Annotated in this window: 49 protein-coding genes and 1 tRNA gene (2 of these 50 cut by a window edge); 11 read left to right on the top strand and 39 right to left on the bottom strand. The window is 71.1% G+C overall.

The genetic code is table 11. The features are described from left to right. Window positions 1-39 carry the end of an MFS transporter gene (locus MUN74_RS16225; RefSeq protein WP_244853603.1) on the top strand. 1,644 nt of this gene lie to the left of the window's left edge, so the window shows 39 of its 1,683 coding nt (coding positions 1,645-1,683); its start codon lies off the left edge, out of view; it ends in the stop codon at window positions 37-39. An 18-nt stretch (window positions 40-57) separates the two neighbouring features. Here MUN74_RS16225 and galU read toward each other — a convergent pair whose 3' ends face one another. The 4 genes from galU to MUN74_RS16205 form a co-directional block, all read right to left on the bottom strand. Beyond that, window positions 58-984: a UTP--glucose-1-phosphate uridylyltransferase GalU gene (galU, locus tag MUN74_RS16220; RefSeq protein ID WP_244853601.1), complete on the bottom strand. Its 927-nt coding sequence runs from the start codon at window positions 982-984 to the stop codon at window positions 58-60. Between the two features lie 43 nt (window positions 985-1,027). After that, window positions 1,028-2,482, bottom strand: a complete 1,455-nt coding sequence (locus MUN74_RS16215) for an aminobutyraldehyde dehydrogenase (protein ID WP_244853600.1) — start codon at window positions 2,480-2,482, stop codon at window positions 1,028-1,030. A gap of 79 nt (window positions 2,483-2,561) precedes the next feature. Further along, the gene (locus MUN74_RS16210) at window positions 2,562-3,992 is read right to left on the bottom strand and encodes an NAD(P)/FAD-dependent oxidoreductase (protein WP_244853598.1); all 1,431 of its coding nucleotides are present in this window, start codon (window positions 3,990-3,992) and stop codon (window positions 2,562-2,564) included. Further along, complete coding sequence (locus tag MUN74_RS16205) at window positions 3,989-5,290, bottom strand: glycosyltransferase (protein ID WP_244853596.1); 1,302 nt, start codon at window positions 5,288-5,290, stop codon at window positions 3,989-3,991. Before MUN74_RS16205 ends, MUN74_RS16210 begins: the two co-directional genes overlap by 4 nt. A 130-nt stretch (window positions 5,291-5,420) precedes the next feature. Here MUN74_RS16205 and MUN74_RS16200 point away from each other — a divergent pair, with 130 nt between their 5' ends. After that, on the top strand, window positions 5,421-6,041 hold the full coding sequence (locus tag MUN74_RS16200) for a TetR/AcrR family transcriptional regulator (protein WP_244853594.1): 621 nt from the start codon (window positions 5,421-5,423) through the stop codon (window positions 6,039-6,041). On the opposite strand, the gene MUN74_RS16195 is transcribed toward MUN74_RS16200, so the two are convergent. The 4 genes from MUN74_RS16195 to MUN74_RS16180 are packed head-to-tail and all read right to left on the bottom strand — an operon-like array spanning window position 6,011 to window position 10,034. Further along, the gene (locus tag MUN74_RS16195; RefSeq protein WP_244853592.1) at window positions 6,011-7,189 is read right to left on the bottom strand and encodes an ABC transporter ATP-binding protein; all 1,179 of its coding nucleotides are present in this window, start codon (window positions 7,187-7,189) and stop codon (window positions 6,011-6,013) included. The two genes, MUN74_RS16200 and MUN74_RS16195, sit on opposite strands and share 31 nt — an antisense overlap. Next, window positions 7,186-8,028 (bottom strand): ABC transporter permease, encoded by an 843-nt coding sequence (locus MUN74_RS16190; RefSeq protein ID WP_244853590.1) that lies wholly within the window; start codon window positions 8,026-8,028, stop codon window positions 7,186-7,188. Before MUN74_RS16190 ends, MUN74_RS16195 begins: the two co-directional genes overlap by 4 nt. Then, on the bottom strand, window positions 8,021-8,923 hold the full coding sequence (locus MUN74_RS16185; protein ID WP_244853588.1) for an ABC transporter permease: 903 nt from the start codon (window positions 8,921-8,923) through the stop codon (window positions 8,021-8,023). Before MUN74_RS16185 ends, MUN74_RS16190 begins: the two co-directional genes overlap by 8 nt. Before the next feature lie 4 nt (window positions 8,924-8,927). Then, window positions 8,928-10,034 carry a polyamine ABC transporter substrate-binding protein gene (locus MUN74_RS16180; protein WP_244853586.1) on the bottom strand — a complete coding sequence of 369 codons (1,107 nt, stop codon included), beginning with the start codon at window positions 10,032-10,034 and terminating at the stop codon, window positions 8,928-8,930. A 120-nt stretch (window positions 10,035-10,154) separates the two neighbouring features. Between MUN74_RS16180 and MUN74_RS16175 the strand changes: the two genes are divergently transcribed. From MUN74_RS16175 to MUN74_RS16165, 3 genes are all read left to right on the top strand, one after another. Beyond that, the gene (locus MUN74_RS16175) at window positions 10,155-11,357 is read left to right on the top strand and encodes a hypothetical protein (protein ID WP_244853585.1); all 1,203 of its coding nucleotides are present in this window, start codon (window positions 10,155-10,157) and stop codon (window positions 11,355-11,357) included. Next, on the top strand, window positions 11,321-12,316 hold the full coding sequence (locus tag MUN74_RS16170) for an SIS domain-containing protein (protein ID WP_244853584.1): 996 nt from the start codon (window positions 11,321-11,323) through the stop codon (window positions 12,314-12,316). Before MUN74_RS16175 ends, MUN74_RS16170 begins: the two co-directional genes overlap by 37 nt. A gap of 105 nt (window positions 12,317-12,421) precedes the next feature. Next, a complete protein-coding gene (locus MUN74_RS16165) occupies window positions 12,422-14,074 on the top strand; it encodes a flavin monoamine oxidase family protein (protein WP_244853583.1) in 1,653 nt (550 codons plus the stop codon). Window positions 14,075-14,144: 70 nt separating this feature from the next. Here the strand turns inward: MUN74_RS16165 and MUN74_RS16160 are convergent, their stop codons facing one another. The 5 genes from MUN74_RS16160 to MUN74_RS16140 all read right to left on the bottom strand — a co-directional run bounded on the left by MUN74_RS16160 (window position 14,145) and on the right by MUN74_RS16140 (window position 20,210). After that, window positions 14,145-16,802 carry an excinuclease ABC subunit UvrA gene (locus MUN74_RS16160; RefSeq protein WP_244853582.1) on the bottom strand — a complete coding sequence of 886 codons (2,658 nt, stop codon included), beginning with the start codon at window positions 16,800-16,802 and terminating at the stop codon, window positions 14,145-14,147. Between the two features lie 77 nt (window positions 16,803-16,879). After that, window positions 16,880-17,929 carry a permease prefix domain 1-containing protein gene (locus MUN74_RS16155; RefSeq protein WP_244853581.1) on the bottom strand — a complete coding sequence of 350 codons (1,050 nt, stop codon included), beginning with the start codon at window positions 17,927-17,929 and terminating at the stop codon, window positions 16,880-16,882. After that, entirely contained in the window at window positions 17,926-18,258 is a 333-nt protein-coding gene (locus tag MUN74_RS16150) for a PadR family transcriptional regulator (protein ID WP_244853580.1), read from the bottom strand. Before MUN74_RS16150 ends, MUN74_RS16155 begins: the two co-directional genes overlap by 4 nt. Window positions 18,259-18,318: 60 nt before the next feature. Beyond that, window positions 18,319-19,644 (bottom strand): MFS transporter, encoded by a 1,326-nt coding sequence (locus MUN74_RS16145; protein WP_244853578.1) that lies wholly within the window; start codon window positions 19,642-19,644, stop codon window positions 18,319-18,321. Then, window positions 19,641-20,210 (bottom strand): ArsR/SmtB family transcription factor, encoded by a 570-nt coding sequence (locus tag MUN74_RS16140; RefSeq protein WP_244853577.1) that lies wholly within the window; start codon window positions 20,208-20,210, stop codon window positions 19,641-19,643. Before MUN74_RS16140 ends, MUN74_RS16145 begins: the two co-directional genes overlap by 4 nt. 189 nt (window positions 20,211-20,399) lie before the next feature. On the opposite strand from MUN74_RS16140, the gene MUN74_RS16135 reads away from it, so the two are divergent. Next, a complete protein-coding gene (locus tag MUN74_RS16135) occupies window positions 20,400-21,242 on the top strand; it encodes a TspO/MBR family protein (protein ID WP_244853575.1) in 843 nt (280 codons plus the stop codon). Window positions 21,243-21,289: 47 nt separating this feature from the next. On the opposite strand, the gene MUN74_RS16130 is transcribed toward MUN74_RS16135, so the two are convergent. From MUN74_RS16130 to MUN74_RS16120, 3 genes are all read right to left on the bottom strand, one after another. Next, window positions 21,290-22,627, bottom strand: coding sequence for a flavin monoamine oxidase family protein (locus tag MUN74_RS16130; RefSeq protein WP_244853574.1), 1,338 nt, complete (start codon window positions 22,625-22,627; stop codon window positions 21,290-21,292). 129 nt (window positions 22,628-22,756) lie between these two features. After that, a complete protein-coding gene (locus tag MUN74_RS16125; protein ID WP_244853572.1) occupies window positions 22,757-24,289 on the bottom strand; it encodes an APC family permease in 1,533 nt (510 codons plus the stop codon). Window positions 24,290-24,448: 159 nt separating this feature from the next. Continuing rightward, window positions 24,449-25,003 (bottom strand): TetR/AcrR family transcriptional regulator, encoded by a 555-nt coding sequence (locus MUN74_RS16120; RefSeq protein ID WP_244853570.1) that lies wholly within the window; start codon window positions 25,001-25,003, stop codon window positions 24,449-24,451. 180 nt (window positions 25,004-25,183) lie between these two features. Between MUN74_RS16120 and MUN74_RS16115 the strand changes: the two genes are divergently transcribed. Further along, on the top strand, window positions 25,184-25,624 hold the full coding sequence (locus MUN74_RS16115) for a hypothetical protein (RefSeq protein WP_244853569.1): 441 nt from the start codon (window positions 25,184-25,186) through the stop codon (window positions 25,622-25,624). 38 nt (window positions 25,625-25,662) lie between these two features. On the opposite strand, the gene MUN74_RS16110 is transcribed toward MUN74_RS16115, so the two are convergent. The 3 genes from MUN74_RS16110 to MUN74_RS16100 all read right to left on the bottom strand — a co-directional run bounded on the left by MUN74_RS16110 (window position 25,663) and on the right by MUN74_RS16100 (window position 28,459). Continuing rightward, window positions 25,663-25,734, bottom strand: a tRNA-Gln gene (locus MUN74_RS16110). Window positions 25,735-25,925: 191 nt separating this feature from the next. Beyond that, window positions 25,926-27,440, bottom strand: coding sequence for a glutamate--tRNA ligase (gene gltX / locus MUN74_RS16105; RefSeq protein WP_244853567.1), 1,515 nt, complete (start codon window positions 27,438-27,440; stop codon window positions 25,926-25,928). 53 nt (window positions 27,441-27,493) lie between these two features. Then, window positions 27,494-28,459 (bottom strand): LysR substrate-binding domain-containing protein, encoded by a 966-nt coding sequence (locus MUN74_RS16100; protein ID WP_244853565.1) that lies wholly within the window; start codon window positions 28,457-28,459, stop codon window positions 27,494-27,496. An 81-nt stretch (window positions 28,460-28,540) separates the two neighbouring features. Between MUN74_RS16100 and MUN74_RS16095 the strand changes: the two genes are divergently transcribed. Next, window positions 28,541-29,614, top strand: coding sequence for an aminotransferase class V-fold PLP-dependent enzyme (locus MUN74_RS16095; RefSeq protein WP_244853563.1), 1,074 nt, complete (start codon window positions 28,541-28,543; stop codon window positions 29,612-29,614). A gap of 93 nt (window positions 29,615-29,707) precedes the next feature. Here MUN74_RS16095 and MUN74_RS16090 read toward each other — a convergent pair whose 3' ends face one another. The 6 genes from MUN74_RS16090 to MUN74_RS16065 form a co-directional block, all read right to left on the bottom strand. Continuing rightward, window positions 29,708-30,256 carry a group III truncated hemoglobin gene (locus tag MUN74_RS16090; RefSeq protein WP_244853562.1) on the bottom strand — a complete coding sequence of 183 codons (549 nt, stop codon included), beginning with the start codon at window positions 30,254-30,256 and terminating at the stop codon, window positions 29,708-29,710. Between the two features lie 116 nt (window positions 30,257-30,372). Continuing rightward, window positions 30,373-31,146: a fumarylacetoacetate hydrolase family protein gene (locus tag MUN74_RS16085; protein WP_244853560.1), complete on the bottom strand. Its 774-nt coding sequence runs from the start codon at window positions 31,144-31,146 to the stop codon at window positions 30,373-30,375. Window positions 31,147-31,384: 238 nt separating this feature from the next. After that, complete coding sequence (locus MUN74_RS16080) at window positions 31,385-32,965, bottom strand: HNH endonuclease (RefSeq protein WP_244853558.1); 1,581 nt, start codon at window positions 32,963-32,965, stop codon at window positions 31,385-31,387. A 152-nt stretch (window positions 32,966-33,117) separates the two neighbouring features. Next, window positions 33,118-33,600 carry a GNAT family acetyltransferase gene (locus MUN74_RS16075; RefSeq protein WP_244853556.1) on the bottom strand — a complete coding sequence of 161 codons (483 nt, stop codon included), beginning with the start codon at window positions 33,598-33,600 and terminating at the stop codon, window positions 33,118-33,120. Next, the gene (locus MUN74_RS16070; protein ID WP_244853555.1) at window positions 33,597-34,712 is read right to left on the bottom strand and encodes a branched-chain amino acid aminotransferase; all 1,116 of its coding nucleotides are present in this window, start codon (window positions 34,710-34,712) and stop codon (window positions 33,597-33,599) included. The genes MUN74_RS16075 and MUN74_RS16070 overlap by 4 nt, the downstream gene beginning before the upstream one ends. A gap of 39 nt (window positions 34,713-34,751) precedes the next feature. Next, window positions 34,752-35,819 carry a 3-isopropylmalate dehydrogenase gene (locus MUN74_RS16065; protein ID WP_244853553.1) on the bottom strand — a complete coding sequence of 356 codons (1,068 nt, stop codon included), beginning with the start codon at window positions 35,817-35,819 and terminating at the stop codon, window positions 34,752-34,754. A gap of 135 nt (window positions 35,820-35,954) precedes the next feature. Between MUN74_RS16065 and MUN74_RS16060 the strand changes: the two genes are divergently transcribed. Beyond that, window positions 35,955-36,215, top strand: a complete 261-nt coding sequence (locus tag MUN74_RS16060) for a DUF6458 family protein (RefSeq protein WP_244853551.1) — start codon at window positions 35,955-35,957, stop codon at window positions 36,213-36,215. Between the two features lie 165 nt (window positions 36,216-36,380). On the opposite strand, the gene MUN74_RS16055 is transcribed toward MUN74_RS16060, so the two are convergent. Further along, the gene (locus tag MUN74_RS16055; protein WP_244853549.1) at window positions 36,381-38,030 is read right to left on the bottom strand and encodes an MFS transporter; all 1,650 of its coding nucleotides are present in this window, start codon (window positions 38,028-38,030) and stop codon (window positions 36,381-36,383) included. Window positions 38,031-38,143: 113 nt separating this feature from the next. Here MUN74_RS16055 and MUN74_RS16050 point away from each other — a divergent pair, with 113 nt between their 5' ends. Next, window positions 38,144-38,710: a TetR/AcrR family transcriptional regulator gene (locus MUN74_RS16050; protein WP_244853548.1), complete on the top strand. Its 567-nt coding sequence runs from the start codon at window positions 38,144-38,146 to the stop codon at window positions 38,708-38,710. Window positions 38,711-38,904: 194 nt separating this feature from the next. On the opposite strand, the gene serA is transcribed toward MUN74_RS16050, so the two are convergent. The 11 genes from serA to MUN74_RS15995 all read right to left on the bottom strand — a co-directional run bounded on the left by serA (window position 38,905) and on the right by MUN74_RS15995 (window position 53,217). Beyond that, window positions 38,905-40,494 (bottom strand): phosphoglycerate dehydrogenase, encoded by a 1,590-nt coding sequence (serA, locus tag MUN74_RS16045; RefSeq protein ID WP_244853547.1) that lies wholly within the window; start codon window positions 40,492-40,494, stop codon window positions 38,905-38,907. Window positions 40,495-40,671: 177 nt separating this feature from the next. Continuing rightward, entirely contained in the window at window positions 40,672-41,034 is a 363-nt protein-coding gene (locus tag MUN74_RS16040; RefSeq protein ID WP_244853546.1) for a bacitracin resistance protein, read from the bottom strand. Next, entirely contained in the window at window positions 41,031-41,519 is a 489-nt protein-coding gene (locus tag MUN74_RS16035; protein WP_244853545.1) for a DNA polymerase III subunit gamma/tau, read from the bottom strand. The genes MUN74_RS16040 and MUN74_RS16035 overlap by 4 nt, the downstream gene beginning before the upstream one ends. 22 nt (window positions 41,520-41,541) lie before the next feature. Then, complete coding sequence (locus MUN74_RS16030) at window positions 41,542-42,837, bottom strand: hypothetical protein (RefSeq protein ID WP_244853544.1); 1,296 nt, start codon at window positions 42,835-42,837, stop codon at window positions 41,542-41,544. Next, on the bottom strand, window positions 42,834-43,586 hold the full coding sequence (locus MUN74_RS16025) for a copper homeostasis protein CutC (RefSeq protein ID WP_244853543.1): 753 nt from the start codon (window positions 43,584-43,586) through the stop codon (window positions 42,834-42,836). The genes MUN74_RS16030 and MUN74_RS16025 overlap by 4 nt, the downstream gene beginning before the upstream one ends. A gap of 158 nt (window positions 43,587-43,744) precedes the next feature. Then, complete coding sequence (locus MUN74_RS16020) at window positions 43,745-45,637, bottom strand: bifunctional metallophosphatase/5'-nucleotidase (protein WP_244853542.1); 1,893 nt, start codon at window positions 45,635-45,637, stop codon at window positions 43,745-43,747. A gap of 175 nt (window positions 45,638-45,812) precedes the next feature. After that, window positions 45,813-46,841, bottom strand: a complete 1,029-nt coding sequence (ilvC, locus tag MUN74_RS16015) for a ketol-acid reductoisomerase (RefSeq protein ID WP_244853540.1) — start codon at window positions 46,839-46,841, stop codon at window positions 45,813-45,815. Between the two features lie 66 nt (window positions 46,842-46,907). Beyond that, entirely contained in the window at window positions 46,908-47,417 is a 510-nt protein-coding gene (ilvN, locus tag MUN74_RS16010; protein WP_231430651.1) for an acetolactate synthase small subunit, read from the bottom strand. Window positions 47,418-47,419: 2 nt separating this feature from the next. After that, complete coding sequence (locus MUN74_RS16005) at window positions 47,420-49,222, bottom strand: acetolactate synthase large subunit (RefSeq protein WP_244853538.1); 1,803 nt, start codon at window positions 49,220-49,222, stop codon at window positions 47,420-47,422. 44 nt (window positions 49,223-49,266) lie between these two features. Next, window positions 49,267-50,961 carry a dihydroxy-acid dehydratase gene (gene ilvD / locus MUN74_RS16000; protein WP_244853537.1) on the bottom strand — a complete coding sequence of 565 codons (1,695 nt, stop codon included), beginning with the start codon at window positions 50,959-50,961 and terminating at the stop codon, window positions 49,267-49,269. A 9-nt stretch (window positions 50,962-50,970) separates the two neighbouring features. Continuing rightward, a complete protein-coding gene (locus MUN74_RS15995) occupies window positions 50,971-53,217 on the bottom strand; it encodes a bifunctional alpha,alpha-trehalose-phosphate synthase (UDP-forming)/trehalose-phosphatase (protein ID WP_244853535.1) in 2,247 nt (748 codons plus the stop codon). 121 nt (window positions 53,218-53,338) lie between these two features. On the opposite strand from MUN74_RS15995, the gene MUN74_RS15990 reads away from it, so the two are divergent. Continuing rightward, on the top strand, window positions 53,339-53,749 hold the full coding sequence (locus tag MUN74_RS15990; RefSeq protein WP_244853533.1) for a RidA family protein: 411 nt from the start codon (window positions 53,339-53,341) through the stop codon (window positions 53,747-53,749). A gap of 108 nt (window positions 53,750-53,857) precedes the next feature. On the opposite strand, the gene MUN74_RS15985 is transcribed toward MUN74_RS15990, so the two are convergent. Together MUN74_RS15985 and MUN74_RS15980 are read right to left on the bottom strand one after the other, a co-directional pair. Continuing rightward, window positions 53,858-55,963 (bottom strand): YhgE/Pip domain-containing protein, encoded by a 2,106-nt coding sequence (locus MUN74_RS15985; RefSeq protein WP_244853532.1) that lies wholly within the window; start codon window positions 55,961-55,963, stop codon window positions 53,858-53,860. Then, on the bottom strand, window positions 55,960-56,822 hold the 3' end of the coding sequence (locus MUN74_RS15980; protein WP_244853530.1) for an MMPL family transporter. It continues 2,017 nt past the right edge of the window; the window shows 863 of its 2,880 coding nt (coding positions 2,018-2,880); its start codon lies beyond the right edge, outside the window; the stop codon is at window positions 55,960-55,962. Before MUN74_RS15980 ends, MUN74_RS15985 begins: the two co-directional genes overlap by 4 nt.

Here is a 56,822-nt window from a genome sequence, read left to right as displayed (position 1 = left end):
ATCCCCGACCCGATGGCGGCCGGCAGCGGCGACGACTGAGCCCGCGACGGGCTCGGCTCAGGTGGTGGGTTCGGACTGGAGTCCGGTGGTGTAGTCGATGAGCCAGTGCTTGAGGTCTTCGCCGAGGTCGTCACGGTCGACGGCGAGCTGGATCACGGCCTTGATGTAGTCGAGCTTGTCGCCCGTGTCGTACCGGCGACCCCGGAACACGACCCCGTACACCCCACCCGTACCCTGCACGTCTTCGGCCATCGTCATCAACGCGTCGGTCAACTGGATCTCACCACCCTTGCCCGGCGCCGTCTCGGCCAGGACGCCGAACACCTCGGGCTTGAGCACGTACCGGCCGATCACCGCATAGTTCGACGGCGCCACCTCACGAGCCGGCTTCTCCACCAACCCCGTGATCCGCACCACATCCGGGTCATCCGTCGACTCGACCTGCGCCGCCCCGTACAAATGGATCTGATCCGGATCCACCTCCAACAACGCCACGATCGACGCATCCCGCTTCTGCTGCTCATCCAGCATCCGGGTCAACAACTCGTCCCGGGCGTCGATGATGTCATCACCCAGCAGCACCGCGAACGGCTCATCACCCACATGCATGTGCGCCCGATGCACCGCATGCCCCAACCCCAACGGGTCACCCTGCCGCACGTAGTGCATGTCGGCCAGCTCGGTCGACTCGTTCACCTTCTCCAGCTTCGCCGTGTCACCCTTCCGCTCCAGGGTCGCCTCCAGCTCCGCGACCCGGTCGAAATGGTTCTCCAACGCGTTCTTGTTCCGACCCGTGATCATCAACACATCCGTCAACCCGGCATTCACGGCCTCTTCGACCACGTACTGGATCGCCGGCTTATCCACCACCGGCAACATCTCCTTCGGCATCGCCTTCGTCGCCGGCAAGAACCGCGTCCCCAGCCCAGCAGCAGGAATGACCGCCTTCGTGATCCGGGCGGGCGTCGTCGTGCTCTCCGTCATCGTGTCTCCTCTCGTCGCATCCCCATCACCGCCGACCGCCCGCTCAGGCGGGCCGGAACCCCGTCGTCTCGGGCGGCGGCGCGTGCCGGATCATGAGGTGCCGGGTCACCGAGTAGTCGAGCAGCGGCTCGATCGACATGTCCTTGCCGAAGCCCGAGCCCTTGACGCCGCCGTGCGGCGCCTCGGAGGCGATCGGCAGGTGGTCGTTGACCCAGGTCACGCCGACGTCGAGCGACTGGCTCACCCGCAGGGCGCGACCGACGTCGCTCGTCCAGACGGACGACGCGAGCCCGTAGGCGCTGTCGTTCGCGAGCGCGATGCCCTCGGCCTCGCCGTCGAACGGCAGCACCACGAGCACCGGGCCGAAGACCTCGCCCTGCACGATCTCCGACGACTGCGCGGCGCCCACGAGCAGGGTCGGCGCGAAGTACGCGCCGACGCCGTCGATCGAGTGTCCACCGACGAGCGCCTCGGCCCCCTCGGCGACGGCACGCGACACGAAGCCCTCGACGCGCGCACGATGGGCGCGAGAAACGAGCGGGCCGATGTGCGTGTCAGCGCTCATCGGGTCGCCCGCGACGACGCTCGCGACGGCCTGCCGCAGGGCGGCGACGCCGTCGTCGAAGACCGATCGCTCGAGGTAGACCCGGGTCGCGGCCGTGCAGTCCTGTCCCGAGTTGTAGGTCGCGCCCATCGTGACGGCCTGGGCCATCGCGCCGAGGTCGGCGTCGGCGAACACGATGACCGGCGCCTTGCCGCCCAGCTCGAGGTGCACGCGCTTGACGCCGTCGACGGCGCCGCGCATGACCGCCTTGCCCGTCTGGGTCGAGCCCGTGACGCTCACCATGTCGACCTCGCGGTGCGTGACGAGCGCCTGCCCGACCTCCGCGTCGCCGGTGACGACGTTGAAGAGGCCCGCGGGCAGCCCGGCCTCCACGGCGAGCTCGGCGAAACGGAGCGTCGTGCGCGGGGTCGCGGGCGCGGGCTTGACGATCACGGCATTGCCGGCGGCGAGCGCGGGCCCGGCCTTCCAGATCGCCATGATGAGCGGGAAGTTCCACGGCGTGATGCCCGCGACGACGCCGACCGGGCGCCGGGTGAGGATCGACGTGTAGCCGTTCGAGAAGGACCCCGCGCCGGTGCCGTCGAGCGAGCGCGCCGCGCCCGCGAAGAAGCGCAGGTTGTCGACGCCGAACGGCAGCTCGCCGTCGAAGGCGGTCGTCCAGGGCTTGCCCGAGTCCTCGACCTCGAGGCGCGCGAGGTTCGCCGCGTCATCCTCGAGCGCGTCGGCGAGCCGCAGCAGGGCGAGCGAGCGCTCCCCCGGCGTCTTCGCCGCCCAGGCGGGCTGCGCGGCGCGCGCCGCGGCCGCAGCTTCGTCGACGTCGGCGGTGCCCGACGCCGTGAACGAGGCGACCTCCTCCTCGGTCGCGGGGTTGGTGATGACGGCGTCGTCGCCGGTTCCGGCGCGGTAGTCGCCGATGAAGGTTCCGGTGCTCATCGTGTGCCTTTCAGGTGGTGCCGGTCTCGATGCGCTCGCTGCGGTCACTGCGCTCGATCGTCGACCGACGAGGTGTGGTTCAGGAGTTGAAGCCGAGCCCGAAGCGGTCGAGGGTGCGCAGCCAGAGGTTGCGCCGCCCCTCGTGCGCGTCGGCGGCGAGGATCGAGTGCCGCGTGAACTGCACGATCGGGTTGCGCAGCGGCTCGGGCGGAATCGGGAACGGCCGGCGCCGCACGATGTCGTACCGCAGTCGCGACGTCGGCTCGCCCGCGAGCAGGTCGAGCGCGACGTCGGCCGAGAATCTCGATGCGCCGACGCCGAGGCCGGTGTGCCCGACCGCGTAGGCGACGCGTCCGCCGCGCGCCGTGCCGTACGCGGCGGTGAAACGGGTGGTCGAGTCGATCGGCCCGGCCCAGCGGTGCGTGAACCGCAACCCCTCGAGCTGCGGGAAGGTCTCGAAGAAGTGCCGCGCGAGCAGTTCGTGCGACGCGTCGCGCTGCTCGAGGCTCGCGTCGACCCTGCCGCCGAAGTAGTACACCGCGTCCCAGCCGCCGAAGAGGACGCGCCCGTCGGCGGTCGGCCGGTAGTAGTGGAACTGGTTGCCCGCGTCGGTGAGCCCCTGCCCCTCACCCCAGCCGATCGCCGCCTGCTGCGCGGCGTCGAGCGGCTCGGTCATGAGCACGTGATCGTAGAGCGGCATGATGTAGTTGCCGAGCCGGCGAAGCGGCGCGGGATACGCGGCGGTCGCGACGACCGCGCCGCGCGCGTCGACGCTGCCGAGGGCGGTGCGCACGCGGACGCCGGGTCCGACGCGATCGATGTCCGTGACCGCGGAAGCCTCGAAGATGCGCACCCCGCGGCGCTCGAGTTCGGCGGCCATGCCCCAGGCGAGCCGCGCGGGGTCGACGAGCACCGTGCCCGTGCGGTCGCGCAGCCCGCCGAGGTAGGTCGGCGAGTGCACGTCGGCCTGCACCTCGTCGCGGCTCTGCAGTTCGAGGGCGACGCCGTGCCGCGCCCCGAGCTCGTGGGCCTCGCGGAGGCCGTCGAGCTGCCACAGCTCGATCGCGATCGTCGTCTTGCCGGCGCGACGCAGTCCGCAGTCGATGCCGGCGCCCTCGATCGTCGCGACGAGTTCGTCGAGGTTGCGCTCGCCCTCCTCGTGCAGGGCACCGACCTGGTCGGGCCAGATCGCGGTGCCGTGCGTGAGCCCGTGCGTGAGCGAGCTCGAGACGAAGCCGCCGTTGCGACCGGTCGCGCCGTGCGCGACCCGCTCGGCCTCGAGCACGACGACGGATGCCCCGGGGTCGCGTTCGAGCGCTCGCCAGGCCGTCCACAGCCCGGTGAAGCCTGCGCCGACGACGACGAGGTCGGCCTCGGCGCGACCCGTGAGCGGCGGGCGCGGCGCGGGCGCACCGTCGGCCTGGCTCCGGTCGGTCCAGAAGGCGCGCGGGGCGGCGTCGGCGAGCGCCGCCCGTGCCTGATCGTGCGCGCGCGCCTCGAGGGCGGTCACACCCGTTCCCGGGCGCCGACGCGCTCGATGACATCGGCCGCGGCCGAGACGCCGTCGCGCGCACGGATGTCGGCACCCGCCGCCGCGACGCGCTCGCGCAGCGCCTCGTCCTCCAGCAGCGACCGCACGGCACCGGCGAGTTCGTCGGGGGTGAAGCGGTACGGGTCGAGACGCAGGCCGTAGCCCCGCTCGTGGACGCGCTGGGCGTTGTCGTACTGGTCCCAGAAGAGCGGCAGCAGCACCATCGGCTTGCCGAAGTGCAGCGCCTCGGTCGTCGTGTTGTTGCCGCCGTGGGTGATGACGAGGTCGACGAGCGGCAGGATCTTGGTCTGCGGCAGGAACTCGGCGCCCCACATGTTGTCGGCGAGCTCGATCTCGTCGTGCAGCGGCCCCTTCGAGACGATGACGTTGACCGGCTGGTCGGCGAGCGCGGCGATCACGCGACGCATGAGCTCGACGTCGGCCGACCCGAGCGAGCCGAGGCTGAAGTAGACGAGCGGACGGCTGCCGTCCGTGAACGACGCGGGCAGGTCGGCGGGCGCCTGCTCCGTCTCTCGCACCGAGGAGTCGAGGCGGTGCCACGTCTCGTCGAGCGGTCGCTCGTCGGTGTAGTCGAGCACCTCGGGGTAGACGTAGACGTTCTCGTCGCCGCGGTGGATGAACTCGAGCTCGGGCAGCGGTGGCGCGCCCTGCTCCTGCACCCACGCGTCGAACTCCTGCCAGAGCGGACGGTGCGTGCGGTCGAACTCGGCACGGAAGGCCGGCCACGCGGCACGGTCGTCGGCGGCGAGGCCCGAGAAGACGGGGGCGATGCCGTCGCCCGGCACCTCGAGCGGGTTGCACGAGACGATGCGCACGAACGGCACGCCCGCCGTCACGAGCGCCGGGAAGGCGAGCACGTTGTCCTCGATGACGACGTCGGGCCGCACGCGCTCGATGATCGCCTTGAGCTGCGGCTCGCAGTACTTCGCCCCCTCGACGAGCGCCTGCCAGATCGGCAGCGTGACGGTCTCGAGCTGCTCGGCGGTGGTCTTGCGGAACTCGGGCGAGACGTCGCGGATGTAGTCCTTCCAGAACTGGCCGGCGTCCTGCTCCACCTCCTCCTCGGGGGCGGGCGCGAGGTCGACGAGGTCCTCCTCGAAGCCGAGGGCCAAGAGCTTGCCCTCCCACGACCGCTCGGCGGCGAAGACGACGCGGTGGCCGCGCTGGAGGAGCACGTTGCCGATGCCGATGCAGTTGTTCGTGGGCCCGTAGGCACTCTCGGGCATGAACAGGAACGTGCGGCGCTCGCCGGTCATGATGACTCCTTCGTCGATTTATTGAATGGTGATGAAAAGAATTTGTGTTGTCAAGAGTTCCACGGAATATGGCCGAATCGACGTATCATTGAGCACCGATACAGAGAACTCGACGACGAGGGGGCAGCGCATGGCGCGACCGAAGCGGCAAGAGGAGCGACGCAGCCAGCTCGTTGCGGCGGCCCAGCGTGCGATCGCGGCGCACGGACCCGACGGGGCGCGGCTGAACCGCGTCGCCGAAGAGGCCGGCCTCACCTCGAGCGCCGTGCTCTACTACTATCCCGACGTCGACGAGCTCATGTTCGAGGCGAACCGCGCGGGCATGGAGCGGTTCTACGAAGCGCGCGTGCGCATGCTCGAGCAGCTGCCCGACGATCCCGTCGAGCGGCTCGTCGCGCTCGCGGCGTCGGGGCTCCCGAGCGGACCGGGCGACACCGAGGTGCGCCTGCTGTGCGAGCTCGGCGGGTCGGCGGGCCGCAACCCCCTCATGGCTTCGCTGCTCACGACCCTGTACGACCGGCAGGTGGGCATGTACCAGGTCGTGCTCGAGCAGGGCGCCGCGCGCGGCATCTTCGCGCTCGCGCAGCCCTCGCTCGTGATCGCGCGCAACCTCGTCGCACTCGAGGACGCCTACGGCTACCGCATCATCGCGGGCCACCCCACGATCGACCACGACGGCGCCCTCGAACTGATCCTGGCGAGCGCGCGGCTCGCGACGGGTCATGACCTGACGCCCTCCGCCTCCTCCTGAGCGGCGCCGGGGGCGCGCTCCCCCGTCGGCTCGGCCGCCTGCGGGGTCGGCACGTCGGCGATCGAGGATGCCACGGCAGCGGCATCCGCTTCGCCCGACGTCTCGCGTGCGACGGCCGTCGCACGGCCGAACCGCACACCCACGGCATCGCCGCGGGTGAACGTGCTCGCGCCGTGCACCGAGGCGATGACCGGCGCCGCGAGACCGGGCACCTCGACGGCGAGCGTCGATGCGCCGCCGAGGAAGTAGGTGTCGACGATCGAACCCCTGAGCACGGCGGTCGCGGCATCGGCCGTGAGCTCGATGTCCTCGGGGCGCACCACGGCCGTCGCCGCCGAGCCGTCGGCGAGCGCGAGCCCGTCGACCGCGACCGCGCCGACGCCCGCGACCTCGACGCGCCCCGCGCGGGCGACGCCGTCGAGCAGGTTCGCCGAGCCGATGAACGACGCGACGAAGCGCGTCGCGGGGTTGGCGTACAGCTCCTGCGGCGTCGCGAGCTGCTCGAGTCGGCCGTCGCGCAGCACGGCGATGCGGTCGGCCATCGACATGGCCTCCTCCTGGTCGTGCGTGACCACGACGAAGGTCAGGCCGACCTCGTGCTGCAGACGCTTCAGCTCGAGCTGCATCGAGGCGCGCACCTGGCGGTCGAGCGCCGACAGCGGCTCGTCGAGCAGCAGCAGCTTCGGGCGCTTGACGATGGCGCGCGCGAGCGCGACCCGCTGGCGCTGGCCACCCGACAGCTGACCCGGCCGGCGCTTCGCGAGATGACCGAGCCCGACCACGTCCATGACCTCGGCGACGCGCTTCGCGGTCTCGGCGCGCCCGACGCCCTCGGACTCGAGGCCGTAGGCGACGTTCTTCTCCACCGACATGTGCGGGAAGAGCGCGTAGCTCTGGAACATCATGTTGACCGGCCGCCGGTGCGCCGGCATGCGCAGCAGGTCGTCGCCGTCGAGCTCGATGCGACCGGCGGCGGGCGTCTCGAAGCCCGCGATCGACCGGAGCAGCGTGGTCTTGCCGCAGCCCGACGGGCCGAGCAGGGCGAAGAACTCGTTGCCCTCGATGTCGAGCGAGATGTCGTGCAGGGCGACGGTGTCGCCGTAGACGGCGCGGACGCCATCGACGCGGAGAAGGGGTGCGGTGCTCACTTCGTGGTTCCTGTCAGTCTGGTCAGGCGCTGCGCCGCAATCACCGTGACGATGCTCACGAGCAGCAGGATGCTGGCGAGGGCGTTCACCTCGGGCGTGACCCCGAAGCGCACCATCGAGTAGATGACGATCGGCAGCGTGGGCTGCGTCGGTGCGGTCGTGAAGAACGCGATCACGAACTCGTCGATCGAGAGCGTGAAGGCGAGGAGGGCCCCCGCGACGATGCCGGGGGCGAGCTGCGGCAGCGTCACCCGCATGAACGTGCGCACGGGGCCGGCGCCGAGGTCGCGCGACGCCTCCTCGAGGCTCTGGTCGATGCTCGCCATGCGGGCGAGCACGATCGCGGTGACGAACGCCGTCGCGAACACGGCGTGCGCGAGGATCGCCGAGTGCAGCCCGAGCGTCAGCGACAACAGCGAGAAGAACGTCAGCAGGCCGATGCCGAGCAGCAGGTCGGGCAGGATCGCGGGCGCGATCGCGAAGGCGCGGATGAGCCCGCCGCGCGTGTACTTCTGGATGCCGTACGCGAGGAGCGTGCCGAGCACGGTCGCGATCGCCGTCGCGCCCGCCGCCACCACGAGGGTGTTCGCGAGCCCCTGCATGATCTTCTCGTCGGCGAACAGCTCGGGGTACCAGCGCAGCGAGAATCCGCGCCACACGAACAGGTTCTCAGAGTCGTTGAAGCTCATGATCACGACGACGAGGATGGGCAGGTACAGGAAGGCGTAGCCGAGCCACAACGGCACGAGGATGCTGCGGGCCTTGCGCACCGCGCGCGGCGCCGACGCCGGGTCGGCCTCGCGCATCGCCGTCGTCGGCGGGTTCTGCACGTCAACCACGACGACTCCCTTCGGTCAGGCGTCGGGAGACGGCCGACTGCACGACGATCACCACGACGAGCAGGATCGTGAGCACGAGCGCGAGGGTCGCACCGAACGGCCAGTCGCGCGCCTCGAAGAACTGGTCGCGCACGAGGTTGCCGACCATGATCGTCTTGCCGCCGCCGATGAGCTCGGGGATCACGAAGTTCGACATCGCCGGCACGAACACGAAGATGCAGCCGGTGAGCGCGCCCGGCAGCGAGAGCGGCAGCGTCACCGTGCGGAACGTGCGCCAGGGCGTGGCCCCGAGGTTCGTCGCCGCCTCGCGCAGCGAGGGGTCGAGCTGCTGCAGCGACGCGTAGAGCGGCAGCACCATGAGCGGCAGGTACATGTAGAGGAGGCCCACGACGATCGCCTGCGGCGTGTACAGCATCGCGATCGGGTCGTCGATGATGCCCAGCCCCTGCAGCCACTGGTTCACCCAGCCGGCGTTGTTGAGCAGCAGGATCCAGGCATAGGTGCGGATGAGGAAGTTGGTCCAGAAGGGCAGCACGATCGCGACGAGCGCGACGGTGCGCCACTTCGGCGACAGGCCCGCGATCGCGTAGGCCATCGGGTAGCCGAGCAGGAGCGCGAGTACCGTCACGACGAATGCGACGACGATCGACTGGCCGATGACGCCGAGGTAGAGCGGCTCGAACAGCTTCACCCAGTTGTCGAGCGTGAACTCGAACACGACGCCACCGAATCGGCCGCGCTTGAAGAAGCTGTAGAACGCGAGCAGGCCCACCGGGATCGCCATGAAGACGATGAGGAAGAACATGCCCGGTGCGAGGAACGGGACGGGGGCCAACCCCCGCCGCACGCGCGGTGCGCGTGCGGCGGGGGCGGCCCGATCGAGCGTCGAGGTCACGGCGTCAGTTGGTCGCGAGCACTTCGGCGTTGAGGTCGACGTACTTCGTGGTGTCGTCGCCGAGGTCGACGATCGCCTCCTGCTTCATGAGGTCGTCGACCGAGATGCCGAGCGTCGGGTACTGCTCGACGAGCGCCGGGTCGAGCGCCTCCATGGCCTGCTGGTTCGGCACCTTGTAGAGGATGTTCTCGGCCACCCAGGTCTGCACCTCGGGATCGAGGATGTAGTTGACGAAGGCCATCGCGGCCTCCTTGTTCTTCGAGCTGTTCAGCACGGTCATCGTGTCGACCCAGAGGTCGGCGCCCTCGTCGGGCACGACGAACTCGATGTCGGGGTTCTCGGCGATGCCGTAGTTGCACCAGCCGTCCCACGCCTCGACCATCGCGGCCTCGCCCGAGACGAGCTTCGAGTAGAACGTCGTGTCGTCGTATGCGAGGAGCGTCGGCTTCGTCTTGAGGAGCTGCGCCTTCGCCTCGTCGAGCTCGGCGTCGTCGGTCGTGTTGACCGAGTAGCCGGCGGCCTTCAGCGCCGGCATCGCGAGCCAGCGGTCGGTCGAGAGCATCGTGGTCTTGCCCTCGAGCTCGGGCTTCGGGTTCAGCAGGTCGTTCCACGACGTCGGGGCGAAGCCCGTGAGGTCGGGACGGTAGCAGAGGCCCGTCGTGCCCCACGCGTACGGCTCGGAGTAGACGTTGCCCTCGTCGTAGGCGAGCTCGGTCGCCTCGGGATAGAGGTTCTCCTCGTTCGGGATGAGCGACTTGTCGAGCTTCGCGAGCAGCCCCTGCTCGCCGAGCGCCTGCGCGTACTGGCCCGACATGAATGCGACGTCGATGCCGGAGTCGGCGCTCGCCGTGAGCTTCGCGACGATGTCCTCGTTGGTGGTGTGGTTGACGATCGTCGTCTTCACGCCGGTGGCCTGCTCGAACTGCTCGGCGAGGTCTTCGGGATAGTAGTCCGACCAGATCGAGACGGTGAGCGACTGCTTGCTGAGATCGGCGTCGGGGTCGAGCGTCTCGCCGGCGGTGTCACCACCGCCCGACGCGCACGACGTGAGGGCGAGTGCGAGTGCGACCGTGCCGGCCGAGGCGGCGACGAGACGTCGGGTCGAACGCATGGGAAACCTCCTGCAACAGTGGACAAGGTTGAGCGATTGTTGCATCGCTCATCAAGAAATGGCAATGCCCGGTACAAAGTACTGGAGCGGGCTTCACCGAATAGTTATAATCCGAATTCAATGAACTCGATCATCAGTGGCGATGCAACGGTCGACGGTGTGCGACCGGTCGTCGGCGGCCGTGTGCTCTCGGTCGGCGACGACGGCGCCGTGCTCGTCGACGGCCGGCGCGCTGCCGCGGGCGACGGCCTCGCCCGTGCGCTCGCCCGCGCGGTCGCGGGCCCCGAGATCGGCGAGGATGCCTCGGAGCGGGCGATCACCGTCGACCAGACGAACGTCTCGGTCATCGTCGACGAGCGCCTCATGGTGAAGATCGTCGGCCGGTGGTCCGCGGCCGACCGCTCCGCGCTGCTCCTCGACCGGCTCGCCGCCGCAGGCACCGAGGGCGTGGAGCGACTGGTCGGCAGCGTCGGCTGGCGGCATCCCGATCTCGGCACCTCGACCCTCGCGATCGTGACCGACTACCTGCCCGGTGCCGACGACGGCTGGACCTGGGCGGTGGCCGACGTCGTCGCCGTCCTCGACGGCGGACCCGAACCCGAGTGGCCGGCCCTCCTCGGCGCACGGGTCGCGCGCATCCACGACGTGCTCGGCGCGACCGCGACGTCGTCGGGCGCTGCGGCGCCGGCCGCCCGCCTCACCCGCGCCGACGACGCGCTGGCGCGGGCGCTCGCCTCCGCCGACCCCGCCGACGGCGCGACCGGTGCGAGGCTGCACAACCGACGCGCCTCACTCGCCCGCGACATCCGGTCGCTCGAGGGCACCGCCCCCGGCCTCGAGTTCCCGATCCACGGCGACCTGCACCTCGGGCAGGTGCTCGCCGCGCCTGACGGCCACGGCCGACGCGAGTACACCGTCATCGACTTCGACGGCGACCCGCAACTGTCGGCCGACGACCGCGAGCGGTCCGACGCGGCCGCACGCGACGTCGCCCACCTGCTCGTCTCGCTCGACCTCGTCGCAGCCGTCGCGCAGCGCCGCCTCGGCCGCGCCGACGACCGCGCCTTCGCGTGGGCCGACCGCGCCCGCGGCGCCTTCCTCGAGGCATACCGAGGCGGGCTCACCCGCCCCGAGCTCTTCGACGAGGCGCTCGTGCGCGGGTTCTGCGCCGAGCAGCTCGCGGCAGAACTCCACTACGCCGACCGGTTCCTGCCGGTGTGGCGCTACGCGCCCGACGCCGCCATCACGTATCGCCACTCCCCGACCGACGACCACCCGGAGACCCCGTGGACACCACCGCCTTCCGCACCGACCTCGAGCTGATCCCCCAGTCGCTCGGCGCCCTCGCCGACGCGATCGACGCCGGACTGCCGGGACTCGACGCCGTGGCCGCACTCGCCCGCGAGGGTGTCGACCGGGTGCTCGTCGTCGGCATGGGCTCGAGCCGCTACGCCGCCGACGTCGTCGCGCGGCGCCACCGTGCCGAGGGTGCGAACGTCGTCGTCGAGCTCGCGAGCGGCGAGCTGCTTCCGCGGCCGGCGCCGGGTCTCGTCGTCGTCGCCGTCTCGGCGACGGGCGGCAGCGTCGAGGTGCTGCGGGCCGTCGAGCGCTATCGCGGCACCGGGCGCCTCGTCGCGATCACGAACCGGCCCGACTCGGCGCTCGGCGAGCACGCCGATGTCGTCGTGCCGCTCGTCGCCGGAACCGAGGCGTCGGGCGTCGCGTGCCGCACGTTCCGTGCCACGTTCGCCGTCGTCGACGCCGTGCTGCACGCGCTGCGCCCCGCGGCATCGGCGAGGTTCGACGCCGCCGTGCTGCGCCGGGCCGCGACCGCGTCGGCCGAGCTGCTGACTGCCTCCACCGACTGGCTCGACCCGCTCACGAGCCTGGTCGCGGGGCCCGACGGCGCGTGGGCCCTCGCTCCTGTCGAGCGCCTCTCGAGTGCACAGCAGTCGGCGCTCATGCTGCGCGAGGTGCCGCGCGTCGGCGCCTTCGCGTCGGAGACGGGCGACTGGTCGCACGTCGACGTGTACCTCACGAAGACGCAGGACTACCGCGCCCTCGTGTTCGCCGGCTCGGCATGGGACGACCAGGCCCTCGAATGGATGGCCGCTCGCGGCTCGCGCTTCGCCGCGGTCGGCCACGAGCTGCCCGGCGCCGAGCTCGTCGTGCGCCACCGCCATGACGACGACCCCGACGTCGCGATCCTCGCCGAGGTACTCGTCGGCGAGCTCGTCGCGAACCGGCTCCTCTCGCGAGAGGAGGTCATGCAGGGCGCCTGATGCCGCGCCCGCCCCCCCGACGATCGGTTCGCCGACGTCCACGGCATCGCACCATTGCTCCATGTACGGCACCGCTCCACCCATTTCGGAACAGCGAGGTTCTTCATGCAGGCAACTCCCCGCGGCACCACGCCGCTCACCGCCCGGATCGGCTCGATCCTCCGCGCCCACGGCGAAGCCGACCGGCGCGGCATCCCCGTCGACGACGTGCTCGGCGAAGCCGCCGAGGCCCGCGCCGCGGCCGCCGATCACCCGAAGCCGCCGCCCAGCCGACGCGACGCCCTCAGGGTCGCGGGCATCGCCGGCGCGGGCGCCGCGCTCGCACTGGCCTCGGCACCCATGCCGGCAGCGGCCGCGGCGGCCAAGCCCGCCCCGGCGCCGAGCGTCGGCATCGTCGGCGCCGGCCTCGCCGGCACCCGAGCCGCGCACTGGCTCTGGAAGACGAAGGGCATCGCCGCGACGCTCTTCGAGGGCAGCGCCCGCGCCGGCGGCCGCTGCTACAGCCTGCGCGACCACTTCGACGACGGCATCGTCGTCGAGCACGGCGGCGCGCTCATCAACACCGACCACAACGCGATCCGCAACCTGGCCGCGAACCTCGGGCTCAGCATCGACGTCGTCGCGGGTGGCAGCTACCAGGGGTGGGTCGACAAGTACTGGATCGACGGCGCCGACTACCCCTACGACGACGCGAACGACGACTGGGGGCAGGTCTACCAGGCGATGAAGGCCGACCTCGCGGCTGCGCCGTACTGCCAGACGTACGACTCGCACACAACGGCGGGCGTCGCGCTCGACGGCATGACCGTCGACGACTGGCTCGCGGCGAAGGTGCCGGGCGGCCTGTCGAGCCGCTTCGCGAAGCTCATGCGGTCGAACGTCATGGCGGAATACGGGCTCGAGTCGCACGAGCAGTCCGCGCTCAATCTCGTTTACCTGCTCGGCTGGAACTCGCAGAACAGCCTCTCCCCCATCAACGGCGCCGACGAGAAGTACGTCGTGCGCGGCGGCAACGACCAGATCGTGACGCGCATGCTCGCCGAGCTGCCGGCCGGCACTGCGCGGTACGGTCACGAGCTCGTCGCGGTCAAGCGCAACGCCGACGGCACGGTGCGGCTGAGCTTCAAGGTCGGCAACCAGACCGTCGACAAGACGTTCGACCGGGTGATCCTCGCGCTGCCGTTCACGACACTGCGCGAGTGCGATCTCAGCCAGTCGGGCTTCTCGGCGCTCACCCGCCGGGCGATCGACGAGCTCGGGCTCGGCGCGAACGCGAAGCTGCACGTCGAGGTCTCGCACCGGCCGTGGGTCGAGCAGGGCTACGGTGGCGCCGCGTACACGAACGCGTCGGGGTTCCAGTGCGGCTGGGACGACACCGCCTCGCACCCGCTGCCGATCGGCGTGTACAACTTCTTCCCCTCGGGCGACCAGGTGAAGTCGTGGTCGGGCCAGCCGTTCGGCGTCGCGCCCGCGGCGCAGGTGTCGTCGTACCTCGCGCAGCTCGAGCCGATCTTCCCGGGCGTGAGCGCCGCATACACGGGCAGGAGCTACCGCGACTTCTGGTACGCGAACCGGTGGTCGCACGGTGCCTACACGTGCCAGCGGCCGGGCCAGTACACGCAGCTGTTCGGCGTCGGCTCGCAGCCCGAGGGCAACGTGCACTTCGCCGGGGAGCACACGAGCGTCGCGTACTACGGGTTCCTCAACGGGGCCGTCGAGTCGGGCGAGCGCGCAGCGAAGGCGGTCGCGCTGAGCTGACGCGTACGCGCGTCCGCGGGGCGGGGGCGATCGAGGATGCCTCCGCGCCGCGGTCGCGCGGCGTCGCCGCTCAGGCGCCGGCGAGCCCCAGGTGCCGAGCGAGATACCGGCCGGTGACCGACGAGCGGTCGCGGGCGATGTCGTCGGGCGTTCCGACCGCGACGATCCGGCCGCCCTCGACCCCGCCGCCCGGGCCCAGGTCGATCACGTGGTCGGCGTTGGCGATCAGGTCGAGGTCGTGCTCGATCACGATCACCGTCGCGCCGCGGTCGCAGAGGCGCTGCAGCACTCGGATGAGGGTGCGCACGTCGAGCGGGTGCAGGCCGACGCTCGGCTCGTCGAGCACGAACACCGCATCGGCCTGGTTGCGATGCATCTCGCTGACGAGCTTGAGCCGCTGCGCCTCGCCGCCCGACAGCGCCGGGGTCGCCTCGCCGAGCGTCAGGTAGCCGAGTCCCAGCTCGTCGAACGCGGTCAACCGCTTGTGCACGCGCGGCAGGTCGGTCGTCGACGCGAGCGCCTCGCGAACCGTGCACCCGAGCAGCGCGGGCAGGCTCACCCCGTCGCGCCGGTACGCGTCGGCCGCGGGCGCGAAGCGACTGCCGTCGCACTCGGGGCAGACGATGTCGACGTCGGGCAGGAACTGCACGTCGAGCGAGATCTCGCCCGTGCCGTCGCACCGTGGACAGGCGAGCGAACCCGTGTTGTACGAGAAGTCCGAGGCGGTGAGCCCCGTGCCGCGGGCAGCGTCGGGGGCGGCGTACGCCTTGCGCAGGTCGTCCATGACGCCCGAGTAGGTGGCCACGGTCGAGCGCACGTTGATCCCGATCGGGGTCGCGTCGACGACGTGCACCTTCACGTCGTCGGGAGCGGCGAGCGCACGCACCGGTGCGGTGAGCACGGAGCGCTCGTGCGCCGCGAGCGCGGGCACGAGCGAGTCGAGCACGAGCGTCGTCTTGCCTGAACCCGAGACCCCGGTGACCGCGATCATCCGGCCGAGCGGGAACTCGACCTCGAGCGGGTGCACGGTGTGAATGGCCGCAGTCTCGAGCCGGATGCGACCGTGGTCGAACATCGTCTCGGGCTTGGCGCGATCACGGACGACGACGGGCTCGGCTCCGGTCAGGAACCCGGCGAGCCGCGAGCCCTTCGCCCCGTCCGGGGCGGAGGCATCCGTGGCGGCAGCGCCCCCGGCGGAAGCGGCCGCGGCGGAAGCGGCCGCGGCGGAAGCGGCCGCGGCGGAAGCGGCCGCGATCGGCGCCGGCGCGGCCGGGGCCAGCCCGTCGGGCGGCCCCTCGGCGATCACGGCGCCGCCCTCCGTGCCCGACCCCGGGCCGATCTCGACCAGCCAGTCGGCCTCGCGCAGGATCTGCACGTCGTGGTCGACGAACACCACCGAGTTGCCGTCGGCGAGCAGGTCGCGCATCACGCCGAGCAGCCCCTCGACGTTCGCGGGATGCAGGCCGATCGACGGCTCGTCGAGCACGTAGAGCACGCCCGTGGTGCGGTTGCGCACTGCGCGCGCGAGCTGCGCACGCTGCCGCTCACCCGTCGACAGCGTGGCGCCGGCCCGGTCGAGCGAGAGGTAGCCGAGCCCGAGCTCGACGAGTCGCCCGGCCATCGCGAGCAGGGTGTCGACGAGCGCGACCGCCATCGCCCGCATCTCGCTCGGCAGCGACGGCGGCACGCCTGGCGCCCATGCGACCACGTCGTCGAGCGTCATCGCCGTGACGTCGGCGAGGCCCAGGTCGCCGATCAGTGGCGTGCGGGCCGCCGGGCTGAGCCGGGTGCCGCCGCACGCGGGGCAGACCCCCTCGGTGAGGAAGCGGCTCACCTTGGCGAGGCGCTTCTCGTCGTGGGCGCGCTTGAGCTCCTCGGTCACGGTGAGCCTCGCGTTGCGGAAGGTGAAGTCGAGCTCGTGGATGCCCTTGCGGCTCGTCACCGTGATGTGCTTCTTCTCGGCCGGTCCGGCGAGCACGATGTCGCGCTCGGCGTCGGTGAGGTCGCGCCACGGCACGTCGGTGCGCACGCCGAACTCGCGGGCGATGTCGGGCTGCACGTTGAACCCGAACATCTGCCATGGCACGACCGCTCCCCCGTCGATGGTCTTCGACGGGTCGGGCACGAGGGCCGCGTCGTCGACGGTGCGCACGACCCCGGTGCCCTGGCACGTCGGGCAGGCACCACCGGCGTTGAACGAGAGGTCCTCAGCGCCCGGCGGCTGCACGCGCTCACCGCACACCGGGCAGGCGAACGGCACCTCGGCGGCGACATCGATCGTGGGCGGCACGCGGTGCCCGTTCGGGCACACGTGGGCGGCCAGTCTCGAGAACATCAGCCGCAGCACGTTCAGCAGCTCGGTCGAGGTGCCGAACGTCGAGCGGACCCCCGGCACGCCCGGCCGCTGACGCAGCGCGAGCGCCGCCGGCACGTGCTCGACGGAGTCGACGGCGGCACGCGGCGCCTGTGCCATGCGACGGCGGGTGTAGGTCGAGAGTGCCTCGAGGTAGCGGCGCGACCCCTCGGCGTAGAGCACACCCATCGCGAGCGATGACTTGCCCGAGCCCGAGACGCCGGCGATGCCCACGAGTGCCCGGAGTGGCAGGTCGACGTCGATGCCGCGCAGGTTGTGCACGCGCGCGCCGCGCACGGCGATCGTCGACGGCTGACCGACCTCGGTCGTCGGCAGGTGCGCGCCGGCTGGTCGTTCGCCAGGATGACCGCTCATGTGCTCACGGTACCGGCCGCCCCCGTGGTCGGGCCGATAACCGCGGATGCCGCGCGCCGCCGTTCGCGGAGCGCGGGCTACTCGGCGGCGCGGTAGCGGTCGATCGCGCGCAGCCCCGAGGCGAGCGCGCCGAAGAGCACCGCCGCGATCGGCCAGATCACCCACGAGATGTACCAGGCGTTGCCGATGAAGCTCCACCCGAGGAACACCGCGACGACCACCGGCCAGTAGAACGCGGCGACCACGCCCACGATGCTGCGCTCATCGTCGGCGCCACGGGTCGCTGTCGAACCGCCCCGGGTGAGCGTCTCGGCGGTCGACGCCGCCCAGTTCGCGCGGAGGAACACGAACAGGCCCGTCGCGATGATGAGCAGCATCCCAGCCACGGCGACGCCGATCCAGACGTTCGCGACCGCGGGCGGCGCGAGCAGGCTCACGGCGAGCACGGGGCCGACCGCGAGGATCCAGAGCCCGACGGCGACCTGCAGGGCGACCGCCCGCTTCGGGGCCGCCTCGGCGACGAGCGCGTCGGCCCATCGGTCGACGGCGACGGATCGGGTGAACCGCCCGGCCGCGAGGCGGGCGAACGGTGCGAGCTGCTGTTCTCGGCGAACGAGCATCATGACGCCGACGGCCACGATCACGAGCAGGCACACGAGGCCCGTGAGCACGGCGGCCTGCTGGCCGAGGCCGAACGTCGCCCCGTTGCTGAGCGTGGCGAGCGCGATGAGCGGAGCCGGCGACATCACGAACAGCGCGACGGCGATGGCCATTCGCGGGTCGCCGGTGCGCCGCGCGGCGGCGTACCGCTCGGCCTCGTCGAGCGTGACCGGAGGCGCGGCGGGTACCGAGCGCGCGGAAGCGGGCCGGGCGGAGGCCCCTGCGCCACCGGTGACGGCGGCGGGCGCGATCTCGGCAGCGATGCCGAGCTGTGGCGCGAGCTCGTCGAGGTTGCCGAACTCGGTGATGACCCGGCCCACGGCCTCGTTCTCGGAGAGACCGTCGGCGAGGTAACCGTGGTAGGCGTCCTCCATCATCGCGTGCAGCTCGGCCTTGGCCTCGGCCATGCGCGGCGTCTGCGGGTACGCGCCGAACATCGTCTCGAGGTAGGCGGTGATGACGTTCATGCTTCGACTCCTTCGATGAACCGGTCGACGACCGATTTCGTGTCGCGCCATTCGGCGACCTTCGACTCGAGGTGATCGAGCCCTTCGGCGGTGATGCGGTAGTAGGTGCGTGGCTTGCCCGACTCCGAGGCGCCGGCGTACGAGGTGACGAGACCGCTCGACTCGAGTCGCTTCACGGCCGAGTAGAGCGTGGTCTGCTTGATCGTGTACTCGGAACCCGTCACGGCATGGATCTGCTGCGCGAGCTCGTACGCGTAGGACGGGCGCCGGCGCAGCAACGACAGCACCATGAGGTCGATGTACCCGCGGATCGCGTCGGCACTGATCATGGCGGCCCCCTCGAGCGCACGTGGATAGTGCCTCGAACGTACTACGTGTGCCGTAGTACGTCAAGCGTTCGAGCGAGGAAGGTCGCGGCGCCGCAGCCACGGCTGGCACCACGACACCGCATTCGCCGCGAGCGCGACGAGGCCCATCGCGAAGATCACGGGCGCCGGCCCCCACGACTCGGCGAGGAGGCCCGCGAGGACGCCCGCGACCGGCATGCCCGCGAAGTTCACGAGCTGCGCACTCGTGCTCTGCCGCGCGAGCAGGTGCTCGGGCACGTACGACTGGATCCACGTGCGACGCAGCACGTTCGCGGCGACGATGCCCGCCACGGCGAGGGCGTCGGCGACGACGACCGCCCACAGGATCGGGCCGGGCGCCGCGAAGGCGAGGAGCGGCAGCATCAGCCCGGCGATGGTGAGCATGATCGTGATCGCACGCGCATCGCCGAGCGCCCGCCCGAGCCACGGCGCCGCGAGTGCACCGACGATGCCGCCGACCGACGTGACCGCGAAGACGGCGCCGATCGTGGCGGCGTCGAGCCCGAGATCGCGACTCAGCCACAGCACGAGGATCGCCTGCTGGCCGATGAGCCCGAAGTTGGCGACCGCGCCCTGCAGCACGAAGAACCGCACCATCCGGTCGCCGAACACGACGCCGAGACCCGTCCGTACCGCCGCCCACAGCGGTTCGCGCCGCGCGGGCGCGGCGACCGGATGCGGGCGCATCACCACGAGGCAGACGAGCGAGATCGCGAGGCCGATTGCCTCGCCGAGCATCGCCCGCACCGGCCCGACGAGCTGGCCGATGAGCCCGCCGAGCCCGGGCCCGACCGTGTTCGCCGCGTTCTCGGTGCCGAACAGCACGCTGTTCGCGAGGCCGCGGTCGCGCTCGGGGACGATGCGCACGACCAGCTTCGCGTACGCCGCCCGGAACGCGATCGTCGCCGTGCCGACGACGAGCGCCACGATCACGAGCTGCATGAGCTGCAGCATCCCCAGCGCCGCCGCGACCGGAACCGAGACGTACGCGAGCATCGAGACCGCGTTCGCACCGATCATCACCGCACGCGGCGAACGACCGTCGACCCACGCCCCGATCGGCAGCCCGACGACGAGCCACGGCAGCCAGGTGGCCGCGGCGATGACGCCCATCCACGTGGGTGATGCGTCGAGCAGCTGCACGGCGAGGAGCGGCAGCAGCACGCTCGTCATGCCGGCGCCGGTGACCGACGCCGCCTCCCCCGCCCACAGCAGGAGGAAATCGCGATTGCGCCAGAGGCCGCCCGTCCGCTTCGCCTGGCCCGCGGATCCGGCGGGCGCGGTCTCGACGGGCGCGGCTTTGGCGGGCGCGGTCTCGGCGGCTGCGGCCGCCTGCTCGACGCTCATGGCCGGTTCGGGAACGCGCGCGCCATGGCGAGCACGGCCTCCCGCCCCTCGGGGTCGCGACCGGCGAACGAACGCAGCACCTGTTCGATCGCTTCGCCGAGCTCGGTCATCTCGGCCGGCGTGAGCCACAGTCGCGACTGGTGGGCGAAGGCGACGGCGGCCCACTCGGGCCGGTCGTCGCGCTCGTCGAGCCACTGCCGCGCCTGATCCCGCTGCTGCGTGAGCATCTGCTGCTCGATCGAGTCGGCGACGGTACGGGCGGCGGGGTCGGTGAACCCGGTCGACGACCACCGGATGCCCCGCTGCGCCCGTTGCCACCAGTGCTCGCGTGCGTCGCGGGCGAGCTCGGGCGCCTCGACGATGAGCCCCGCCCGCGCCAGGATGCCGAGGTGGTGGCTGACGCTGCCGATCGCGACGCCCGCCTTCTCGGCGAGCATCGACACCGTCGCCGGCCCGTCGATCGCGAGCAGGTCGTAGAGACGGTTGCGCAGTGGATGCGTGAACGCCTTGAGCACGTCGACCTCGACGATGTCGCGGATGCCGTCGGGGTCGGGTTCGGTCGTCATGTCGACCACGATAGATGCACAAGAGTATTTGCACAAGGCTTCTTGTGCATATCGAGAAGTGTCGGCCGCGGGCCGGCGCGGGCGCCCGCGCACTGCCCCGTCCGTCGCTGTCAACCCGGGGCAGGCGGCCCTCGATCGTGAAAGGCTGGCGCCGACGCACGCAGTACACCTCGGCGAAGGGAACGGCACGTGACCGCCGCAGCATCCGATTCGACACCCGACGCCGCAACGGGCGCCCACGACGGCGCACGGCAGCTCGTCGTCCTCATCAGCTCGGTGCTCGCCGTCATCGCGGCGTTCATCGGCTCGGGCGTGGTCGTCGGCACCCCGATCCAGGATGCGGCGGGCGGCTCGCTCGACGCCGACTCGACGCTCATCGCACCCGCGACCGGCGCGTTCCGCATCTGGAGCGTGATCTACGTCGGAATGCTCGCCTACGCGATCTGGCAGGCCCTTCCCGCCCAACGACACGACGAGCGCCAACGCCGGCTCGGCTGGTGGGTCACCGCGTCGCTCGTGCTGAACGCCGCCTGGATCTTCAGCGTGCAGCTCGACCTGCTCGTGCTCAGCCTGCCGATCATCGTCGCCATCCTCGTCGTGCTCTGTCGGCTGTTCGTGCTGCTCCGCAGCATCCCGCCGAAGAATCGGGTCGAAGCCGTGGTCGCCGACGGCTCGATCGGCCTCTACCTCGGCTGGATCGTCATCGCGACGGCCGCCAACGCCACCGCCGTGCTGGTCGCCGCCGGGTTCGACGGGTTCGGCCTCGCGCCCGAGATCTGGGCGGTCGCGGTGCTGAGTGTCGCGGCGGGCGTGGGCGTCGCACTCGCCATCCGAGGCGGCGGCCGCATCGCCCCGGCACTGTCGCTGTCATGGGGGCTCTGCTGGGTCGCGGTCGCCCGACTCGCCGACGCACCGCACTCGGTGACGACCGGCATCGCCGCCCTCATCGCCGCGGGCGTCGTGATCACGGCAACCGTGATCGCGCGCGTCATCCACGACCGGGCGGCCCACGGCGAGCGCGTCGGCGCCTGACGGCTCTCGCCGCCGGAGACGGTGCGAACGCCCCCGTCCGCGACGGCTCAGTCCGATTCCGGGCGCGCACCCTCCGCGAGGCTCGCGATCGGGATCTCGGCCCCGAGGATGCGCTCGGCCGCGCGGTGCCCCGACAGCAGCGCGCCGTGCACGGTGGCCGGGTCGGTGCTCCAGGCCGCTTCGCCGGCGAAGTGCAGCACTCCCCCGACGGGCGTCGCGAGGGCGTCGTGATCGGCGTGGGAGGCGCCGGCTGCCACGTACGAGTACGAGCCGAGCGAGAACTCGTCTCCGCCCCACCGCGTGATCCAGTGCGCGATCGGGTCGGGCACCGCATCGCCGTAGTTCGCACGCAGCCCCTGCATCGCCGAGGCGACGATCGCATCGTCGTCCATGGCCTCGATGCGCCGCGCCCAGTCGCCGCCTGCGAAGGTCAGCAGCATCGGCTCGCCGCTGACCGCCGACACGTCGTACCAGGAGTGCCAGGGGAAGCCGGGCTCGCCGTGCTGGCGGATCGCGTAGACCCCGTCCTCCCAGAACCGCTCGGCGAACCGCAGGAAGACCTTGTCGAACACGCCCATGCCGAGCCGCTCGATCGGGCCGGTCACGACCTCGGGCAGTTCGGGGGCGAACCGGATGCCGCCGGCCTTGAGTACCCCGAGCGGCACCGTCACGACGGCCCGAGCCGCCTCGAAGACATCGCTCGCGGTCTCGACCCGGACGCCGGCCTCCGACCACTTGACCGCGACGACCTGCTGGCCGAGCCGGATGTCGAGCCCCGCGGCGAGCGAGCGCGGCAGCACGTCGTAGCCGCCCGGGAGGATGACCTCGTCGCCGTCGATCGCGTCCTCGTCGAGCCCGTGCGCGGCGACCCGGTCGATGTCGGTGCCGCACTGCTCCTCGGTGCGGTGCCGGTGGAAGGCGCGCACCCGCGCGGCGCGAAGCCCGTCGAATCCGGATGCCGCGATCGCCCGCTCACTGACGTCGGCGTAGGTCTCCCCCGGTGCCGATGCGGCCGACGCCTGCAGCAGCAAATCGTCGGCGGTGTCGATGTCGGCCAGCCAGCGACGGGTCTCGTCGGCGTCGAACCGTCGATGCTCCTCGTCGAAGTCGGCGATCGGCCGACCGCCGGCCTGGTAGCTGCCGACCGTGAACTCGACTGCATCCATGCCGAGCTCGGCGACGAGCTCGGTCAGCGGGTTGTCGGTGAGGCCGTGGATCCACGACGCTCCGCGGTCGACCGAGAAGCCGGCGGTGCGGTCGGTCCACATGCGTCCGCCGATGCGGTCGCGCGCCTCGAGCACGACGACGCGCTGCCCGCCCGCCTGAAGCAGTCGGGCGGCGGTGACGCCGGCGATGCCGGCGCCGATGACGATGGTGTCGGCCATCGGTACTCCTCGTTCGATTCGGTTGGGTTCGGTTCGGTGATGCTGGTGCGGGGCGACGCGGATGCCTCGGCCGCGAGCCGCTCGTTCGCACGAGCGTGCCCGCCACGAGGCATCCGGATCGCGCATCGCTCACTCGGGCGCGAGCACCTCGGTGTCGCGGTTGAGCGATCGCTTCTCGAAGTAGTCCTTGGCGCCCGGGAACATCGCCCAGACGAACATGAGCACGGCGCCGAGCAGGAGCGAGCCCACGCCGACGATGAAGGCGCCGCCGACGCCCGCGACCTGCGAGTAGCCGTAGTCGGGATTCAGCATGTCGATCGCCGACTGCACGAACGCCCACGTCATGAACACCCCGCCGATGAGCGGGAAGACGAAGCGGTAGAACACGTTGCGTCGGCTCGCGAAGAGCGTGCGGCGGAAGTACCAGACGCAGGCGAAGCTCGCGATGGCGTAGAAGAACGCGATCGCGAGGCCCATCGACAGCAGTGAGTCGGCGAGCACGTCGGTCGAGACGAGGTTCATGCCCGCGTAGTAGACGATCGCGATGACGCCGAGCAGCGTCGTCGAGAACGTCGGCGTCTTCGACACCTCGTGCACCTTCGCGAACCGGGCCGGGAGTGCCTTGTAGACGCCCATCGCGAAGGTGCCGCGTGCGGTCGGCAGGATCGTGGTCTGCGACGACGACAGCGCCGAGATCGCGACCGCGATGACGAGGAACCAACCGAACGGTCCCATCGCCGTGCCCGCGAGCACCGAGAAGACATCGTCGGCGTGCGCCTCGTTGGCGAGCCCCGTGCCGGTGTCGCCGAGTCCGGCGTACATCATCGCGACGACCGTGACGCCGACGTACGTGAAGAGCAGGATGACGGTCGTGAGGGTCGCGGCGCGGCCGGGCGTGCGGCGCGGGTCCTTCGTCTCCTCGGTGAGAGCGAGGCACGTGTCCCAGCCCCAGTAGATGAAGAGGGCGAGCAGGATCGCCTGCACCATGCCGGTGCCGTCGGCGAGGAACGGGTTGAACCAGTCGAGCGAGACGGGCGTGGGGTCGGGAGCGGTGCCGTTGAAGAAGCCGATCAGGCAGCCGACGACGAATGCGGCCATCGCGAGGTACTGGATGATCAGCAGCACCTGTTGCATGCGCTCGCCGATCTCGACGCCGCGCAGCGACACCCAGGTCATCACGGCGATGATGACGCAGCCGAAGGCCGTCACGATGAACCGGTCGTCGGCGAGCGAGCCGTCGCCGATGAGGCTCAGCAGGTACGCCGAGGCGATCTCGGCGAGGTTCGCCATCACGAGCACGCCGGCGACGGCGATGCTCCAGCCCGCCATCCACCCGGTGCGCGGACCGAACGCCTTGGCCGCCCAGGTGAACACCGTGCCGCAGTCGGGCACGTCGTCGTTGAGCTCCTTGTAGGCGAACGCCGTGAAGAGCATCGGCACGAACGCGAGGATGAAGGCGATCGGCGCCTGGGCGCCGACGGCGATGACGACGTAGCCGAGGGTCGCGGCGAGCGAGAAGAGCGGCGCCGTCGAGGCGATGCCGATGACGGTCGAGCCCCAGAGCCCGAGCTTGCCGATGGCGAGCCCCTTGGTGGGGGTGCCGCCGGGTGTGGTTCGGGTGGATGGTGCTGGGGCCGCGGTGGGGGTCGCCGGGGAGCTCATGGGTGGTGCCTTCTCGTCGTCGAGGGTCGTCGGACTCGAACGAGTGTACCTGACCGACCGACTAGTCGGTCTGCCGTGCCCGCAGAGCCCCGGCTCGGCAGTTTGAGTTCGGCGTGCTCAGCTCGAGGTGCTCGGCTCGGCGCGCACAGCTCTGTGCGCTCAGCTCCCCGGGTTCGCTCGAATCGCCTCGACCGTCGTGATGAGCGCTTCGACGCGATCGGGGGTCAGCACGTCCTCCCGCTCGGGCGGAAGGCTCATGAGCGCGTTGTGGTTGATGCCGTCGCCGACGAACAGCACGAGTCGTGCGAGCGTCGGGTCGCCGGTGGCGGTGCCGAGCAGGTCGAGCCAGCCCGTGCGGCAATCGCGCAGCACCTCGAGCGCGTCGTCGTCGCCGGTCTGCGCGATGCGGTAGCACGCCTCGATGAGCCGTTCGAGCTCGCTCTCGCGATCGAGCGACGAGCTCAGGTAGTAGCGCACGGCCCCCTCGGGCGCGGCGGCCATCTGCTCGACGTCCTGCTCGACCTGGGCGCGGAGCTCGGCGAACATCGCAGTGCGCAGTGCCCGCACCGACGTGAAGTGGTGCAGAGTGCCCGACTTCGAGAGCCCGGCACGGGATGCGACCGCCTCGAGCGTCGCCCCGCGGATGCCGCGCTCCACCAGGAGGTCCGTGTACGCCGTGAGAATCCGCGCCGCCGGGCCATCCACAGTGATCATCCGACCATCGTACGAGAGGTCATCATGACCTGTTGACGGCAGCGCCTTGATCATCGACGCGTCAAGGTTGAAGGGTCGAACTGTCCGCGCGCCTCACGAACGGGCAGGCTGTGCCGTCGTACTCAGTAGCGCCCGGCTTCGGCACCGCCGTCGGGATGCCGCGATTCGAAGGAGCCGTCCATGACCGTGTTCATCCGCATCGGGCTGGTGATCCTCTTCCTCGACGAACTCGTCGTCGGGATGTGGAACGCCCTCGCACCGAAGAGCTTCTACCTGAACTTCCCCACCGTCGACCTCACCCCGCCGTTCAGCGAGCACTACGCCCGTGATTTCGGCTGGGCCACGCTCGGGATCGCGTTCCTGCTGCTCCTCGCGATCATCACGCCGAAGGCGCACTTCGTGATCCCCGCGACCGTGGCCTACCTGATCTTCGGGATTCCGCACTTCGTCTTCCACGTCACCGAGCTCGACGGCTTCACGCCCGGAGAGGCCATCGCCCTCACTGCGGCGAACGCGTTCGTCGCCCTGCTGGGCATCGCCGTCGTCCTGGTGACCATCGCCCGCGATCGCCGGGTACGACGCCGGCGTCTCCCGGAGCTGAGCCGCCCGTCTGAGCCGTGACAAAGCAAAACCCCCGGGCGAACCGGGGGTTTTCAAAGCTGGGGTACCTGGACTCGAACCAAGAACAACTGAACCAGAATCAGCCGTGTTGCCAATTACACCATACCCCAATGGCCTGAAACCGAGGTTCCCGGGCCGAGAGACAACACTAGCCTACCGAACCGCCCCAGCCAAACTGAGCCGCGCTCACCGGGCCCAGATGCACTTCGGGGGTGCTTTTCCGCAAGATGCGAGCCGCGAAAGCGGCTGAACTTGCGGGAAAGCACCCCCGAAGCGGTGGTGTCGACGGCGCGGCAGCGACCTAGCCGACGAGCGCCACCAGGCGGTCGATGCGCGCGAGCGAGTCGACCTTGCCGAGGATCTGCATCGACTCGAAGAGCGGCGGCGAGACCCGGCGCCCCGAGATCGCGGTGCGCACGGGACCGAAGGCCACGCGGGGCTTGAGGCCGAGCCCGTCGATGAGGGCGGCGCGCAGCGCCTCCTCGATCTCGGCGGTCCCCCACGACGATGCGGGCAGCGCGTCCAGCGCCGCGCGGGCCGCGGCGAGCACGGCCGGCGCGTCGGCCGGGAGTGCGCCGACGGCGGCCTCGTCGTACTCGAGCCCCGCGGCATCCGTGAACAGGAAGCCGAGCATGCCGGGCGCTTCGCCGAGCAGTCCGATGCGCTCCTGCACGAGCGGCGCCGCCTCGACCAGGATCGCCTCGTCGGCCGCCGAGAGCGGTGCGGCGACGACGCCCGCCTTCTCGAGGTACGGCACCGTGCGGGCGGCGAAGTCGGCGACCTCGAGCTGGCGGATGTGGTCGCCGTTGATCGCCTCGGCCTTCTTGAGGTCGAAGCGCGCGGGGTTCGGGTTGACGTTCTCGACGTCGAACGCGGCGACGAGCTCGTCGCGGCTGAACACGTCGCGGTCGGCCGAGAAGCCCCAGCCGAGCAGGGCGAGGTAGTTCAGCAGGCCCTCGGGGATGAACCCGCGGTCGCGGTGGTGGAACAGGTTCGACTCGGGGTCGCGCTTGGAGAGCTTCTTGTTGCCCTCCCCCATGACGTACGGCAGGTGGCCGAACCGCGGGATGAAGGTCGTCACGCCGATGTCGATGAGCGCGCGGTAGAGCGCGATCTGGCGGGGCGTCGACGAGAGCAGGTCTTCGCCGCGCAGCACGTGCGTGATTCCCATGAGCGCGTCGTCGACGGGGTTCACGAGCGTGTAGAGCGGGGCGCCGTTGGGGCGCACGAGCACGAAGTCGGTCGTCGACCCGGCGGCGAAGTCGATGCGGCCGCGCACGAGGTCGTCGAAGCCGAGCTCGACGTCGGGCACGCGCAGGCGCAGCGCGGGCTGGCGGCCCTCGGCGCGGAACGCCGCCTTCTGCTCGTCGGTCAGGTCGCGGTCGAAGTTGTCGTAGCCGAGCTGCTTGGGCCGGCCCGCGGCCTCGTTGCGGGCGTCGATCTCCTCCGCGGTCGAGTACGACTCGTAGAGGTGGCCGGCAGCCTTGAGCTTCTCGATGACCTCGGCGTAGATGTCGCTGCGCATCGACTGCCGGTACGGCTCGTGCGGGCCGCCGATGCCGATTCCCTCGTCCCATTCGAGGCCGAGCCAGGTGAGCGCATCGAGGATCTGCTCGTAGCTCTCCTCGCTGTCGCGCGCGGCGTCGGTGTCTTCGATGCGGAACACGAAGGTGCCGCCGGTGTGCCGCGCGTACGCCCAGTTGAAGAGGGCGGTGCGCACGAGACCCACGTGCGGGGTTCCGGTCGGTGAGGGGCAGAAGCGCACACGGATGTCGCTGCCGGTGGCCTGGGTGACGGGGTGAGCTGAATCGGACATCGGCTCAATGGTATCGAGGCGCGGGCGGCACCCGCGGTGCCGTCGTGGCGGGCTCAGTCGTCGTGACCGTCCGGCGCGGCCAATGCAGCGAGCGATGCCAGCGCAGCGAGCGCGGCGGCGACCGCCGGCACCCGGTCAGCGCCCTTGGCGGTGACGAGGTGCAGCGACCGTACGTCGGCGCGCGCGGTCGGCCGCGTGACGACGCCCGGATGCCGCGGCGAGGCGGCGAGCGCGAGCGCCGGCAGCAGCGCGACGCCGAGCCCCTGCGCGACCATGCCCTCGACGGCGACGAAGTTGTCGGTCTCGAAGGCGATGCGCGGTGTGAACCCCGCAGCATCCGCGAGCTCGAGCAGGTGACCGCGGCAGCGCGGGCACCCGGCGATCCACGACTCCTCCCCCAGCTGGGCGAGGTCGATGGTCTCGGATGCCGCGGCTGTATGCCCCGCGGGCAGCACGAGCCGCATCGGCTCGTCGCCGTACGAGCGCACGTCGAGTCCGCGCGCGCTCGCGCGGTGCGGGTCGTCGCGGTCGCCCGGGTAGCTGAACGTGATCGCCACGTCGGCGCGGTCGGCGCGCACCGCCGCGACCGCCTCGGGCGGCTCGGCCTCGACGTAGGTGACGGTGATTCCGGGATGCTCCGCCGCGAGCGCGGCGATGAGTTTCGGCACGAGCGTGGCCGACGCCGAGGGGAAGGCCACGAGGCGCACCCGCCCGGCTCGCAGACCCCGGAGCTCGGCGAGCTCTCCGGCCGCGGCCTCGAGCACGGTCGCGACGGCGTTGGCGTGCCGCGCGAGCACCCGGCCCGACTGCGTGAGGCGCACCCCGCGGCCGACGCGCTCCACGAGGGCGATACCGGTCCGTTCCTCGAACCGGCGCAACTGCTGGCTCACCGCCGGCTGGCTGTAGCCGAGCGACTCGGCGGCAGCGGTGAGCGAGCCGTGCTCGGCGATGCGGCGCACCACCCGTACGGTCTGCAGGTCGAGTGCGGCCGCGAGGGCTTCGATCGAGGCATCCGACATAGCGCAATCATAATCCGCGGTTATCTGTGTCATCGCACACTGGGTCTTGTCGAATGATTTATGGTCGCCGAGGCTGGACGCATGCTCGAACACGCAGACCGTCTCGACCTCGGCGACCGCTTCGCGGCCGGCCGCGGCTACCTCGCCGCCTGCACCCTCGGCCTGCCCGCCGACGTCACCCGCGACGCCGTGCGGCGCGACCTCGAGCGCTGGTCGACCGGCTCCGCGAGCGCGGCCGACTACTCGGCGACGCTCGAGCGGGCGCGTGTTCACGCAGCGGCGCTCCTCGGCACCGAGGCCGAGCGCATCGCCACCGGCTCGCAGGTCTCGGTGTTCGCGGGGCTCGCCGCCGCTTCGGCCCCGGCCGGCGCGGAGATCCTCTGCATCGACGGCGACTTCTCGTCGGTCGTCGCGCCGTTCCTCGCGCGCGGCGACCTGCGCGTCCGGCATGTGCCGCTCGACGCCCTCGCCGACGCGATCACGCCGTCGACGTGGCTCGTCTCATACTCGCTCGTGCAGTCGGCGACGGGTGAGGTCGCCGATCTCGCCACGATCACCGCGGCCGCGCGAACCGCCGGCGCGCTGACACTCGTCGACACGACGCAGGCGACCGGCTGGATGCCGGCCGACGCCGTCGAGGCCGACCTCGTCGTCTGCCACGCGTACAAGTGGCTCGGCGCCCCGCGCGGTGCCGCGTTCGCGTCGTTCTCCGACCGTGCGATCACCGAGTTCACCCCGCACACGGCCGGCTGGTACTCGGGCACCGACCCGTGGGCGTCGTGCTACGGACCCGAGCTGCACCTCGCCGACGGCGCGCGCCGGTTCGAGGTCTCCCCCGCGTGGCACGCCTGGGTCGGTGCCGAGGCGGCGCTCGGATTCGCGGCGTCGCTCGACCTGGAGTCGGTGCGACGCCACGACCTCGGGCTGGCGAACGCGTTCCGCGAACGGCTGGGGCTCGAAGCCTCTGATTCGGCGATCGTCACCTGGCCCGACGAGACCGGGTGCGACCTCGCAGCCCTCACCGTGGCCGGACTGGTCGCCTCGGGGCGCGCGGGGCGTGCGCGCGTCGCATTCCACCTCTGGAACGACGACGAGGATGTCGCGCGCGCCGCTGACGCCGTCAACGGCTCGCGCCGACCGCTCGTGCTCAGCTGAGTCGCGGGCGGTCGCGCCGGAGGCTCATGCTCGGCGCAGCCCGCTGCCTGGTCTCGTCTGGCGCGCCGTGCTCAGCCGAGCCGCGCGCCGGTCTCAGCCGAGCCGCGCGCCGGTCTCACCGGAGTCCTCGGCGCTGCTTGGAGCGTTGGCCGCATCGATCAGGCCCGTCGCCTCGAGGCGTTCGCGTGTCGAGATCGTCTCGAACGCCGACCCCGTTCCGCCCGCGAGACGGCGACGGATCGACGCGGCGATGCGCTCGGCCTGCACCTTCGCACGTTCGGCGGCCTCACCGGCGTACCCGTCGTCGACCGTCTGACGCCAGAGCACGAGCCAACGGTCGAAGTGGGCCTCCGTGAGCGGGTGCCTGGCGTCGATCGCGGCATGCATGGCGAGCGCGTTGCGCCGGTAGGTGCCGGCGTCGAAGAGCACCGACTCCCAGAAGTCGCACATGATCGGCAGATGATGGGCGAGGTCCATCTTCGCGACGTCGGTGAAGATCGGCCCGATGAACGGGTCGGCGAAGGCGCGGGTGTAGAACGCCTCGATGAGCGCGGCGAGATCGGCGCGATCGCGCAGGTCGTGGTGTCCGTCGCCGGGTGCGGCGTCGATCGTCAGCGGATCGGGCGCTCGCGGCGCACTCATCAGTGGGCCGCTCGCTCGCGACTCACTCGTGTCGGGCTCACCCACGCCCGGCTCGCCGGCGGTTCCGGCGGCGTCCGCTCCGCGCCCCGCGACCTGCTCGCCCATGCCGTGCTCGCCTACTGCGCGGCGCGCACCGGGTTCGAGAGGGTGCCGAGCCCCGAGATCGTCACCTCGACGGTGTCGCCGTCCACGATCGGCCCGACGCCCGCGGGCGTTCCGGTCAGGATCACGTCGCCCGGCAGCAGCGTGAACACGCTCGACGCGTAGGCGATGATCGCGGGCACCGAGTGCACGAGATCGGCGAGCCGGCCCTCCTGCCGCCGTTCGCCGTTGACGCTCGTCTCGATCGTGCCCGACTCGAAGTCGAGGTCGGTGTCGATGACGGGGCCGAGCGGGCAGAACGAGTCGAACCCCTTCGCGCGGGTCCACTGGCCGTCGCGGCGCTGCAGGTCGCGGGCGGTGACGTCGTTCGCGATCGTGTAGCCGAAGATCACCTGGTCGGCGTCGGCCTCGCTCACGTTCTTCGCGATGCGGCCGATGACGACGGCGAGCTCGCCCTCGTGTTCGACCTGCTCGCTCTGCTTGGGCAGCACGATCGTGTCGTCGGGACCGATCACCGAGGTGTTCGGCTTCAGGAACAGCAGCGGCTCGGCCGGCGCCTCACCGCCCATCTCGGCGGCGTGGTCGTGGTAGTTCTTGCCGACCGCGACCACCTTCGACCGTGGGATCACGGGCGCGAGCAGCTTCGCCTCGGCGAGCGGAACCCGCTCGCCGGTCGGCTCGTAGCCGGCGAACATCGGGTCGGCCTTGAGGACGACGAGCTCGTGCTCCTCCTCGTCGACGACGCCGAACGAGATGGTCTCACCATGGCTGAACCGCGCGATCTTCATGACTCCAGCCTATCGGCGCGGCCGGGTCGCGCCCGGGCCTCCCGGCCCGCACGGACGCCGCTCGAGCGCGCGTCCGCTCGGCTGATCGACGGCTCGGCCCGCTCGGCTCCCCGACCACTCGGCCGCCCGCCTGCACGGACACCGCTCGACCGTGCGTCCGCTCGGCGGCTCGACCGCTCGGCTGATCGGCGGGCTCGGCTGATCGACGGGCTCGGCTGTGAATCGCGAACCCGACTCCTCACGCGACGTGTCGCAACTCGAACCGCGCCCGCCCGCCGAGGCGCGGCCGTTGTTCTGGGTCGATGTGCGGTGGTGGGATGAACCGGATCTCGTGTCGGCTCGCGATGATGCGCCAGCCACCGAGGTGGATCTGGTGGTGACAGTGCGTACAGAGGAGGACTCCGTTGTCGATGGAGGTGCGCCCGGCATGCCGCTTCCACCAGGAGATGTGATGCGCGTCGACGTAGGCGATGTTGCGACCGCAGCTCGCACAGCCGCCGTCACGTTCGGCGAGCGCGATGCGTTGTGCACGGGTGAAGAGTCGTTTCGTCCGGCCGACGTCGAGCGGTTCGCTCTTGCCGCCGAGCACGACGGGGATGATCTCTGCGTCGGCGGCGAGACGCCGCAACGTCGCGGCCGACATCACGCGGTCGAATCCGTCGACCGTGCCGAGCGTGTCGAACGCACCGTCGGCGCCGGTCGGATCCACCAAGTCGAACGGGCCGTCCACGTCGATCGTCGCGGAATCGTTCGTCGATGCATCATGTGAACCCGTCGTCGCCCGACGGCGAAGGGCGAGCGAACCGGCTGCGCCGCCACACCGACCGCTCCAGTACTCGGCGGCCCCTGCGAACCTCGCGTTCTCGAGCGCCTCGGCCTGCAGCCGCACGACGATCGTCGTCTTCGAGACGGTCGGCATCTCGCCGCAGCCGAGTGCGTGTCGCGCGAGATCAGCCAGCGCATCGGCCTGCAGTTGGACGATCGATCGCAGATCGTCGACGACTGGGCCCGCGCACTCGGGGCTGCCGGCATCGGTGGCGTCGTCGTGAGGCGATTCGCGACGTCGTCGCAGCACGTCGCTCACGAGCTGCTCGATCGCGGCCTTGATCGGCGCGGCGGTCGGCGCATCGAGTCGACCGTGCACACGCACCATGCCTGAGGCTTCTTCGACCATGGTGAACGAGCGCTGCTCGCGAAGCGCCTCGTCGCGGGGCTCGACACCATCAGGATCGAGCCTCGCCTCGGCATGCGTCACGGCCCGCTGCAGCAGCGAGTACGGCACGGTCGCCGCGAACCCGGCAAGCTCGGCCTCGTAGGCGTCGGCACGAGCGGCGCTCGTTCGCGGCGCCACCCGGTCGAGCATCGTGCAGATCGCGTCGGCCGCTTCGACCCCGATCTCGCCGGCACGCAGAGCGGCTGCGACTGCCGGGCGACGAGCTTCGCACCGATCGCCGAGCAACGACTCGCGCGGCCTGACCGCTGCGCCGACCCTCACGAGCGCCGCGGCGTGACGAGCGGGCGCCCCGATGAGGTTCGCGACGAGCTGGGTCGCATTGCGCTGACCGTGCTGCTTCGCAAGCCCCTCGGCGCCGAACGCGGTATCGCTGCGCCGTTCGATCTCGGCCGACAGCGCCGCGAGCGTCGCATCGAGCCGTCGGCGCAATGCACCCGCTGCATCGAGGACCCGCACGAGGCCCGGATCACTCATCGCGGCGACCCCGTCGTCGTCGGGTTCGCTACCGAGCGCAGGCGCCGCCCCGACCCACTCGGCGCGCAGGCCGGCAAGGCCTTCGTCGAGTGCGTCGATCGGGTTCGTCATACTTCGATCATGCCGGTACCCACTGACATTCGAAGGTCAGCGAAAAGCGGCTTTGATCAGCCAGAAACCTGTGGATGAATCAGCGGAGAACCGGCCTGTGGAGGACGGGCCAGCAGGGTTCGAGACGGTCGCTGCACTCCCCCTCGACCCGCTCAGGCGTCGGGGATCAGCCGCTTACCGAGGCTCACCGCGTCGTCGACGGCGTAGCCGAGCCGCTCGTAGAAGGCGATCACGTCGGTGTTCGAGCTGCGCACCTGCAGGTTGAGCTTCGGGCAGCCGCGCTCGACGAGTAGTCGTTCAGCCTCGGCCATGAGTGCACGCCCGAGACCCGTGCCGCGGGCAGGGTCGGCGACCGCGAGGTAGTTCACCCAGCCGCGATGCCCTTCGTAGCCGACCATCGCCGTGCCGACGAGCGCCCCGTCGCCGCCCACCGCCACGAGGAAGAGTTCGGGCTGCACCGTGAGCTTGCGCTCGATGTCGAGGTACGGGTCGTTCCAGGGCTTCACGAGCCCGGCCGCACGCCAGAGCGCGACCACAGCCTCGGTGTCGTCGACGGCGAACGGCCGGATCGAGATCGATCCGGCCGCCGCCGTGCCGTCGGAACCCGACGGCGTCCCAGCTGAAACCGTGGTCACGCGTCGAGCCGCACCATCCAGCCGTGGCGGTCTTCGACCCGGCCGTACTGGATGCCGGTGAGCTCGTCGCGCAACGACATGGCCAGCGACGTCGCGGCGTCACCCTCGTGCACGATCTCGAAGTCGTCGGCGAGCAGCTTGCCGATGGGCACGACGACCGCGGCGGTGCCGCACGCGAACGCGCCGATGATCTCGCCCGACTCGGCGCCCCGGCGCCACTCGTCGATCGAGATCTTGCGCTCCTCGACCTCGATGCCGCGATCGCGCGCGAGCTGCAGGATCGAGTCGCGCGTGATGCCCTCGAGGATCGAGTCGGACTCGGGGGTGAGCAGGCGACCGTCGCGGGTGACGAGCACGACGTTCATGCCGCCGAGCTCCTCGAGGTTGCGCTCGTCGTCGAGGAAGAGCACCTGCTGGCAGCCCTTCTCGTACGCCTCGGCCTGCGGCAGCAGGCTCGACGCGTAGTTGCCTCCGGTCTTCGCGGCACCGGTGCCGCCCTTGCCGGCGCGGGCGTAGTTCGTCGAGAGCCAGATGTTCACCGGCTGCACGCCGCCCGGGAAGTACGCTCCGGCCGGGCTCGCGATCAGGTAGTAGGCGACCTTCTTCGCGGGACGCACGCCGAGGAACGCCTCCTTGGCGAACATGAAGGGGCGCAGGTACAGGCTCGTCTCGTCGGCCGAGGGCACCCAGGAGCCGTCGACCGCGACGATCTGCCGGAGCGAGTCGAGGAAGATCGACTCGGGCAGCTCGGGCAGCGCGAGCCGGCGGGCCGAGCGCTGCATGCGCGCGGCGTTCGCCTGCGGGCGGAAGGTCTGGATCGAACCGTCGGCGTGACGGTACGCCTTCAGGCCCTCGAAGATCTCCTGCGCGTAGTGCAGCACGGCGGCCGCGGGGTCGAGCTGGATGGGCCCGTACGGCGAGACGCGCGGCCGGTGCCAGCCGCCCTTCTCGCTCCAGCAGACGTCGACCATGTGGTCGGTGAAGTGCTGGCCGAAGCCCGGCGCAGCGAGGATGGCCTCGCGCTCGGCGTCGGACTTGGCCTCGGGGTTGCGGATCGTCTGCCAGATGAGTCCGGCGGCGGTCGGGGCCTGGAGCGGAAGGTCGATGGTCATGGCGCCCTCTTTCAGAGATGCAGATACAGGATGCGGTTGCTACGAATTCGCGGGCACCGTCGCCGCGATGCGTGCGGCGATGCGGTCGCCGATCTCACTGGTGGATGCGGCGCCGTCGCGCTCGGCGACGTCGTCGGCGATCGCCCGTTCGACGCGGGTCGCGGCATCCGTCTCGCCGAGGTGGCGGAGCAGGAGCGCGACCGAGCCGATCGCGGCGGTGGGGTCGGCGATGCCCTTCCCGGCGATGTCAGGAGCCGAACCGTGAACCGGCTCGAACATGCTCGGGAACGTGCCGTCGGGGTTGATGTTGCCCGAGGCTGCGAGTCCGATGCCGCCGCTGATTGCGCCGGCCAGATCGGTGAGGATGTCGCCGAAGAGGTTGTCCGTGACGATGACATCGAATCTAGCAGGATCCGTCACCAGGAAGATCGTCGCGGCGTCGACGTGCAGGTAATCCACGGCGACGCCCGGGAACTCGGCGGCGACGGCGTCGACCGTGCGCTTCCACAGGGACCCGGCGAAGACGAGCACGTTCGTCTTGTGCACCAGGGTGAGCTTGTTGCGGCGGCGGGATGCCTCGGCGAATGCGAAGCGCACGACGCGCTCGACCCCGTAGGCGGTGTTGACCGAGACCTCGTTGGCGACCTCGGCGGGCGTGCCGACCCGGATCGCGCCGCCGTTGCCGACGTACGGCCCCTCGGTGCCCTCGCGCACGACGACGAAGTCGACGTCGCCGGGGTTCGCGAGGGGGCTGACGACGCCCGGGTAGAGCACGCTCGGGCGCAGGTTCACGTAGTGGTCGAGCTCGAAGCGCAGCCTCAGCAGCAGGCCGCGCTCGATGTTCGCGCCGGTCAGGCGCGGGTCGCCGGGCACGCCGCCGACCGCGCCGAGCAGGATCGCGTCGTGCGACTTGATGGCGTCGAGGTCGGCATCGGTGAGCACGTCGCCCGTCTCGAGGTAGCGCGCGGCGCCGAGTGAGAAGGGGGTCTGCTCGAACGCGAGGTCGCCTCCGGCCGTTGCAGCCTCGAGCACCTTGAGCGCCTCGGTGACGACCTCGGGGCCGATCCCGTCACCGGGAATGACCGCGAGCTTGACCGTACGTACCATGGATTCTCCTTCTCGCACCAGCCCCTCCAGCGTAGTGCCGTACCTCGCTACGCTCAGCCCTATGACGAGGTCTCGTCACCCGACGACACCTCAGTGACGCGGCGGCTGCCCCGGCCCCGCGGGAAGGAGGACGCCATGAGTCTCGGACTCGGAATCGTGCTGGTCGTCATCGGTGCGATCCTCACGTACGCCCTCAACATCACCGTCGACTGGATCGACCTGCAACTGGTCGGCTACATCCTGATGGCCGCGGGTGCGGTGATCATCGTGATCGGCATCATCCTGCTCGCCCGGCGTCGCAAGACGATCGCGACCGAGCACACGAGCGTCGACCCGGCGAGCGGCGACCGCGTGACACGGGCGGAGCGCTCGACGCCGGAGGACCCGGTGGTCTGACCCTGAGCTCTCGGATGCCGCGGAACCCGAGCCGCGGCATCCGAGACCGCCCGGAGGACCGAGGCGCGACCTCGACGGCTCGATCAGCACCGACGGCGCTGCGCCGACGGCACGTTCAGCCCCGATGGCGCGAGCAGCGCTGACGACGACGAGCTGCGCCGCCGGTCAGTCGTGCTGGGCGGGATTGCGCAGGGTGACGGCCGCGATCACGGCGGCGGCGACCATGAGGCCGACCCCGATCAACGAGGTCACGAGCACTCCGCCGTCGAACGCGACCGCGGCGGCGTGCATGAGCGCGTCGGCCTGCGCCGCAGGCAGTTCCGCGGCGACCGCCGCTGCACCCGCGAGGGTCTCGCGCGCGGCATCCGCCTGCGCCGCCGTCAGTGCAGCGGGCAGTTCGATCGCGCTCGCGTAGTGCGCCGCGATGATGCTGCCGAGCCCCGCCGTGCCGAGCACCGCCCCGAGCTCGTACGCCGTCTCGGAGACGGCCGATGCGGCACCCGCCTTGGCGGGCGGCGCGCTCGAGAGGATGAGCTCGTTCGACACGGTCTCGGCCATGCCGATTCCGATGCCGAGCATCGTGAACGCGACGATGACGGCACCGGTCGACCCGTCGGAGGCGCCGAACGCGACGACGAGGTAGCCGCCGGCCGAGAGGCTGAGCGCGGCGGGCACGAGCACCCGCGGGTGCACGCGACGTGCGATCGGCACGACGACGAGGCCCGAGATGATCATCGCGACGAGGCCCGGCAGGAGGGCGACGCCCGCCTCGACCGGCGAGAGCCCCGCGATGATCTGCAGGTGCTGCGAGACGAAGAACAGGAATCCGACGAGCGAGACGACGCTCAGCAGGTTCACGAGCACGGCGCCCCCGAACGGGCCGACCGTGAACAGGCGCACGTCGAGCATCGGGGCGTCGCTCGCGAGCTGGCGGCGCACGAAGAGGTAGCCGGCGACCAGGCCCACGGCGATGAACAGTGGCCCGATCGCGTCGACGCCCTCGGTCGCGATGTGCTTGATGCCGAACACGATGGGCGCCATCGTCGCGAGCGAGAGCAGGATGCTCCAGACGTCGATGCGGCCGGGGTTCGGGTCGCGGCTCTCGGTGATGAGCAGCGGTACGAGGATGAGCATCGGCACGAGCACCGGCACCGCGAGCAGGAACACCGAGCCCCAGGCGAAGTGCTCGAGCAGGAGTCCACCGACGAGGGGGCCGAACGCGCTGCCCGCGGCGAACGCCGACGCCCAGATCGCGATGGCGAGGCGACGCTGCTCGCGGTCGGTGAAGATCGAGCGCAGCAGCGAGAGCGTCGACGGCATGAGCATGGCGCCGAAGAAGCCGAGCGCGGCGCGAGCGGCGATGAGCAGCTCGGCGGTCGGTGCGAACGCGGCGCCGACCGAGACCGCGGCGAAGCCGATCGAGCCGATCATGAGCATGCGACGACGTCCCCAGCGGTCGCCCGCGCTGCCCATCGCGACGAGCAGTGCGGCGAGCACGAGCGGGTAGGCGTCGATGATCCAGAGCTGCTGCGCGGCGGTCGGCTCGAGGTCGCTCGAGATCTCGGGCAGCGCGAAGCTCAGCACCGTGTTGTCGATGGAGACGAGCAGCGCCGGCAGCATGAGCACGGCGAGCGCGAACCAGGCGCGGCGCGGGGCGCGGCCGGTGCTGCCGGTCTGGCCGGTGGCCTGGCGGGTCTGACTGGTCCGGCCGGCGCCACGATCGCGGGCGGCGGTCGTCGCGGCGGATGCCTCGGGCACGGCGCTGCGGCGGTCGGTCATGTGGTTCGGGGTCGGGGTGGCCGTCTGCTCGGTCATGGTTTCAACTCAGTTTCTATACCGTCTGGTTGGTATAGTAACTGATGACGCCCCGACTCCGCCAGTGCACTCGCCTCGCGCGCGACCGTCGCCGACTCAGGGAGAATGAAGCCATGGCCCGCCCACCCGCCGCCCGAGAGGCCGTGCTCGACGCCTTCGAGCGGCTCATCATCTCCGACGGCGAACGCGCCGCCACGATCGATGCGACCGCCCGCGCCGCCGGCGTCTCGAAGGGCGGCCTGCTCTACCACTTCGGCTCGAAGCAGGCGCTCGTGGCCGGGCTCGTCGAGCGGTTGCTGCGCCTCGTCGACGACGACCTGTCGCGCATCGACGACGCACCCGACGGGGCGATCTCGTACTTCCTGCGGTCGTCGCTCGACATCGAGACGCCGCTCGATCACACGTTCGTCGCGATCCTGCGACTGGCGCAGGGCGGCGACCGCGAGGCCGGCCGCGCACTCGACGAGGCAGAGACCCGCTGGCTCGCGAACCTCACCGGCCACGTCGGCGACCCGACGCTCGCCCTCGCCGTGACGCTCATGGGCGACGGGCTCTACCACCGGGCGGCGCTCCGCGCCGAGGCCCCCGACGTCGAACTCTCCGCGACCAGCACAGGCGCCGTCTCCCCCGAGCAGCTGGCGTCGCTCGTCGCGCTGCTCGAGCGCCTCGTCGCCCGCTGAGCCTGCGCGTCCCCTCGCTGCAGCTCGCGCGCGCCCTCGCTGACGTTTCGGGGGTGCTTTTGCGCAAGGTTCGACGCCCGAGCGGGTACTTCCTTGCGGGAAAGCACCCCCGCAACGACGGATGCCCCAGCGCAACGCCCGCGAAGGGCGCAGCGCCGAGGCATCCGCGATCAGACGGCGTCGCCGCCCGAGGACTACTCGGTGATGTCGATCTCGACGAAGAGCTTCGCGTCGATCGCCTCGCGCACCCGCTCGAGCACGTCGGCCGGAACCGGCGAGTCGACCGTGAGCACGCTGAGCGCCGAGCCGCCGGCCTCGCGACGGGCGATCTGCATGCCGGCGATGTTGATGCCGGCCTCGCCGAACTCCTGGCCGTAGACCGCGACGATGCCGGGGCGGTCGGTGTACTCCATGATGATGTGCGTCGTGGCGATCGGCACCTCGAGCTCGTAGCCGTTCACGCCGACGAGCTTCTCGGCCTGCTTCGGGCCGGTGAGGGTGCCCGACACCGACACCTGGGTGCCGTCGGCGAGTGCACCGCGCAGCGTGATGACGTTGCGGTACTCGGGGCTGTCGGCCTCGGTGATGAGGCGCACCTGCACGCCGCGCTGCTCGGCGAGGAGCGGCGCGTTGACGTACGACACGGTCTCGGAGACGACGTTCGTGAACACGCCCTTGAGCGCCGCGAGCTTCAGCACGCTCACGTCGTAGTCGACGAGCTCGCCGCGCACCTCGACGTCGAGGCTCGTGAGCGCACCGTGCGCGAGGCCCGAGAAGAGCTGGCCGAGCTTCTCGACGAGGGGGATGCCGGGGCGCACGTAGGGGTCGATGACACCGCCCGCGACGTTGACCGCGTCGGGCACGAGCTCGCCGGCGAGCGCGAGGCGCACCGACTTCGCGACCGAGATGCCCGCCTTCTCCTGGGCGTCGTCGGTCGACGCACCGAGGTGGGGGGTGACGATGAGGTTCGGCAGGCCGATGAGCGGCGACTCCTTCGGCGGCTCCTGCACGAAGACGTCGAGCGCGGCACCCGCGATCTCGCCCGAGACGAGCGCGTCGTGCAGCGCCTGCTCGTCGATGAGGCCGCCGCGGGCGACGTTCACGACGTAGGCGGTGTTCTTCATCTTCGCGAGCTGCTCGGTGCCGATCATGCCGAGGGTCTCTGGCGTGCGCGGCATGTGGATCGTGACGAAGTCGCTGCGCTCGAGCAGTTCGTCGAGCGAGACCGTCTGCACGCCGAGCTGCTGTGCGCGGGCGGCAGTGATGTACGGGTCGTACGCGATGACCTCCATGCCGAACGCCTGCAGGCGCGCGGTGATGAGGGCGCCGATGCGGCCGAGGCCGATGATGCCGACGGTCTTCTCGTAGAGCTCGGTGCCCGTGTACGACGAGCGCTTCCACTGCCCGGCAGACAGCGACGCGTGACCCGCGGGGATGTGGCGGGCGAGGCTCAGGATGTGGCCGATCGTGAGCTCGGCGGCCGAGATGATGTTCGAGGTCGGGGCGTTCACGACCATGACACCGGCGGTCGTGGCGGCCTTGACGTCGACGTTGTCGAGTCCGACGCCGGCACGTGCGACGACGCGCAGCTTGGGAGCGGCGGCGAGCGCCTCGGCGTCGACCTGGGTGGCCGAGCGGATGAGGATCGCCTCCGCGTCGGCGAGGGCCGACAGGAGGGCCGCGCGGTCGGTGCCGTCGACCTGACGGATCTCGAAGTCGGGCCCGAGGGCGTCGACGGTGGCGGGCGAGAGTTCTTCGGCGATCAGCACGACCGGCTTTGACACGAACGGTTCCTTCGGGGGCGTGCGCGACGAAGCGCGCGTGTGGGGTGCGCCTACGCCAGTGGGGGCGCCGTTACCCCGACAACCCTACTGGAGCATGACGCCGCATCACGTTCTGTGACGGCCCGCGACGGCGGGCGATCCGGCCGGGATGCCTCGGCCTGCGGCACGTTCTGTGCGTCAGCCGACCGAACCGAGTCGCAGCAGCACGACCACGAGGCTCAGGAAGAGCGCGCCCGACACGCACAGCCCGGTGAAGTAGAGCGCGACGCGGGCGAGCAGGCCACGCGAGCGCCCGAGCACGAACGCCGCCGCGAAGCACGCGAGCGGGGCGATCGCCGCGATGACGAGCACGACCCATTCGGCGACGCCGACCGGGATGCCGAACGACGCTGCCTGAGCGTAGACGGAGATGCTCTCGACGACCTCCCACACGTCGTACGCGTAGAAGAGTCCGAACACCACCGCGATCGTGACGTCGAGCCACATCGGCAGGCGGGGTGCCGGGGCGGATGCCTCGGGCGCGAGCTGCTCGGCGGTCACGCGGTCACCCCCAGCACGAAGGGCAGCGGCACGAGCACGACGGCACCGACCACGAGCCAGGCGAAGCGCGAACGGGTGGTGCGCGCGCCGCGCAGGGCGAGCGCGAACCAGCACGGCGCGGCGAGCACGGCGAGCCACAGTCCGAGCGAGTACATGGCATCGCTCACGACGCTCGTGCCGGGTGCCGAGGTGCGCACGGCCGTGATCAGCCAGCCGATCGTGTAGAGCAGGTAGACGCCGCCGAGCACCCCGAGCGCGACGAGTGCGACCGAGCCGGTCTGCGGCGCGGCATCCGCGTCGTCAGCGGTGGCCACCACCGCCGACTCGCCGCCGGCCACGTCGACCGTCTCCGACTGGTCGGCCCCGGCGGCCGAATCGGCCAGCGGAACGGGCTTGCCGACGGTCTTCCATCCGGGGGCGAGGGTGGGGTCGTCGTCGCCCTCCCAGCGCAGGGCGTCGTCGTCGGCATCGGGGTCGGGACGCATGGCTCCAGCCTAGTGGCGCGGTTCAGCCGGCGATGAGGCAACGGCCGTCGACGCGTGGCTTCGCGACGCCGAAGTCGAAGTCGACGGTCGCCGACTCAACGGCGCCGAGCTCCCCCGGCCCGAGCACGGGTTCGTCGTGGATGCGTCCGGGCTTCCCGAGCCCCACCGCATGCCACGCGGCCGCGATGCGGTCGGCCGCAGCGACGTTGGTCGCCGTCACCTCGCGGTCGTGCTCGTCGGTCGTCGTGTCGGTGATGACGCCCGTCGTGAACTCGCCCTCGATGCGCAGCATCACGCCGCCCTCGCACGGGTACTCGGCGACGGCGAGGGGCGGATCCGCGCTCCAGACGGCGTCGTCACCCGCCGCGGCGAGAGCCGACGACACGAGCAGCTCGAACTGCGCACGGCCCTCGTCGAGGGTCGGCCCTTCGGCATCGGGAGCCGGCTGCTCGGCGCCTCCGCTCGTACCGCCGGCGGCGCCCTCACCACCGTTCTCGTCACCGCCGCCCTGCCCGTCGGCGTACGGTGGCAGCGCCTCCGCGTCGGGCCTCGGCACGAACGTCTCGATCGGCGGCGCCACGAGCGCGATCGTGACCGCGGCGCTCGCGAGCAGCACGGCGGCGACCGTGCTCGCGACGGCGGCGACACGGGCGACGCGGCGGGGCGTGCAGCTCACGACGAGCGCACCCGCGAGCAGCACGACCATGGTCGCGATGCCGCCGAACTGCAGCGCGGCCAGCGCGACCGAGCGCGATGAGTCGAGCGTCGTGGTCGAGATCGCGAGCCCGCCCACGACGGCCGCGGACGCGCCGACCACGCCCGACGCCATCGCCGACGCGAGCAACGCCGCCCCCGCGGCATCCCGACCGGCTCGGAGGCCGCGCGACGGATTCGCCGCGACGATCGCGACGAGGGCGAGTGCCGCGAGCGCCGGGCCGCCGGCCCAGGTCAGGGCGCCGAGCACGTCGCTGCCGGCCCACGGCCGCAGCGCGTAGTCGACGACGGCGACGGCGGTGACGCCCGCGAGCGCCCCGAGCACGGTGCCGATTCGGCGGGCGCGGGCCGAACTCCAGAGCACGCTCCCGAGCCCCGCACCGGTTGCGGCCGCCCACGACGAGAGCACGAGGCCCGTCGCGAACGGCAGCGTGATGAAGAGGAAGAGCGGGTACGCGAGCGAGACGAAGACCGCGACGATCCCGACGACGGCCGCCCAGAACGTCGCGCGCGCGACGAGCCGCATCGCCTCGGCCGCCCTCACCGTGCGGGCGAGCGGCGCGAGCGCCTCCTCGCGCTCGTGGACCGCCGTCTGCGTCGTCATACGCCCGCGGTCGCCGCCAGTCGGGCCGCCTCGACGGCCGCCGCGACGAGCACGGCGTCGGTCTCGTCGAATCCGTCGACGCCGCCGCCCGGGCCGCTCGCTCCCCCGCGCAGCGCACGTCCGCGTGCCGACAGGTGCACGGCGTCGACGCCGGCCGCCGCAAGGGCCGCGATGTCGTCGACCTTGACGCCGCCGCCGGCCATGACCTCGAGCACGCCCGATGCCGCAGCCATCGCCTCGAGCGTCGCGAGGCCCGTGCGGCAGTCGGCGGCGCCACCCGAGGTGAGCACGCGTCGCACCCCGAGCCGGGCGAGCGCCGAGACCGCGGCACGCGGGTCACCGGCGGCATCGACCGCCCGGTGCACCGTGACGTCGGCCGCGCCCGCAGCCTCGACGAACCGGTGCACGGCCTCGACGTCGAGCTCGCCCGATTCCGCGAGCGCGCCGACCACGACGCCGTCGGCCCCTGCCGAGATCACCGCGCGGATGTCGCGCTCGATCGTCGCGAGCTCGTCGGCGTCGTACACGAACCCGCCGCCGCGCGGCCGTACGAGCACGTGCACGAACGACGGCGCCTGTGCCTCGGCCGCGAGCTGCACCGCCGACTCGACGAGCCCGATCGACGGGGTGAGCCCGCCGAGGTCGAGCGCCTGGCAGAGCTCGATGCGAGTGGCGCCTCCCGCGAGCGCGATGCGCGTGCCCGCGGCATCCTGAACGGCGATCTCGACGGGGAGCGGGTAGGCGACCATTCTCGACAGCGTAGCGGTCGCGCAGCCGCTCGGCTGTCGCTGCGCCGCGCACCGTTCGCGCGGTACGTCGCCGAACCTCAGCAACGCGACGGCGGCCCGCCCCGAGGCATCCATCCTCGGTGCGGGCCGCCGCGACACCCCTCAGGGTTGTGACCGTGTCAGGGGAACACCACGGGCACCCCGTTGCGCACGAGCCTCCAGTTCTCGACGTGGAACGTCGACGGGTCGATCGTGCCCTGTGCCGACGCGTACGCGACGATCGCCTCGCGGATCGCGACCTGCGCGTTGTACACGACCGGTGCCGACGCGATGTGCGGGAACCCGCCGCCGCCCGACTGCCGGTAGTTGTTGACCGCGACGACGAACTGCTTGTCGGGACCCACGATCTGCCCGTCGTAGACGAGGTCGGAGATGCGCTGACCGACCGGCTTCGAGATGTCGATCGTGTACTCGATGCCCGAGAACTGGTCGTAGTTGTAGTCGGGCGTGAACGCGGCCCGCGGCGTGGGCGCGTTCGTCCAGTCCTCGGGCTTCACCGGAGCATCGGGCGCGACCGTCTTGAAGTACTCCGCCGAGAACTCGAGGTACGCCTTCAGCTGCGCGCCGGTCAGCACCGAGGCCATGAGCGTGTTGTCGTAGATGTAGAGGCCCGCGACGTCCTTGATGGTCACCTCGCCCTTCGGGAAGCTCGCCGCCCGGTTGAACGGCGCCGCGATCGAGATGATCGGCAGGGATGCCTCTGGCGTGCCGGCGATCGCCGCCGCGACCGTCTCGACCTGCACCTTGTTGACGTAGTCGAGGATCGCCGTGTCCTTCCAGCAGGACTCGGCAGCGAGCATCTCTTCAGTCGAGATCGCGACCTTCGAGTGCATGTAGTCGACGACGGCGTCGTGCTGGTCGCGCACGAGCGCGACGAACTCGGGGTCGTCGACCACGGTGTTCGTGTTCATCGTCGTCGCGGAGTGCTTGTCGACCTTCCACTTGCCGCGCGAGTAGCTGATCTCGAGGTCGAAGACGCTGAGTCGCTGACCCCAGTTCTTCGGCTCGCTCATGATCACCTCGGCCCCGGTCACCTTGTTCGTGACGAGGCGCTGCGGGATCTCGAGGTGCGCGTGGCCGAACAGGATCACGTCGACGTCGGGCACCTGCTCGGCGACCAGTGCGGCCGCGTTCTCGACCGGGAGCTCGGACCCGTAGGTGGACTTTCCGCTGTCGCCCGAGTGGGCGCTGACGACGATGATGTGCGCGCCCTCGGCCTTCATCACCGGCACCCAGCGCTTGGCGGTCTCGACGAGGTCGAGCACCTCGACCTTGCCCGACACGTTCGCCTTGTCCCAGATGACGACGCCCGGGTTCGTGAGGCCGAGCACGCCGACCTTGACCGGCGGGTGCCCCTTGGCGACCTTCAGCTGCGTGATCGTGTACGGCGTGAACCGCGGCACCTTCGTGTCGGCGTGCACGGCGTTCGCGGCGAGCACCGGCGCGTCCATCTGCGAGATCCAGTTGTCGAGGAAGTCGAGCCCATAGTTGAACTCGTGGTTGCCGAGGGCGACGGCGTCGTACTCGAGGGCGTTCATCTGCGCCGCCATCGGGTGGGTCACCCCCGTCTCGGTGACGGGCTCCACGGTCGCGTAGTAGAAGCCGAGCGGCGTGCCCTGGATGGTGTCGCCCGCATCGAACAGGAGCGTGTTCTGGCGTCCGCGGACGGAGCGGATGTGCTTCACGAGGCTCGCGACGCGCGAGAGGCCGACCGCGTTCGTCGGCACGTCGGGCTTGCCGTCGTAGTAGACCGCGTCCTTGTAGTAGTCCCAGTTCACGACGTTCGCGTGCAGGTCGCTCGTGCCCATGATCGTGATCTTGGCCGTCGTGCCGTTCGTCGCGGCCGTCGCGGGGGCGGCCGACCATCCGGCCGCGGCGAGCGCGGTCGCCGCGCTCGCACCGATGAGGACGTTGCGTCGGGTGAAGCCGGAGTGCGTGTGCCCGACCGCGTCGTCGGGTTCTGCGCATGAGCACCAGCGGGGGACGGGTTCGTGATTCGAGTGATCGCTCATGGCACCGAATCCGACCACGTCGGGATGCCCCTGTGCAAGGGTTTGCAGTCGAATTCCTCGTGCTCATTCGCGCACGACGACGAACGGCCCGTTCCGGAGCGATTTCCGGAACGGGCCGTGTGAGGTTTCGAGACGCGTCGGGCTTCGCCCGGCGCTCCTCAACCAGCGAGTCGCGTCAGCGCGCGACCTCGCCGTCGACGTAGTCGTCGTCGTCCGACGAGTTCCACGCGAAGAGCTTGCGCAGGTCGCGACCGGTGGTCTCGATCGGGTGCTGCTCGCCCTTGGCGCGGAGCTCGAGGAACTCCTTCTGACCGTTGTCCTGGTCGGCGATGAAGCGCTTCGCGAAGGTGCCGTCCTGGATGTCGGCGAGGACCGCCTTCATGTTCTCCTTGACCGACGGGTCGATGACGCGGGGGCCTGAGACGTAGTCGCCGTACTCGGCCGTGTCGGAGACCGACCAGCGCTGCTTGGCGATGCCGCCCTCCCACATGAGGTCGACGATGAGCTTCAGCTCGTGGAGCACCTCGAAGTAGGCGATCTCGGGCTGGTAGCCGGCCTCGACGAGGGTCTCGAAGCCGTACTGCACGAGCTGCGAGGTGCCGCCGCAGAGCACGGCCTGCTCGCCGAACAGGTCGGTCTCGGTCTCTTCGGTGAAGGTCGTCTTGATGACGCCGGCGCGGGTGCCGCCGATGCCCTTGGCGTACGACTTCGCGAGCTCCCAGGCGGTGCCGGTCGCGTCCTGCTCGACGGCGATGATGTCGGGGATGCCGCGGCCAGCGACGAACTCGCGACGCACCGTGTGGCCGGGGGCCTTCGGCGCGACGAGGATGACGTCGACGCCCTCGGGCGCCTCGATGTAGCCGAAGCGGATGTTGAAGCCGTGGCCGAAGACGAGCGCGTTGCCCTCGACGAGGTTGTCGCGCACCGACTCGGCGTAGATGTGACGCTGGTACTGGTCGGGCGCGAGGATGACGACGACGTCGGCCCAGGCCGCGGCATCCGCGACGTTCTTGACCTCGAACCCGGCCTCTTCGGCCTTCTGGATCGACTTCGAGCCCTCCTTGAGGCCGATGACGACCTCGACGCCCGAGTCGCGCAGGTTCTGCGCGTGGGCGTGGCCCTGCGAGCCGTAGCCGATGACGGCGACCTTCTTGCCCTGGACGATCGAGAGGTCGGCGTCCTGGTCGTAATACATCTCAGCCATTGCTGTTTTCTCCTTGGTGTGGTGTTCGTGTCCGGGATGCCGCGGCGCCGGGCCGCGGCATCCGATTCAGTTCTTGAAGACGCGTTCGGTGATGCTCTTGCCGCCGCGGCCGATCGCGAGGAGGCCCGACTGGGCGATCTCCTTGATGCCGTACGGTTCGAGCACCTTGAGCAGCGCCTGGGTCTTGCCCGAGTCGCCGGTGACCTCGATCACGAGCGCGTCGGTCGAGACGTCGACGACGCGGGCGCGGAAGAGGTTGACCGCCTCGAGCACCTGCGAGCGGGTCGTGTTGTCGACGCGCACCTTGATCAGAAGGTGCTCACGCTGCACCGACTGGGCGGGGTCGAGCTCGACGATCTTGATGACGTTGACGAGCTTGTTGAGCTGCTTCGTCACCTGCTCGAGCGGCAGGTCCTCGACATCGACGACGACCGTGATGCGGCTGAGGCCGTCGATCTCGGAGTGGCCGACCGCGAGGGACTCGATGTTGAAGCCGCGACGGGCGAAGAGGCCCGCGACGCGGGTCAGGAGGCCGGGCTTGTCCTCGACGAGGAGCGAGAGCACGTGGGTCGACATGGTCAGTCCTCCTCGCTGAACGCCGGCGCGTGGTCGCGCGCGTACTGGATGTAGCTGTTCGACACGCCCTGCGGCACCATCGGCCACACCATCGCGTCGGCCGAGACGACGAAGTCGATCACGACCGGGCGGTCGTTCGTCTCGAGCGCGAGCTTGATGGCATCGTCGACCTCCTCCTTCTTCGTGACGCGGATGCCGAGGGCGCCGTACGCCTCGGCGAGCGTCACGAAGTCGGGGATGCGCACCGTGTCATGGCCGGTGTTGAGGTCGGTGTTCGAGTACCGGCCGTCGTAGAACAGGGTCTGCCACTGGCGCACCATGCCGAGCGACGAGTTGTTGATGACCGCGACCTTGATCGGGATGTCGTTCAGGGCGCACGTCGCGAGCTCCTGGTTCGTCATCTGGAAGCAGCCGTCGCCGTCGATCGCCCACACGTCGCGGTCGGGCTGGGCGACCTTCGCGCCCATCGCGGCCGGGACGGCGTAGCCCATCGTGCCGGCGCCGCCGGAGTTGAGCCACGAGTTCGGCCGCTCGTACTTGATGAACTGGGCGGCCCACATCTGGTGCTGGCCGACGCCCGCGGCGTAGACGCCCTCGGGGCCGGTCAGCTCGCCGATGCGCTCGATGACGTACTGCGGGGCGAGCAGCCCGTCGCTCGGCTCGGAGTAGCCGAGCGGGTACTCGTTGCGCAGGCCGTCGAGCGTCGCCCACCACTCGTCGAGGTCGGGCGTGGTCTCACGGATCGCGTCGCGGTAGGCGGCGCCGAGGTCGACGAGCACCTCCTTCAGGTCGCCCACGATCGGCACGTCGGCCGTGCGGATCTTCGAGATCTCGGCGGGGTCGATGTCGACGTGCACGACCTTCGCCTCGGGGGCGAAGAGCGCGGCCTTGCCGGTCACGCGGTCGTCGAACCGGGCGCCGAGGGCGACGATGAGGTCGCTCTCCTGGAGGGCGAGCACCGCGGGCACCGTGCCGTGCATGCCGGGCATGCCGAGGTGCTGCGGGTGCGAGTCGGGGAACGCGCCGCGGGCCATGAGGGTCGTCACGACTGGCGCCTTGGTGGCCTCGGCGAGCGCGAGCAGCTCCTCGGATGCGCGGCCGCGGATCACGCCGCCGCCGACGTAGAGCACCGGGCGCTTCGCGGCAGCGATGAGCTGTGCCGCGGCGGTGACCTGCTTGCCGTGGGCCTTCGTGATCGGGCGGTACCCGGGCAGGTCGACCTTCGGCGGCCAGCGGAACGGGAACTTCGCCTGCTGCGCGTCCTTCGTGATGTCGACGAGCACGGGGCCGGGGCGACCGGTCGTCGCGATGTGCACGGCGGCGGCGATCGTCGCCGGGATCTCCTCCGCGTTCTTCACGAGGAACGAGTGCTTCGTGATCGGCATCGTGATGCCGACGATGTCGGCTTCCTGGAAGGCGTCGGTGCCCATGAGCGTCGAGAACACCTGGCCGGTGATCGCGAGCAGCGGCACCGAGTCCATGTGGGCGTCGGCGATGGCGGTGACGAGGTTCGTCGCGCCGGGGCCCGAGGTCGCGATCGTGACGCCGAGCTTGCCGCTCGACGAGGCGTAGCCCTGCGCGGCGTGGCCACCGCCCTGTTCGTGGCGAACGAGGATGTGGCGGAGCTTCTTGCTCTCGAACAGCGGGTCGTAGACGGGGAGGATGGCCCCGCCGGGGAGTCCGAAGACGTCGGTGATCCCGAGCATCTCGAGCGAGCGGACGACCGCCTCGGCGCCCGTGATCTCCACGGGGGCTGCTGACGGCACGGCCGCAGGCGTCGGCACGGGGGTCGATTCCGTGGGCATGCGGTTCCTTACTGTGGACGGTGATTGCGAAGGATGCGCAGCACTCAGCCCGTCGTCGCGCCTTCGGCAGCGGAGCGCACGAGCTTGGAGTACTTCGCGAGGACGCCTCGGGTGTAGCGCGGGGGAAGCGGAGCCCAGCCGTCACGGCGGGCAGCCAGCTCGGCCTCGTCGACAAGTAGGTCGATGGACCGGGCTGCGATATCGACCCGAATCAGATCACCATCGCGCACGAGAGCAATCGGACCTGCGTCGACTGCTTCGGGTGCCAGATGGCCGATGCACAGGCCGGTTGTGCCGCCTGAGAATCGACCGTCCGTCAAGAGTAGTACATCTTTTCCGAGCCCGGCGCCCTTGATGGCCGCGGTGATGGCGAGCATCTCGCGCATGCCGGGGCCGCCCTTGGGGCCCTCGTAGCGGATCACCACGACGTCGCCGTGCTTGATCTCGCCGTTCGTGAGCGCGTCCATCGCGCCGCGCTCGCGCTCGAACACGCGCGCGGGCCCCTCGAACACGGCGGCGTCGAAGCCGGCCGTCTTCACGACGGCGCCCTCGGGCGCGAGCGTGCCGTGCAGGATCGTGAGGCCGCCGGTCTCGTGGATCGGGTCGTCGAGCGTGTGCAGCACCTCGCCGTCGAGCGGCGGCAGGTCGAGCTCTTCGAGGTTCTCGGCCATGGTCTTGCCCGTGACGGTGAGCACGTCACCGTGCAGGAGGCCCGCGTCGAGCAGGGCCTTCATGAGCACGGGCACTCCGCCGCGGCGGTCGACGTCGTTCATGACGTACTTGCCGAACGGCTTGAGGTCGCCGATGTGGGGCACCTTGGAGCCGATGCGGTTGAAGTCGTCGAGCGTGAGGTCGACCTCGGCCTCGCGCGCGATCGCGAGCAGGTGCAGCACGATGTTCGTCGAGCCGCCGAGCGCCATGCCCACCGCGATGGCGTTCTCGAACGCCTTCTTCGTGAGGATCTGGCGGGCGGTGATGCCCTTGTTGAGGAGGTTGACGACGGCCTCTCCCGAGCGGTGGGCGTAGTAGTCGCGCCGGCGGTCGGCCGACGCGGGCGACGCCGAGCCGGGCAGCGAGAGGCCGAGGGCCTCGGCGACGGAGGCCATCGTGTTGGCGGTGTACATGCCGCCGCAGGCGCCCTCGCCGGGCGCGAAGGCGCACTCGATGCGCTTGGCGTCGGCCTCGCTCATCGTGCCGGCCTTGACCGCGCCGACGGCCTCGAACGAGTCGATGATCGTGATGTCCTTCTCGGTGCCGTCGGAGAGGCGCACCCAGCCGGGCGCGATCGAGCCTGCGTAGAGGAAGACGCTCGCGAGGTCGAGGCGGGCGGCAGCCATGAGCATGCCCGGGATCGACTTGTCACAACCCGCGAGCAGCACCGAGCCGTCGAGGCGCTCGGCCTGCATGACGACCTCGACCGAGTCGGCGATGACCTCGCGCGACACGAGCGAGAAGTGCATGCCCTCGTGGCCCATCGAGATGCCGTCGGAGACGGAGACGGTGCCGAACTGCAGCGGGTAGCCGCCGCCGCCGTGCACGCCCTCTTTCGCGGCCTGTGCGAGGCGGCCGAGTGAGAGGTTGCAGGGGGTGATCTCGTTCCACGAGCTCGCGATGCCGATCTGCGGCTTGTCCCAGTCGGCATCGCCCATGCCGACGGCTCGGAGCATGCCCCGGCTCGTCATGGCCTCGATGCCATCGGTGACGGTACGACTACGCGGTTTGGGATCGAACTCCGACATGCATCGAGTCTATGGCCAGCGGGATACGCCGTTACGCGCGACGTCGCGCTCATCGGCGAGGCGCTCGAGCAGCAGCGCGACGTCCTCGGGGCTGCGCACGCGGTACGCCGCGAGCGACTTGCCCTGGCCCACCTTCACGCCCAGGTCGTCGTTCTCGAGGGCCGCGAACGCGTCTTCGTCGGTCACGTCGTCGCCGACGTAGACGACGGCGCTCGCGCCCGCGTGCTGGCGGAGCCGCGTGAGCGCCTCTCCCTTGTCGCTCGGTCGCACCGAGAACTCGAGCACGTTCTTGCCAGCCCGCACGGTGAGCTCCGGCAGCTCGGACGCGACCCGTTCGCGCACGCTGCGCTGGAGCTCGGCCGCCTGCGCCTGGTCGACCCGGCGGGTGTGCAGTGCGAGACCGGCCGGCTTCCACTCGACCCATGCACCGTCGACCGAGGACGCGGACTCCTCGAGCACGCGCGTGAGTTGCTGCAGCTCGGCGAGCTCGCCGTCGCGGAGGTCGATCGTGACGCCACCGCCGTCGAGCTGGAGTTCGACGCCGTGCGAACCGCTGAGCAGCGCCCCGTGGGGCGGGTCCGCGACCGTGCGGAGGCTCTCGAGCGCTCGGCCCGACACGATCGCCACGCGCGTGTCGTCGGCCGCCGCAAGCCGTTCGATCGCCGCCCGTGCCCGCCCGGTCGCACGGGCGTCCTCGGGCCGGTCGACGAGGGGCGCGAGCGTGCCGTCGAAGTCGAGTGCGACGAGCAGGCGCTCCGTCGAGGCGATGCGGCGCAGGCCCGCCACGAGCGCATCAGGCACGCCCGGCGCGATGATCCCGGCGCCCGTCAGCGTCTTGAGGAACGTCGCCGACCAGTTCGCCACGTCGTTGTCGCGCACGCGCTTGCGCAGGGCTCGCATGCGCCGGGCGCGTTCGCGCCGCGGCATCGACGCGGCCTCGACCATCGCGTCCTTGAGGCCCTCGATGTCGTGCGGGTTCACCAGGATCGCCTGACGCAGTTCGTCGCTCGCGCCGGTGAACTCGCTGAGCAGCAACGCGCCGTCCTCGTCGAACCGGCAGGCGACGTACTCCTTCGCGACGAGGTTCATGCCGTCGCGGAGTGCGGTGACGAGCATGACGTCGGCGGCGAGGTAGAGCGCGACCATCTCCTCGCGCGGGTAGCCGTGATGGAGGTAGGCGATGGCCTGGTGGCCGAGCGTCGAGTGGTCGCCGTTGAGGCGACCGACCATGAGCTCGATCTCGTCGCGCAGCTGACGGTACGTCTCGACGCGTTCGCGCGAGGGGCTCGCGACCTGCACGAGCGTCGCCTGCTCGACCGAGAGGCGCCCGTCGCGCAGCAATTCGCCGAACGCCTTCAGCCGGTGCCGGATGCCCTTGGTGTAGTCGAGGCGGTCGACGCCGAGCATGATCGTCTCGGGGTTGCCGAGGCTCTCGCGGATCTCGCGCGCCCGGGCCTGGACCTCGGGGCGCCGGGCGATCTCCTCGAAGCCGGCCGCGTCGATCGAGATCGGGAAGTGCCGGGCGACCACGTGCCGCACCTCGCCGTCGTCGGCCGGCACCTCGATCAGGGTGCCGCGCGTCGTGTAGCCGAACAGCCGCCGCACCGCCCGCGAGAAGTTGCCCGCGTCGGCCGCCCGCTGGAAGCCGATGACGTCGGCACCGAGCAGGCCGTCGACGACCTGGCGGCGCCACGGCAGCTGCGAGTAGATGCCGTACGCCGGGAACGGGATGTGGTTGAAGAACCCGATCACGAGGTCGGGTCGGCTCTCGCGCAGCATCTTCGGCACGAGTTGCAGCTGGTAGTCCTGCACCCAGACCACCGCACCCGGCGCGGCCGCCCGGGCTGCGGCTTCGGCGAACCGGCGGTTGACGCGCACGTACGCGTCCCACCACTCGCGGTGGAAGGAGGGCGGCGCGATGACGTCGTGGTAGAGCGGCCAGAGGGTGTCGTTCGAGAATCCCTCGTAGTACTCCTCGAGCTCCGACTCGCTGAGCGGAACGGGGATGATCGAGATGCCGTCGTTGTCGAACGGTTCGAACTCGCGGTCGGCGACGCCGGCCCAGCCGATCCACGCGCCGTCGGCGGCCCGCATGACCGGCTCGAGGGCGGTCACGAGCCCGCCCGGCGAGCTCTTCCACTGCGTCTCGCCGTCGGGTCCGGCCTGGTAGTCGACGGGCAGCCGGTTGGAGACCACGATCATGTCGTAGGCGGCGTCGACGTAGAGGTCGTCGCGTGCTGGTTCGGGGGCGTTCATAGAGCGGATGTCCCTCCTCGCGCTCCCCTCAGGCTATCGGTTCGGGCTCCGCGACGACCGCCGTCGGGTTCCGTGCGTAACACGTGGGCGCCGTGTCGGCGGCTCGTGGCAGTCTCACGGCATGGACATCCAACGCCTTCAACCCGCAGGGCTCGTCGTCAGCCCGGCCTTCAGCCACGTCGCGATCGTGCCGCCCGGTGCGACGACCGTCTATCTCGGCGGCCAGAACGGCGTCGACGAGTCGGGGGCGGTCGTCTCGGGCGACATCGCCGAGCAGGCGGTGCGCACGATGGACAATGCGAGCGTCGCACTCGCCGCGGCGGGTGCGTCGCTCGCCGACGTCGTGCAGTGGACCGTGCTCTTCGTCGAGGGCGCCGACCTGCGCGCCGCCTACGGCGCGATCGCACCGCGCCTCGCGACGGGTGGCGCACCGCCGCTCGTGACCGCGGCGACGGTCGCAGGACTCGGCGTGCCGGGCGCCCTCATCGAGGTGAGCGCGATCGCGGCACTGCCCGCATCGTCGGTCGAGTAGCGACGAAGGCGGTGGGTTGAGGAGGCGCGCCAGCGCCGTCTCGAAACCAGCGTATCGAGACCACCAGCGCTGGTCTCGATACGCTCCCCCGTCGACGAGCCGGCCGGCTCAGCCGAGCGCGGCGGCGGCGAATCCGATCGAGCGGATGCCTCGGCGCCGGCCGACCACGATCGCAGTGCCGACCACGCCGATGACCCCGAAGAGGGCGATCACGCCGGCTGCGCCCGCGACCGCTCCCCCGCCCGCGCCCGACACGATGGCCTGCATGCCCTGCACCGCCCAGGTGAGCGGCAGGAACGGGCTGATCGCCTGGTAGGGCCCGCTCAACACCTCGATCGGCACGAGCCCGCCCGTCGAGGTGAGCTGCAGCGCCACGAGCACGAGCGAGACGAGCAGTCCGGCCCGGCCGAGCCACGCCGTGAAGAACGCGTGCAGGGCCGTGAACGCGAGGGCGAGCAGGGCGGAGAACGCGAGCGTCTGCGGCAGCAGGCTCCACGAGACGCCCATGCCGGCGTGCAGCAGCAGCACCACTGCGACGGCCTGGGCGAGGGCGATGAGGCCGGCGCGTGCGAGTGCACGCCAGACCAGTCCACCGGTCGAGGCGGTGCTGCGCAGTGCCTCTCGGCCGAACGGCCGGAAGACGAGGAAGAGCGCCATCGCACCGAGCCAGAGCCCGATCGGCACGAAGAGCATGCCGATGACCTCGCTCGTCGAGCCGATCTCGTTCTCACGCGACGTGTCGACGCTCACGGGCTCGGCCACGACGTCGGCCGTCTTCTCGGCGTCGATGTCGCCGAGCTTCTGCGCCTCCTTCGCCCCCGACGCGAGGCCGTCGGCGAGCGAGTCGGCCCCGGTCGCGAGCTTCGTCGCGCCCGTCGCCGCGCCGTCGGCGCCCGTCGCGAGCTGGTCGAGACCGCCCGCGAGCTGGCCGATGCCGGACGCGAGTCCGGTCGCACCGTCGCTGAGCCCTGCGGATCCCGCCGAGAGCTGCTGCGCGCCAGAGGCGAGCTGAGCGGCGCCGCCCGACACGCCTGCCGATCCTTCGGCGAGCTTCGTCGCGCCTGCGGAGAGCTGGGCGATCCCGGTCTGGAGCGCCGGCATCCCGGCCCCGCCCTGGGCGAGCTGCGCGCCAGAAGCCGAGAGCGCCTCCGCGCCCTCGCCGATGCCGACGACGCCGTCCCTCAGCTTGCAGATCTGCTTGAGAGCCTCGGGCCGCGGGTCGGCTGTGCAGTTGGCCGTTCCGCCCGTCGCTGCCTTGACGTTCTGGTCGATGAGTCCGAGCAGCCCCGGCTCGAGCGCCGCGTAGTTGTCGGAGAGGTCGGTGACGCCGGCCGTGTAGCCGACGACACCGGTTCCGAACTCGCCGAGCGTGGCGGTCTGCTGCGCGAGGTCGGAGAGCCCGCCGGCGATGCCGTCGACGCCCTGCGTGTACTGCGCCACGCCGCTCGAGTAGCTCGAGAGCCCGCTCGCGATGCCGTCGACGCCGTCGGTGTACTGCGCGACGCCGTCGGCGTACGCGGAAGCCCCGGCCGCGGCATCCGAGGCGCCGGCGGCCGACTGCCCGACGCCGTCGGCGAGCTGGCCGATTCCGGTCGAGAGCGACCCGGCGCCGCTCGAGAGCTGCGCCGCACCGTCGGCGGCGTCGCCGAGCGACCCGCCCATCTTCGCGAGGTTGCCGTAGAAGCCCTCGAGGTACTGGGTCGTGAGCTCGCGCCCGAACGCGGTCGACATGGCGTCGCCCACCGACTGGGCGACCGAGCCGGTGAGGTAGCCGTGCGCGTCGTCGGTGCGGATGTCGAGGTTCGCGCGCGTCGGCGACTCGCCCGAGATCGACGTGACCGACTTCGAGAAGTCGGCGGGGATGGTGAGCACCGCGTACGCCTCGCCGGAGGCGAGCTTGTCGGCCGCCTCCTCGTCGTTCGAGATGGTCCAGTCGAATCCGGCCGTGTCGGGCCCGGTGAGCTCGGTCACGAGCTGGCGACCGGCGAGTACGGGCTGGTCGGTGCCGTCGGGCAGGGTCATCGTGACCATCTCGTCGTTGTTCACGACGATGGCCGGGATCTGCTCGAGGTTCTCACCGGTGTCGCCGAGCGCACCGGAGACGAGGCCGGCCACGGCGAGGGGCACGGCGATCACGGCGCCGACGAGCACGCCGTAGCGCACGCGGCGCTGGGCGGGGGTCGAGCCGAACAGGCGGGCGAGTCGGGAGTTCATCGCTGTGCCTCCAGGGTGCGAGAGACGGGGGTGATGGTTCGGATGCCGCGAGCCGCGAGCTCGGGCGTGTTGTCGGGTGCGCACGCCCCGTCGCCGAGCCCGACGACGAGGGTGACCTGCGCCGGCACGAGCCGACCGAGCGCGGCCCACAGTTCGTCGCTCGCGTCGCCCGGGTCGTCGTCGATGTCGAGGACGACGGCCTTCGGTCGTTCGGCGAGCGCGGCCGCCACGGCGACGACCGTGCGGGCCTCCGCACCGAGTGCGGCGAGCGGCGTGTCGACGCCGAGACGGGTGCGGTCGGCGCCGAGTGCGGCCGCCGCGCGATCGACCCACTCGCGCACGAGCGCGTTCGACGGCGAGAGGCGGTACCACGGGCGGGTGGCGTCGAGCCTGGTCGCGACGAGCTCGCCGACGGTCGACCCGGTCGGGGCGTCGGAGGCGAGCTCGGCCATCGCGACCTGGCGCATCACCTGTCCGGCACCCGTCGGCAGCGGCATCCCCTGCACGGCGACCCGGCCCGAGACGGGGGCGAGCCGGCCCGCGAGCGTGGCCGCGACGACGCGCCGGTCGACGGCCTCGCCGCGCACGACGAGAACGCCGCCTGCGGGCACCTCCGTCGTGAGTGGGCCGATCGGCCGCTCGGGCAGGCCGAACACGGCCTCGTCGAGGTTGACCGCGGCCGGTCGCGCCGCCGCCCATTCCGCCTGCTCGAGGTGGGCGCGCAGGCCCTCACCCTCGATGTCGACGTCGGGCAGGATGCGGGCGAGCCACTTCGGCAGCCACCACGCCGCCTTGCCGGCGAGCGCCATGGCTGCCGGCACGAGCGTCATGCGCACGAGGAAGGCGTCGAATGCGACGC

Origin of the sequence: Agromyces sp. H17E-10, assembly GCF_022919715.1 — a bacterium.
Taxonomy (GTDB): domain Bacteria; phylum Actinomycetota; class Actinomycetes; order Actinomycetales; family Microbacteriaceae; genus Agromyces.
The sequence above is the reverse complement of the archived record's forward strand: the minus strand, read 5'-3'. Positions and strand labels throughout refer to the sequence as shown.

Excerpts from the sequence above, each read along its gene's own strand:
- galU (WP_244853601.1), bottom strand. The coding sequence starts at position 984 with ATGACGGAGAGCACGACGACGCCCGCCCGGATCACGAAGGCGGTCATT.
- MUN74_RS16215 (WP_244853600.1), bottom strand. The coding sequence starts at position 2,482 with ATGAGCACCGGAACCTTCATCGGCGACTACCGCGCCGGAACCGGCGAC.
- MUN74_RS16205 (WP_244853596.1), bottom strand. The coding sequence starts at position 5,290 with ATGACCGGCGAGCGCCGCACGTTCCTGTTCATGCCCGAGAGTGCCTAC.
- MUN74_RS16200 (WP_244853594.1), top strand. The coding sequence starts at position 5,421 with ATGGCGCGACCGAAGCGGCAAGAGGAGCGACGCAGCCAGCTCGTTGCG.
- MUN74_RS16180 (WP_244853586.1), bottom strand. The coding sequence starts at position 10,034 with ATGCGTTCGACCCGACGTCTCGTCGCCGCCTCGGCCGGCACGGTCGCA.
- MUN74_RS16175 (WP_244853585.1), top strand. The coding sequence starts at position 10,155 with ATGAACTCGATCATCAGTGGCGATGCAACGGTCGACGGTGTGCGACCG.
- MUN74_RS16165 (WP_244853583.1), top strand. The coding sequence starts at position 12,422 with ATGCAGGCAACTCCCCGCGGCACCACGCCGCTCACCGCCCGGATCGGC.
- MUN74_RS16160 (WP_244853582.1), bottom strand. The coding sequence starts at position 16,802 with ATGAGCGGTCATCCTGGCGAACGACCAGCCGGCGCGCACCTGCCGACG.
- MUN74_RS16155 (WP_244853581.1), bottom strand. The coding sequence starts at position 17,929 with ATGAACGTCATCACCGCCTACCTCGAGACGATGTTCGGCGCGTACCCG.
- MUN74_RS16150 (WP_244853580.1), bottom strand. The coding sequence starts at position 18,258 with ATGATCAGTGCCGACGCGATCCGCGGGTACATCGACCTCATGGTGCTG.
- MUN74_RS16145 (WP_244853578.1), bottom strand. The coding sequence starts at position 19,644 with ATGAGCGTCGAGCAGGCGGCCGCAGCCGCCGAGACCGCGCCCGCCAAA.
- MUN74_RS16140 (WP_244853577.1), bottom strand. The coding sequence starts at position 20,210 with ATGACGACCGAACCCGACCCCGACGGCATCCGCGACATCGTCGAGGTC.
- MUN74_RS16130 (WP_244853574.1), bottom strand. The coding sequence starts at position 22,627 with ATGGCCGACACCATCGTCATCGGCGCCGGCATCGCCGGCGTCACCGCC.
- MUN74_RS16125 (WP_244853572.1), bottom strand. The coding sequence starts at position 24,289 with ATGAGCTCCCCGGCGACCCCCACCGCGGCCCCAGCACCATCCACCCGA.
- MUN74_RS16120 (WP_244853570.1), bottom strand. The coding sequence starts at position 25,003 with ATGATCACTGTGGATGGCCCGGCGGCGCGGATTCTCACGGCGTACACG.
- MUN74_RS16115 (WP_244853569.1), top strand. The coding sequence starts at position 25,184 with ATGACCGTGTTCATCCGCATCGGGCTGGTGATCCTCTTCCTCGACGAA.
- gltX (WP_244853567.1), bottom strand. The coding sequence starts at position 27,440 with ATGTCCGATTCAGCTCACCCCGTCACCCAGGCCACCGGCAGCGACATC.
- MUN74_RS16100 (WP_244853565.1), bottom strand. The coding sequence starts at position 28,459 with ATGTCGGATGCCTCGATCGAAGCCCTCGCGGCCGCACTCGACCTGCAG.
- MUN74_RS16095 (WP_244853563.1), top strand. The coding sequence starts at position 28,541 with ATGCTCGAACACGCAGACCGTCTCGACCTCGGCGACCGCTTCGCGGCC.
- MUN74_RS16090 (WP_244853562.1), bottom strand. The coding sequence starts at position 30,256 with ATGAGTGCGCCGCGAGCGCCCGATCCGCTGACGATCGACGCCGCACCC.
- MUN74_RS16085 (WP_244853560.1), bottom strand. The coding sequence starts at position 31,146 with ATGAAGATCGCGCGGTTCAGCCATGGTGAGACCATCTCGTTCGGCGTC.
- MUN74_RS16080 (WP_244853558.1), bottom strand. The coding sequence starts at position 32,965 with ATGACGAACCCGATCGACGCACTCGACGAAGGCCTTGCCGGCCTGCGC.
- MUN74_RS16070 (WP_244853555.1), bottom strand. The coding sequence starts at position 34,712 with ATGACCATCGACCTTCCGCTCCAGGCCCCGACCGCCGCCGGACTCATC.
- MUN74_RS16065 (WP_244853553.1), bottom strand. The coding sequence starts at position 35,819 with ATGGTACGTACGGTCAAGCTCGCGGTCATTCCCGGTGACGGGATCGGC.
- MUN74_RS16060 (WP_244853551.1), top strand. The coding sequence starts at position 35,955 with ATGAGTCTCGGACTCGGAATCGTGCTGGTCGTCATCGGTGCGATCCTC.
- MUN74_RS16055 (WP_244853549.1), bottom strand. The coding sequence starts at position 38,030 with ATGACCGAGCAGACGGCCACCCCGACCCCGAACCACATGACCGACCGC.
- MUN74_RS16050 (WP_244853548.1), top strand. The coding sequence starts at position 38,144 with ATGGCCCGCCCACCCGCCGCCCGAGAGGCCGTGCTCGACGCCTTCGAG.
- MUN74_RS16035 (WP_244853545.1), bottom strand. The coding sequence starts at position 41,519 with ATGCGTCCCGACCCCGATGCCGACGACGACGCCCTGCGCTGGGAGGGC.
- MUN74_RS16030 (WP_244853544.1), bottom strand. The coding sequence starts at position 42,837 with ATGACGACGCAGACGGCGGTCCACGAGCGCGAGGAGGCGCTCGCGCCG.
- MUN74_RS16025 (WP_244853543.1), bottom strand. The coding sequence starts at position 43,586 with ATGGTCGCCTACCCGCTCCCCGTCGAGATCGCCGTTCAGGATGCCGCG.
- MUN74_RS16020 (WP_244853542.1), bottom strand. The coding sequence starts at position 45,637 with ATGAGCGATCACTCGAATCACGAACCCGTCCCCCGCTGGTGCTCATGC.
- ilvC (WP_244853540.1), bottom strand. The coding sequence starts at position 46,841 with ATGGCTGAGATGTATTACGACCAGGACGCCGACCTCTCGATCGTCCAG.
- ilvN (WP_231430651.1), bottom strand. The coding sequence starts at position 47,417 with ATGTCGACCCACGTGCTCTCGCTCCTCGTCGAGGACAAGCCCGGCCTC.
- MUN74_RS16005 (WP_244853538.1), bottom strand. The coding sequence starts at position 49,222 with ATGCCCACGGAATCGACCCCCGTGCCGACGCCTGCGGCCGTGCCGTCA.
- ilvD (WP_244853537.1), bottom strand. The coding sequence starts at position 50,961 with ATGTCGGAGTTCGATCCCAAACCGCGTAGTCGTACCGTCACCGATGGC.
- MUN74_RS15995 (WP_244853535.1), bottom strand. The coding sequence starts at position 53,217 with ATGAACGCCCCCGAACCAGCACGCGACGACCTCTACGTCGACGCCGCC.
- MUN74_RS15990 (WP_244853533.1), top strand. The coding sequence starts at position 53,339 with ATGGACATCCAACGCCTTCAACCCGCAGGGCTCGTCGTCAGCCCGGCC.
- MUN74_RS15985 (WP_244853532.1), bottom strand. The coding sequence starts at position 55,963 with ATGAACTCCCGACTCGCCCGCCTGTTCGGCTCGACCCCCGCCCAGCGC.